56 protein-coding genes, 1 tRNA gene, 2 other RNA genes and 1 pseudogene (2 of these 60 running past the window's edge) are annotated in these 57671 nt (G+C 40.4%); 12 read left to right on the top strand and 48 right to left on the bottom strand.

What is annotated here, in order from left to right:
• The 6 genes and pseudogenes from WF803_RS08770 to WF803_RS08745 all read right to left on the bottom strand — a co-directional run.
• Positions 1-52: the beginning of a thymidylate synthase gene (locus WF803_RS08770; protein ID WP_489611092.1), read on the bottom strand. Its footprint begins 893 nt before the window's first position; 52 of the gene's 945 nt are visible here — the first part of the coding sequence; its start codon is at positions 50-52; the stop codon falls past the left edge of the window.
• Between the two features lie 166 nt (positions 53-218).
• Entirely contained in the window at positions 219-1313 is a 1095-nt protein-coding gene (gene nrdF, locus WF803_RS08765) for a class 1b ribonucleoside-diphosphate reductase subunit beta (RefSeq protein ID WP_489611091.1), read from the bottom strand.
• 9 nt (positions 1314-1322) lie between these two features.
• Positions 1323-3499 (bottom strand): annotated as a pseudogene (nrdE, locus tag WF803_RS08760) (class 1b ribonucleoside-diphosphate reductase subunit alpha).
• Entirely contained in the window at positions 3465-3857 is a 393-nt protein-coding gene (gene nrdI / locus WF803_RS08755; protein WP_489611090.1) for a class Ib ribonucleoside-diphosphate reductase assembly flavoprotein NrdI, read from the bottom strand. Before nrdI ends, nrdE begins: the two are co-directional and overlap by 35 nt.
• Positions 3858-3931: 74 nt before the next feature.
• Entirely contained in the window at positions 3932-4420 is a 489-nt protein-coding gene (locus WF803_RS08750) for a ComE operon protein 2 (protein ID WP_489611089.1), read from the bottom strand.
• On the bottom strand, positions 4420-4713 hold the full coding sequence (locus tag WF803_RS08745; RefSeq protein ID WP_489611088.1) for a DUF503 domain-containing protein: 294 nt from the start codon (positions 4711-4713) through the stop codon (positions 4420-4422). The genes WF803_RS08750 and WF803_RS08745 overlap by 1 nt, the downstream gene beginning before the upstream one ends.
• 85 nt (positions 4714-4798) lie before the next feature.
• Here WF803_RS08745 and WF803_RS08740 point away from each other — a divergent pair, with 85 nt between their 5' ends.
• Entirely contained in the window at positions 4799-5362 is a 564-nt protein-coding gene (locus WF803_RS08740) for a 5-formyltetrahydrofolate cyclo-ligase (RefSeq protein WP_489611087.1), read from the top strand.
• Between the two features lie 26 nt (positions 5363-5388).
• On the opposite strand, the gene WF803_RS08735 is transcribed toward WF803_RS08740, so the two are convergent.
• Both WF803_RS08735 and WF803_RS08730 read right to left on the bottom strand, forming a co-directional pair.
• Positions 5389-5856 carry an NUDIX domain-containing protein gene (locus WF803_RS08735; RefSeq protein WP_489611086.1) on the bottom strand — a complete coding sequence of 156 codons (468 nt, stop codon included), beginning with the start codon at positions 5854-5856 and terminating at the stop codon, positions 5389-5391.
• Positions 5857-5873: 17 nt separating this feature from the next.
• Positions 5874-6746 carry an NAD(P)H-hydrate dehydratase gene (locus WF803_RS08730; RefSeq protein WP_489611085.1) on the bottom strand — a complete coding sequence of 291 codons (873 nt, stop codon included), beginning with the start codon at positions 6744-6746 and terminating at the stop codon, positions 5874-5876.
• A 152-nt stretch (positions 6747-6898) separates the two neighbouring features.
• Here WF803_RS08730 and nrdH point away from each other — a divergent pair, with 152 nt between their 5' ends.
• From nrdH to lexA, 3 genes are all read left to right on the top strand, one after another.
• Positions 6899-7120, top strand: coding sequence for a glutaredoxin-like protein NrdH (gene nrdH, locus WF803_RS08725; protein WP_489611084.1), 222 nt, complete (start codon positions 6899-6901; stop codon positions 7118-7120).
• Positions 7121-7202: 82 nt separating this feature from the next.
• The gene (locus tag WF803_RS08720; protein WP_489611083.1) at positions 7203-8858 is read left to right on the top strand and encodes an Rqc2 family fibronectin-binding protein; all 1656 of its coding nucleotides are present in this window, start codon (positions 7203-7205) and stop codon (positions 8856-8858) included.
• A gap of 64 nt (positions 8859-8922) precedes the next feature.
• A complete protein-coding gene (gene lexA / locus WF803_RS08715) occupies positions 8923-9534 on the top strand; it encodes a transcriptional repressor LexA (RefSeq protein WP_489611082.1) in 612 nt (203 codons plus the stop codon).
• Between the two features lie 44 nt (positions 9535-9578).
• On the opposite strand, the gene WF803_RS08710 is transcribed toward lexA, so the two are convergent.
• From WF803_RS08710 to hisS, 15 genes are all read right to left on the bottom strand, one after another.
• Positions 9579-10097, bottom strand: a complete 519-nt coding sequence (locus WF803_RS08710; RefSeq protein WP_489611081.1) for an adenine phosphoribosyltransferase — start codon at positions 10095-10097, stop codon at positions 9579-9581.
• The gene (gene recJ, locus WF803_RS08705; RefSeq protein ID WP_489611080.1) at positions 10087-12411 is read right to left on the bottom strand and encodes a single-stranded-DNA-specific exonuclease RecJ; all 2325 of its coding nucleotides are present in this window, start codon (positions 12409-12411) and stop codon (positions 10087-10089) included. Before recJ ends, WF803_RS08710 begins: the two co-directional genes overlap by 11 nt.
• 14 nt (positions 12412-12425) lie before the next feature.
• Positions 12426-13361, bottom strand: a complete 936-nt coding sequence (gene rnz, locus WF803_RS08700) for a ribonuclease Z (RefSeq protein ID WP_489611079.1) — start codon at positions 13359-13361, stop codon at positions 12426-12428.
• Between the two features lie 12 nt (positions 13362-13373).
• On the bottom strand, positions 13374-14678 hold the full coding sequence (gene obgE, locus WF803_RS08695) for a GTPase ObgE (RefSeq protein WP_489611078.1): 1305 nt from the start codon (positions 14676-14678) through the stop codon (positions 13374-13376).
• 2 nt (positions 14679-14680) lie between these two features.
• Positions 14681-16783 carry a glycine--tRNA ligase subunit beta gene (gene glyS, locus WF803_RS08690; RefSeq protein ID WP_489611077.1) on the bottom strand — a complete coding sequence of 701 codons (2103 nt, stop codon included), beginning with the start codon at positions 16781-16783 and terminating at the stop codon, positions 14681-14683.
• Positions 16776-17672 carry a glycine--tRNA ligase subunit alpha gene (glyQ, locus tag WF803_RS08685; RefSeq protein WP_489611076.1) on the bottom strand — a complete coding sequence of 299 codons (897 nt, stop codon included), beginning with the start codon at positions 17670-17672 and terminating at the stop codon, positions 16776-16778. The genes glyS and glyQ overlap by 8 nt, the downstream gene beginning before the upstream one ends.
• A gap of 196 nt (positions 17673-17868) precedes the next feature.
• On the bottom strand, positions 17869-18651 hold the full coding sequence (recO, locus tag WF803_RS08680; RefSeq protein WP_489611075.1) for a DNA repair protein RecO: 783 nt from the start codon (positions 18649-18651) through the stop codon (positions 17869-17871).
• Between the two features lie 16 nt (positions 18652-18667).
• Complete coding sequence (gene era / locus WF803_RS08675) at positions 18668-19567, bottom strand: GTPase Era (protein ID WP_489611074.1); 900 nt, start codon at positions 19565-19567, stop codon at positions 18668-18670.
• Entirely contained in the window at positions 19567-19962 is a 396-nt protein-coding gene (locus tag WF803_RS08670) for a diacylglycerol kinase family protein (protein WP_489611073.1), read from the bottom strand. The genes era and WF803_RS08670 overlap by 1 nt, the downstream gene beginning before the upstream one ends.
• Positions 19955-20437 (bottom strand): rRNA maturation RNase YbeY, encoded by a 483-nt coding sequence (gene ybeY, locus WF803_RS08665; RefSeq protein ID WP_489611072.1) that lies wholly within the window; start codon positions 20435-20437, stop codon positions 19955-19957. The genes WF803_RS08670 and ybeY overlap by 8 nt, the downstream gene beginning before the upstream one ends.
• A 25-nt stretch (positions 20438-20462) precedes the next feature.
• Positions 20463-21410, bottom strand: a complete 948-nt coding sequence (locus tag WF803_RS08660; RefSeq protein WP_489611071.1) for a PhoH family protein — start codon at positions 21408-21410, stop codon at positions 20463-20465.
• Positions 21411-21503: 93 nt separating this feature from the next.
• Entirely contained in the window at positions 21504-21677 is a 174-nt protein-coding gene (gene rpsU / locus WF803_RS08655; RefSeq protein ID WP_489611070.1) for a 30S ribosomal protein S21, read from the bottom strand.
• An 83-nt stretch (positions 21678-21760) separates the two neighbouring features.
• Positions 21761-22195 carry a Fur family transcriptional regulator gene (locus WF803_RS08650; protein WP_489611069.1) on the bottom strand — a complete coding sequence of 145 codons (435 nt, stop codon included), beginning with the start codon at positions 22193-22195 and terminating at the stop codon, positions 21761-21763.
• An 86-nt stretch (positions 22196-22281) separates the two neighbouring features.
• Positions 22282-24051, bottom strand: a complete 1770-nt coding sequence (gene aspS, locus WF803_RS08645; protein WP_489611068.1) for an aspartate--tRNA ligase — start codon at positions 24049-24051, stop codon at positions 22282-22284.
• 24 nt (positions 24052-24075) lie between these two features.
• The gene (gene hisS, locus WF803_RS08640; protein ID WP_489611067.1) at positions 24076-25353 is read right to left on the bottom strand and encodes a histidine--tRNA ligase; all 1278 of its coding nucleotides are present in this window, start codon (positions 25351-25353) and stop codon (positions 24076-24078) included.
• A 346-nt stretch (positions 25354-25699) separates the two neighbouring features.
• Between hisS and WF803_RS08635 the strand changes: the two genes are divergently transcribed.
• On the top strand, positions 25700-27046 hold the full coding sequence (locus WF803_RS08635; protein ID WP_489611066.1) for an N-acetylmuramoyl-L-alanine amidase: 1347 nt from the start codon (positions 25700-25702) through the stop codon (positions 27044-27046).
• Here the strand turns inward: WF803_RS08635 and WF803_RS08630 are convergent.
• The 4 genes from WF803_RS08630 to prmA all read right to left on the bottom strand — a co-directional run bounded on the left by WF803_RS08630 (position 27030) and on the right by prmA (position 31795).
• Entirely contained in the window at positions 27030-27542 is a 513-nt protein-coding gene (locus WF803_RS08630) for a transposase (protein ID WP_489611922.1), read from the bottom strand. The two genes, WF803_RS08635 and WF803_RS08630, sit on opposite strands and share 17 nt — an antisense overlap.
• A gap of 583 nt (positions 27543-28125) precedes the next feature.
• Entirely contained in the window at positions 28126-28575 is a 450-nt protein-coding gene (gene dtd, locus WF803_RS08625; RefSeq protein WP_489611065.1) for a D-aminoacyl-tRNA deacylase, read from the bottom strand.
• Between the two features lie 16 nt (positions 28576-28591).
• Complete coding sequence (locus WF803_RS08620) at positions 28592-30799, bottom strand: RelA/SpoT family protein (RefSeq protein WP_489611064.1); 2208 nt, start codon at positions 30797-30799, stop codon at positions 28592-28594.
• A 75-nt stretch (positions 30800-30874) separates the two neighbouring features.
• Positions 30875-31795 (bottom strand): 50S ribosomal protein L11 methyltransferase, encoded by a 921-nt coding sequence (gene prmA / locus WF803_RS08615; protein ID WP_489611063.1) that lies wholly within the window; start codon positions 31793-31795, stop codon positions 30875-30877.
• 115 nt (positions 31796-31910) lie between these two features.
• Here prmA and gpsB point away from each other — a divergent pair, with 115 nt between their 5' ends.
• From gpsB to WF803_RS08600, 3 genes are all read left to right on the top strand, one after another.
• On the top strand, positions 31911-32279 hold the full coding sequence (gpsB, locus tag WF803_RS08610; RefSeq protein WP_489611062.1) for a cell division regulator GpsB: 369 nt from the start codon (positions 31911-31913) through the stop codon (positions 32277-32279).
• Between the two features lie 36 nt (positions 32280-32315).
• An RNA gene (gene rnpB / locus WF803_RS08605) (RNase P RNA component class B) lies at positions 32316-32655 on the top strand.
• A gap of 63 nt (positions 32656-32718) precedes the next feature.
• Positions 32719-33840, top strand: a complete 1122-nt coding sequence (locus tag WF803_RS08600) for a THUMP domain-containing class I SAM-dependent RNA methyltransferase (protein WP_489611061.1) — start codon at positions 32719-32721, stop codon at positions 33838-33840.
• Here the strand turns inward: WF803_RS08600 and WF803_RS08595 are convergent.
• The 9 genes from WF803_RS08595 to WF803_RS08555 all read right to left on the bottom strand — a co-directional run bounded on the left by WF803_RS08595 (position 33819) and on the right by WF803_RS08555 (position 40700).
• The gene (locus WF803_RS08595; RefSeq protein ID WP_489611060.1) at positions 33819-34232 is read right to left on the bottom strand and encodes a ribonuclease HI family protein; all 414 of its coding nucleotides are present in this window, start codon (positions 34230-34232) and stop codon (positions 33819-33821) included. The genes WF803_RS08600 and WF803_RS08595 overlap by 22 nt on opposite strands.
• 17 nt (positions 34233-34249) lie before the next feature.
• Positions 34250-35032 carry a carboxyltransferase subunit alpha gene (gene accA / locus WF803_RS08590; protein ID WP_489611059.1) on the bottom strand — a complete coding sequence of 261 codons (783 nt, stop codon included), beginning with the start codon at positions 35030-35032 and terminating at the stop codon, positions 34250-34252.
• Between the two features lie 9 nt (positions 35033-35041).
• On the bottom strand, positions 35042-35833 hold the full coding sequence (accD, locus tag WF803_RS08585; protein ID WP_489611058.1) for an acetyl-CoA carboxylase, carboxyltransferase subunit beta: 792 nt from the start codon (positions 35831-35833) through the stop codon (positions 35042-35044).
• 16 nt (positions 35834-35849) lie between these two features.
• Positions 35850-37217: an acetyl-CoA carboxylase biotin carboxylase subunit gene (locus tag WF803_RS08580; RefSeq protein ID WP_489611057.1), complete on the bottom strand. Its 1368-nt coding sequence runs from the start codon at positions 37215-37217 to the stop codon at positions 35850-35852.
• Positions 37218-37268: 51 nt separating this feature from the next.
• Entirely contained in the window at positions 37269-37706 is a 438-nt protein-coding gene (accB, locus tag WF803_RS08575) for an acetyl-CoA carboxylase biotin carboxyl carrier protein (RefSeq protein ID WP_489611056.1), read from the bottom strand.
• Positions 37699-38937 (bottom strand): beta-ketoacyl-[acyl-carrier-protein] synthase family protein, encoded by a 1239-nt coding sequence (locus WF803_RS08570; RefSeq protein ID WP_489611055.1) that lies wholly within the window; start codon positions 38935-38937, stop codon positions 37699-37701. The genes accB and WF803_RS08570 overlap by 8 nt, the downstream gene beginning before the upstream one ends.
• 14 nt (positions 38938-38951) lie before the next feature.
• Positions 38952-39914: an ACP S-malonyltransferase gene (gene fabD / locus WF803_RS08565; RefSeq protein WP_489611054.1), complete on the bottom strand. Its 963-nt coding sequence runs from the start codon at positions 39912-39914 to the stop codon at positions 38952-38954.
• Between the two features lie 97 nt (positions 39915-40011).
• Positions 40012-40239, bottom strand: coding sequence for an acyl carrier protein (locus WF803_RS08560; RefSeq protein WP_489611053.1), 228 nt, complete (start codon positions 40237-40239; stop codon positions 40012-40014).
• A 131-nt stretch (positions 40240-40370) separates the two neighbouring features.
• Positions 40371-40700 (bottom strand): DUF2187 family protein, encoded by a 330-nt coding sequence (locus WF803_RS08555; protein WP_489611052.1) that lies wholly within the window; start codon positions 40698-40700, stop codon positions 40371-40373.
• Between the two features lie 234 nt (positions 40701-40934).
• On the opposite strand from WF803_RS08555, the gene ssrA reads away from it, so the two are divergent.
• Positions 40935-41292: a transfer-messenger RNA gene (gene ssrA / locus WF803_RS08550) on the top strand.
• A 103-nt stretch (positions 41293-41395) separates the two neighbouring features.
• Here ssrA and clpP read toward each other — a convergent pair.
• Positions 41396-42010: an ATP-dependent Clp endopeptidase proteolytic subunit ClpP gene (gene clpP / locus WF803_RS08545; RefSeq protein ID WP_489611921.1), complete on the bottom strand. Its 615-nt coding sequence runs from the start codon at positions 42008-42010 to the stop codon at positions 41396-41398.
• A gap of 144 nt (positions 42011-42154) precedes the next feature.
• On the opposite strand from clpP, the gene WF803_RS08540 reads away from it, so the two are divergent.
• A complete protein-coding gene (locus WF803_RS08540; RefSeq protein ID WP_489611051.1) occupies positions 42155-42787 on the top strand; it encodes an MBL fold metallo-hydrolase in 633 nt (210 codons plus the stop codon).
• Positions 42788-42789: 2 nt separating this feature from the next.
• Complete coding sequence (locus WF803_RS08535; protein WP_489611050.1) at positions 42790-43794, top strand: biotin--[acetyl-CoA-carboxylase] ligase; 1005 nt, start codon at positions 42790-42792, stop codon at positions 43792-43794.
• An 18-nt stretch (positions 43795-43812) separates the two neighbouring features.
• Here WF803_RS08535 and WF803_RS08530 read toward each other — a convergent pair whose 3' ends face one another.
• From WF803_RS08530 to gloA, 6 genes are all read right to left on the bottom strand, one after another.
• The gene (locus WF803_RS08530; protein WP_489611049.1) at positions 43813-44259 is read right to left on the bottom strand and encodes a hypothetical protein; all 447 of its coding nucleotides are present in this window, start codon (positions 44257-44259) and stop codon (positions 43813-43815) included.
• A 15-nt stretch (positions 44260-44274) separates the two neighbouring features.
• Positions 44275-44997 (bottom strand): pseudouridine synthase, encoded by a 723-nt coding sequence (locus tag WF803_RS08525; RefSeq protein ID WP_489611048.1) that lies wholly within the window; start codon positions 44995-44997, stop codon positions 44275-44277.
• A gap of 74 nt (positions 44998-45071) precedes the next feature.
• Positions 45072-46751 (bottom strand): formate--tetrahydrofolate ligase, encoded by a 1680-nt coding sequence (locus WF803_RS08520; RefSeq protein ID WP_489611047.1) that lies wholly within the window; start codon positions 46749-46751, stop codon positions 45072-45074.
• A gap of 105 nt (positions 46752-46856) precedes the next feature.
• On the bottom strand, positions 46857-48665 hold the full coding sequence (locus WF803_RS08515; RefSeq protein WP_489611046.1) for an ABC transporter ATP-binding protein: 1809 nt from the start codon (positions 48663-48665) through the stop codon (positions 46857-46859).
• Positions 48658-50382 (bottom strand): ABC transporter ATP-binding protein, encoded by a 1725-nt coding sequence (locus tag WF803_RS08510; protein WP_489611045.1) that lies wholly within the window; start codon positions 50380-50382, stop codon positions 48658-48660. Before WF803_RS08510 ends, WF803_RS08515 begins: the two co-directional genes overlap by 8 nt.
• 177 nt (positions 50383-50559) lie before the next feature.
• A complete protein-coding gene (gene gloA / locus WF803_RS08505) occupies positions 50560-50940 on the bottom strand; it encodes a lactoylglutathione lyase (RefSeq protein ID WP_489611044.1) in 381 nt (126 codons plus the stop codon).
• Between the two features lie 119 nt (positions 50941-51059).
• Here gloA and WF803_RS08500 point away from each other — a divergent pair, with 119 nt between their 5' ends.
• Positions 51060-51863, top strand: coding sequence for a hypothetical protein (locus WF803_RS08500; protein WP_489611043.1), 804 nt, complete (start codon positions 51060-51062; stop codon positions 51861-51863).
• Here WF803_RS08500 and WF803_RS08495 read toward each other — a convergent pair.
• From WF803_RS08495 to dnaK, 5 genes are all read right to left on the bottom strand, one after another.
• Complete coding sequence (locus WF803_RS08495; protein WP_489611042.1) at positions 51860-53557, bottom strand: IS1182 family transposase; 1698 nt, start codon at positions 53555-53557, stop codon at positions 51860-51862. The two genes, WF803_RS08500 and WF803_RS08495, sit on opposite strands and share 4 nt — an antisense overlap.
• A 152-nt stretch (positions 53558-53709) precedes the next feature.
• Positions 53710-53794: transfer RNA gene (locus WF803_RS08490), tRNA-Leu, on the bottom strand.
• A 230-nt stretch (positions 53795-54024) separates the two neighbouring features.
• On the bottom strand, positions 54025-55854 hold the full coding sequence (lepA, locus tag WF803_RS08485; protein WP_489611920.1) for a translation elongation factor 4: 1830 nt from the start codon (positions 55852-55854) through the stop codon (positions 54025-54027).
• 142 nt (positions 55855-55996) lie between these two features.
• Positions 55997-57148 carry a molecular chaperone DnaJ gene (dnaJ, locus tag WF803_RS08480; RefSeq protein ID WP_489611041.1) on the bottom strand — a complete coding sequence of 384 codons (1152 nt, stop codon included), beginning with the start codon at positions 57146-57148 and terminating at the stop codon, positions 55997-55999.
• A gap of 81 nt (positions 57149-57229) precedes the next feature.
• Positions 57230-57671, bottom strand: the end of a protein-coding gene (dnaK, locus tag WF803_RS08475) for a molecular chaperone DnaK (RefSeq protein WP_489611040.1). The gene runs 1385 nt beyond the window's last position; 442 of the gene's 1827 nt are visible here — the last part of the coding sequence; the start codon falls outside the window, past its right edge; it ends in the stop codon at positions 57230-57232.

Raw genomic sequence — 57671 nt, 5'->3', positions numbered from 1 at the left:
TCTTTTTTCCATATTTTAACAGATAAGCTAGCATATCAAGATAGATCTTCATAAGCTTTGCCGCCTTTCTAAATCCTACTTACCAGCATATTAACTATTAATCATAGCGTATTCTTATATTATATAGTAATAATAGATTCTTTTTAAATCTAAAGCTAAACCCTTTACTTTTGTAGCTTAAACTCCCATCAACAAGCTTGTGATGGGAGTTGGACTCATTATTTCTTTTTCCTAGCTTCTTTTTTAGCCTTACGATAGGCCATTCTTTGTTCGCGTCGGTGATTGACTGCCCATTTGGTATAATCTTCATCTTGCATGGCCTGAACTTCACCTAATAAATAACCATTTCCTACTTGGGAGAAAAAGTCATGATTCGAAGTCCCTGTGGAAATACCATTCATCACAATCGGATTAACGTCCTCAGCCGTGTCTGGGAATAGTGCATCAAAGCCCATATTTTGAAGAGCCTTATTGGCATTATAGCGAACAAAGGTGTTAACCTCTTCTGTCCATCCAATTTCATCATAAATAGTAGCCGTATATTTTTCCTCATTTTCATATAATTGGTATAAAAGCTCAAAAACCCAATTTTTAATTTCTTCCTGTTCAGTTTCTTTTAGTGCTCGATAACCTAATTGAAATTTATAGCCAATATATGTCCCATGAACCGATTCGTCTCGCAAGATGAGTTTAATAATCTCGGCTACATTTGGCAATTTATTATTACCTAAATACCATAGAGGAGCATAGAAACCCGAATAAAACAGGAAGGATTCTAGTAATACACTGGCGGCTTTCTTCTGAAGCGCGGAGCCTGTCCGGTAAATTTCATTTACGGTTCGAGCTTTGTATTGAATAAGGTCATTCGTATTCGTCCAGTCAAAAATATCATCAATTTCACTAGAAGAATTTAAAGTAATAAAAATGGTGGAATAAGATTTCGCATGCACAGATTCCATAAAGTGAATATTACTGAGAACTGCCCGTTCCTGTTGGGTTCTCGCATCAGGCAAAAGTACTAACGCGCCTTCTTCAGATTGCAAAGTATCCAATAAGGTCAACCCGCCAAAAACTTTATCGATTACTTCTTGTTCAGCTTGTGAAAGTTGACGCCAATGATCAAGATCATTGGAAACAGGAATCCGCGTATCTAACCAAAATTGCTCGGTTAATTTTTCCCAGGTCAATTTATCAATCATATCTTCAATATCATCCCAATTAATGGCTTTGTAATATTTAGCTCTTCCTTCAGCGTGTTCACGTTGCCAATTTTTAATAGAATTGATATAGATGTCGTTATCTAACTGTCCCATGCTAACCTCCTAAATCGAACAACTTTCACAGTAATTGGAGCCAATTTCGTCGCCATCATCGGTGAAAGTTCTAATATAGTAAATCGACTTTATCCCTTGATTCCAAGCATAATTTCTTAAGATATTTAAATCTCTAGTCGTCAATTTAGTATCTCCTGCTTCCTTCCAGGGATACAAGCCTTCAGGGATTTCGGACCGCATAAACAGAGTCATCGACATCCCCTGGTCCACATGCTTTTGGGCAGCAGCGTATACATCAATTACCCGTCTCATATCAATATCATAAGCTGACTCATAATATTCAATCGTCTCATTTGAGAGATAAGGGGCAGGATAATAGGTCTTTCCTGTTGTCTTCTCCTGACGCTCCTCAATTAAGCGAATAATGGGTTGCAAGCTTGCACTGGTTTCATTAATGTAGCTGATTGACCCCGTTGGAGCTACAGCGAGACGATAGGCGTGGTAAAGTCCGTCTTCACTGACGGCCTGAGCCAGTTTTTGCCAGTCTTCCTGACTGGGTAAAGGAACATTTTTTAATATTTCCTTTACCCTACGACTCTTAATCACCAAGGGCTTTTCAATATATCGGTTAAAGTAACTTTGATCTGCATAGGCCGAAGAGGAAAAACCGGCGAACGTCTTCTTGCGTTCACGAGCAATTTGATGACTGCTTTTAAGGGTCCAATAGTTAAGCGCGTAGAAATAAGCCTCAACCAATTCCAAAGCCTCGTCGGAACCATATTCGATCTGATTAATCGCATATAAGGTGTGTAAGCCCATGGCGCCTAAACCTATGGTGTGGTACTTTCGATTCCCATTTTTAATGGAAGGCACGGCCTCAATATCGGTCGCATCAGTCACAAAGGTTAATGCACGAACAGCAGTATCCACTGATTGAGGAAAATCACTCGAGTTTAACATGTTGACCATGTTCGTTGAACCTAAATTACAGCTAATATCAGTACCCAATACTTCATAATGCTGATCATCGGCTATTTCGGATATTTCCTGAATCTGTAGAATTTCTGAACACAGATTAGACATGGTGATAGTCCCCGAAATTGGGTTACTTTCATTAGCAGTGTCAATATTAACAATATAAGGGTAACCCGACTCTTGCTGTAATTTACTTATTTCATTTTCCAAATCTCGAGCTTGGATTTTATACTTCTTTACTTTAGGATTTGCAACGAGAGCTTCATATTCCTCCGTAATATTTATATATGAAAATGGTTTGTTATAAACTCTTTCTACATCATAAGGACTAAAGAGATACATCACCTCATCAGCAGCTACCAATTCATAAAATTTATCGGGTACCGTTAAGCCCAAGGACAAAGTTTTTACACGAATCTTCTCATCAGCATTTTCCTTTTTCGTGGAAAGAAAACGAATAATATCAGGATGGAAAATATTTAAATAAACCACGCCTGCTCCATTTCTTTGTCCCAGTTGATTAGCGTAACTAAAAGAATCCTCAAAAAGTTTCATTACAGGAACTACGCCGGAAGCAGCATTGGCGACCTTTTTAATGGGGGCACCTTCTTCACGTAAATTAGAGAGGTTAATCCCCACACCTCCACCGCGTTTAGACAGCTGCAAAGCAGAATTAATACCACGTCCAATAGAATTCATATCATCGGTTAATTGAATTAAAAAGCAAGAGACCATCTCACCCCGGCGTTTTCGACCTGCGTTAAGAAATGTGGGGGTGGCGGGTTGGAAACGTTGCGAAATGAGTTCATCTCGTAAACGAACAGCTAATTCGGGATCGCCATCAGCCAGATAAAGGGCATTAAAAACAACCCGATCTTCATAGCGTTCGAGATATCGTTTCCCATCATTGGTTTTCATCGCATATTGATTGTAAAATTTAAAAGCCCCCATGAAGGACTTGAAGCGAAATTTTCGATCATAAGTTGTTTGCATTAATTGATAAATAAAATCTCGCTCATATTTTTCAATAAATTCAGCTTCTAAATAGTCATGGTTAAGCAAGTAATTAATCTTTTCCTCAAAGGTATAGAAAAAAACCGTATTAGGATTAACATGTTCCAAAAAAAAGCTCGAACTGCTTCCTGATCTTTTTCCAAAGGAATGCGATTATCAACGGGAATATTCAGTTCATTATTTAATCTAAAATAGGTAACCTCATTTGGTTCCACAGTTTCCTTCGGCGTTTTCAATTTTTTTAGCCAACTCCTTTACTGTTTTGACGTCGTTAGGTGAACCCATGAATTCAAATTCATGCAGGACGGGAATGCCGTAATCTAGTGAAAGATCATGAGCAGTGAAACAAAATAAATCATTGAAATTTCGATTCCCGCCGCCAATGACACCACGACAATAATTTAAATTATCCCCAGTCTCAATGAAATCATTCATAATATCGGTGACTTCAATTTCATAAGTAGGCACGACCATAATATAAGGCTCATGAACTTCACTAAAAGCATTAGCATCCGTAATTTCAAGGCTTGGCTCGTTTAACTTATGGATGAACTGCCTCGTATTACCGACAAGGGACATGAAGACAAATAGCATAGCAACAAGACTCCTAACAAATTGATAAATGACTTCAAAAATTTTTTATTAATGGTTAGTCAAAATTAATGTGCTTATTGATGATCTTTTAAATTACTTTCAAAAAGTTTCTCATGCTCAGTGAAGAAACCTTTTGGGAGTTCAACTTTATTAGTCTCTACACCAGACGCCTTTAATAAATGGATGGCATAAGGATGATTATGATAGTTATACAGGTAATGGATACCTTTGATTCCAGCTTGGATTAAAGCTTTGGTACAATGCACACAAGGAAAATGAGTCACATAGATTTCTGCTCCTTCCGTCTGTACCCCAAATTTCGCACACTGCAATAAGGCATTCATTTCAGCATGAATTGTTCTTATACAATGGCCTTCCTCCACCAGGCAGCCCTCATCGATACAATGCACCTCTCCGCTAACTGAGCCATTGTAGCCCCCTGCTATAATACGTCGTTCCCGGACGATAACCGCTCCAACCATGAGTCGTTGGCAGGTGCTGCGCATAGAAAGCATTAGGCTTTGACCTGCAAAATATTCATCCCAAGACATCCTCTGTTTCATTAATCATTCTCCTCAACACTATAGAGCCAGGTTGTTTGGTAAATTTCAATTGGGTGATACGTTTCCGCCTTCTTTAACAGATCTGCTAGCTTACTTTTACCTTCATTTTCATTATGACTAAGAGTGGCAATCGCAAAGCAAGCTTTTTGAATATGATCTTGAAGATCTACTTCAGCAATTGCAATATTATAGCGATGTGCTAATTTTTTAAGGAGACTTTTCATCACGGAGCGTTTATCCTTTAAATTAAATGCACCAAAAATACGGCAATATACTCTAACGCCAATCATCATATGAATCCTCCTCAAGGATATTTAAGCAGAAATTTCAATGTTCAAGCTGCTTTTGCTATAATGAACTTATCGGAGGTGGCTAAAAATGGAAAGTAAAAAACAACTGAGAAAAAAAGTTTTGGCCAAACGCAAAGAACTATCTGAAAGCTACTATCAAGACGCTAATCAGATCATCGTGGATAAGCTATTAGAGCATCCCGAATTTAAAAAAGCAAAAAGTCTTTTCTTATTCATGCCGATGCCTTATGAATTCAATACGAAGCCGGTGATTAAAGCAGCCCATGAAGCTGGAAAAATAACAGGGATTCCCCGCGTTGCCGGACCAGGAGATATGCGTATTCACGAATATGCACCCGGTGATAAACTCATTAGTGGGCCTTACAATATTGAAGAACCAGCATCTTCCGCTAAGGAGTTAGGCCCAGCTGATATCGATTTGGTTATCATGCCTTGTGTCACTTGTAACAATAAAGGGGAGCGTTTAGGCTACGGAGGCGGCTTCTACGATCGCTTCCTCAAAGAATTTAAAGGCACCAGTTTACTTCCTTTTTATTCTAGACTACAAGTTGAGGATATTCCAACAGATCAATATGATCAAAAAATTGATATCATTATGACTGAAAAAGGCACTTTTGACTTACGATCTTAACACCAAGTAGGGGCTAATCCTAGCCCCTATTTTTTAACATCACTTTCCGTATTAAGCTCCAAAAAGCCCAGAGGCTCTTGCCAGTGTGTTAAAGCAAGATTTCGATCCGTGATAATAGGTGAGGGTAAATTTTTTAGAGAGAACCATTGAAGGGCATCATGCTTATAAGGCTCTAAAATTTCTGGAGTTCCATTAAAACGGTCAATTTTAAAGAAAAAATTGTAGTATCGCTCAGTCGGACTTATTTGATTATGGGTCACCATCAGAAAAGATAAATCCTCAATTGCAATATCGAGGCCTACTTCCTCTTTTAATTCTCTTTGGGCAGCTTCACGAACGCTTTCTCCAGCTTCAACATGTCCACCCACGCCATCCCAAATATTAGGAAGCATATGGGTTTGATTACGATGTTGAAGAAGGACTTCTGTCCCGCTTTCTCCCTCTCGACTTACAAAAACAATAGCTGCACTAGGCGTACGATGATGCCTTGTCATTATAACACCTCCTCAAATTACGAATGCCGGTCTCGTTGCTTTAATTTTTTATTTCGCCATTCTCCCATAACTTTGGGCAATAATTGGCTGACGTTTGTTGGCCGGACACTATATTGCTCTTTATAGAGCAGATCGGCACAATAACTATGCAAACCAACCGCAAAGAGAACTCCTAAAGGAAGATCATGAAATTGACCTCCAAGGCCACCAATCATACCTGCAAGTGTATCCCCCATACCTCCCGTCGCCATCCCTGGATTACCAAAGGGATTTACCCAAATATTATTATCATCACAAGGTAGGTAAACTTTTGTTTCCTCACTTTTTTTCACCAAAATAAAATGGTTCTCCCTGACCCAAGCCAGTATTGCATGTTCATCTGAACTTACAAGCTGCTGATCAACAAAAGCAGCAAATTCTCCTGGGTGAGGAGTCAATATTAGCGGATAAGGTAATTTTTTTTCTTTTGTAGGCAAAGCCAAATAGTGATGGAGGCCATCCGCATCAAGGACCAAATATCGTACTTGCGAAAACCATTTTAAGCTTTGCCAAATTTTTGAGAATTGCTGATAATTATTTCCCAAGCCGGGGCCTAAAACAATCCCTGTCGCTCGCTGATGCAATTGGTTCGTCCAAACGTCTATTTGTTCAATATCCATGACCATTGCTTCTGGCAAACGGGCGTGAATACTGGCAAAATTAGTACGATGAGTGACTATTGTCAGCAAGCCAACTCCGGACTGAATAGCTCCTTCGCTGGCCATAATCGCTGCTCCGCCCATAAATTCATTCCCAGCAATGATAACAAGATGGCCAAAGCAATTCTTATAAGCTGTTTTTTTCCGGAGAGGAAGCCATTCTTGCAATAATTTTTTGCTGATTTTATTCATTACGACCCCTTCTTCAATATTTTATTATAACACAATTGCGATTTTTTCTTTACACCTTTAACTCCATTTTTTGCTATAAAAGTATATGTAGTGCTTGACATCTCACATAGTATACTATATATTGTGTCTATATTAAAGAAAGAGGGATTAGCATGGTTACCGTATATACCAAACCTAATTGCATGCAATGTCAATTTACCAAACGATTTTTAACCGATAAAAATATTTCTTTTGAATCCATCGATGTTACTCAATCTAAAGAAGCTTTAGACACTGTAAAAAGTCTAGGCTTTCAAGCCCTTCCTGTTGTCACTGCTGAAGGAGAAGAACCTTTCTACGGTTTTCGTCCTGATCGTCTCCAACAGCTTGCTTAAGCTATTGACGATCATGTTAGAATAAGTACAGATCAGTTTTTCTGACTGTACTTTTTTAAATGGCTAAATAAAGGAGGATTGTATGGCACTCGATGGTTTATTTGTACACGCCATGGTAGGAGAATTGAAACAAAATCTACTGGGAGGAAGAATTCAAAAAATTCAACAACCCCAAGAGTTAGAATTATTAATGACCGTTAAAAAAAATCGTCAGCAAAAAAAGCTTTCTTTATCTGCCCATGCCTCCTTCCCATGCGTTCATCTCACTCAAAATAAATATTCAATTCCAACCGAACCTTATAATTTTTGTATGGTCCTTAGAAAATATATTCTGGGAAGTCAAATTACTAAAATTGAACAAGTAGCTAATGATCGGATTATTTACTTTGAACTATACCTCCGGGATGAATTTGGTGAAGACCAACTCTATCGTCTTATCCTTGAATTGATGGGGAAACACAGCAATATTTCACTTGTCGATAAAAACGGAATAATATTAGATTGCATTAAACATGTCCCCCCCTTCAAAAATAGCTATCGAACTTTACTGCCGGGCGGTAAATATTTTTTCCCACCCCAGCAAAATAAAGTTGATCCTTTTCGAGAAGAAAACCAAAACTATATCCAAGAAATTAAACCAGACGCCAAAGATATGGTGACTACTTTCTTGGGCTTTGGGACAATGAGTGGGAGAGAATTGGCTTATCGCTTAAAAAAAGCTCCTAACAATAAACTTCAAGTTTTCAAGGAATTTTTAACCGACTTGGATGACCCCTCACCTAACCTCGTTAATAATGAAAAACAAATTTCATATTTTCCTATCGATTATCGGTCTATTAAGCAAGAAAAAGTATATTTCGATAGCCTAGGTGCCCTATTGGATCATGTCAGAGAAGAACATGCTAACCTGCAAAAATCTAATCAATTAGCAAAGGAAATTCAAAGAGCGTTAGATCAACGGCTTAAGCATCTGAAAAAAAAGCAAGATAATTTCCATAAAGACCAAGAAAAAATAGATAAAATGGAAAATTATCGCATTAAAGGAGAAGTTCTAACCGCTAACCTGTATCAAATTGCCGATAATAGCAGTGAGGTTAAATTAATCAATTTCTATAATAACGAACCCATCACGATTACATTAGATCCCAAGATATCTCCCGCTATGAATGCCCAAAATTTGTTTGAACGCTACAATAAATTAAAGCGCAAAAAGCACTACTTGAAGAAACAAAAAGTAGTCTTAGAAAACGAACTTGAATATTTAGATAGCCTTCAAGTGCAATTAGATTTAGCCCAACAAGAGGACTTACCAGAAATTAAAGAAGAACTAGAAGAACAAGGTTATATCAAAAAGCAAAAAAGTCGACGAAAGAAGCAAAAGTCCCCGATGAGTCAGCCAAGAACTTTCAAGTCTTCTGAAGGCAATCGGATTTATGTGGGACGAAACAATAAGCAAAACGATCACCTAACGTTTAAAAAAGCGAATAAAAAGCATTATTGGTTTCACACAAAAAATATTCCTGGAAGTCATGTTATTTTAGCCACGGAAACACCAACAGATACCGAAATTATAGAAGCAGCAGCATTAGCAGCTCGTTTTTCTAAATACAGTCAGTCCAGAAACATCCCCGTTGATTATACACAGGTCCGACATGTGAAAAAACCTTCTGGCGGAAAACCAGGTTTTGTCAATTATTTCGAACAAAAAACCGTTTATGTCGATCCGGCAAGAACCTAGGCAAACACTTGTTCAAAGCAAGCCAATAATGCTAGAATAAGGCTAATAGGAAGGGAGGGATTTGATGAATTCACGTCACACTGAAATCCTAAAATATATCTATCAATGTGTTGAAGAAAATGGCTATCCCCCAACTGTTCGTGAAATTTGCTTGGCTGTGGGACTATCCTCACCTTCTACTGTTCATAGTCATTTAAAAACCTTAGAGAAAAATGGTTATATTGAAAAAGACCCGACGAAGCCACGCGCTTTGGAGATCACCAAAAAAGGCTTTAGTTACTTAGGCATCTACTCTTTAGGAATTCCTATTATCGGCAAAGTTACCGCAGGTGAACCGATTACCGCCGTAGAACATATCGACGGATACCTACCCATTGCCCCACAAGTGACTAAAAAGGAAGAGATTCTCTTTGCCCTTCAAATTAAGGGAGAAAGCATGATCGATGCTGGAATTTACCATGGCGATTATGTCATCGTTAGGGAGCAAGAAACCTGCGAAAATGGTGATATTGTCATCGCTTTGACTGATAATAACGAAGCCACCTGTAAAAGATTTTTTAAAGAAGATGGTTTTATTCGACTCCAGCCCGAGAATCGAAAAATGAAACCCATTATTTTAGATCGGGTAGATATTATTGGTCGGGTGGTTAGTTTATACCGGGAACATTTGGAATAAAAAAAGGCTACTCAGTTTTAAAGAAGCTTGAGTAGCCTTTATTTTTAGTCATTGTACTGGCAGAGTGAATAAACATCGATATCGGAAATTTTCTCCCGTCCCTTTAAGGCGGTCAATTCAATCATAAAAGCTGCGCCCACAATTTTCCCGTTGAGTTGTTCAACTAATTGTTTGGTTGCTTCTATCGTTCCCCCTGTCGCCAGTAAATCATCAACCAGTAAGACACGCTCGCCAGGCTGAATAGCATCCTCATGAATTTGTAAAGTACTCTCCCCATATTCCAAGGCAAAACTTTTAGATACCGTTTTTCGGGGTAGTTTTCCTTTTTTTCTTGCAGGAATAAAGCCCAAACCTAGATGATAGGCTAAAGGACACCCGACCACAAAACCACGTGCCTCGGGCCCTACAATGAGATCGGCTTGCTTTTTCTTAGCGAATTCAGCGAGTTGATTAATCGCTTCTTGGTAAGCTTCACCATGAGCTAGCAAAGGGGTGATATCCCGAAAAGTCACACCTTCATTAGGATAATCGGGAATATTTTCAATATAAGTTTTAAAATTCATGACTTTCCTCCTGGTCAAAAATAATTTCAGCAATTCTCTGCGTGTCATTATATAAGAAAAGTTTTTCACTTTCGATTAAATTGAGGTAGTGGTTTAAAATCTCTGAATTTTTTAGATTAACTTTATCTTTAGTGGGTAGTAACCTGAGCCGCTCTGACTGCTGTTCCATCAGTCCCATTTCTAAGAAAATTTCTAGAATTAATTTTAATTTTTGAGGCGCAAGTTTTAGATACCGTGCTAAAGCAGTCATTTTATTTTTCAATTGCAAAGCGGGCTTTTGCATAAAATACTGGTAAACTCTGCCCAGTTCTTCACGCGTCGGTGAACCTGTTAAATAAGCTCGCCAAGGCGAAAAAGCAAAAAGATAAATATTACGGACTTGGCTAACACGAATTGCTTTTAGCAAAGCCTCTAATCTTACGGGACAATCAAAAATGAGTAAGTTATGCAAGGTCTCCTCAGGCGCTTCAATAAATTCAGCGACCGAGCCCGCCTTACTATTTTTGGGCAATAAGTTTTGATAAGCTTTTAGGTATTTTGGCTCAGAGAAAAGATAGTACGTCTTCTCTAAGGAAAATAACGTATCTTTATTTCGAACCTGCCGCAAATCAAAGACTGCTGGTGCCTCTTGTTTAATATCCATAATAATGGCTTGGGCTGATTCTTTACCTTGCCACACATTTTTCTTGATCGCAAAAAGAATTTCAAAAGGAGCTCCTGAGGTTAAGTATTTTTGATAGTCTCCCATCCGAAAACCGATACCTTGAAAATGATATTGCTTTGTATTAGAAACTATTTTTAACGTATTTTGGTCTTTGCCAATCCTTTGTATTTGCGCCCCTTCATGAATTTTCATGGTAAATAGTGGCATTTCATTCCCTACCCCAAAAGGTCCCAGACGTTCCAGCTCATGAATATGAGTTAAGGAAATGTCTGTTGCATCAATGGGAATTGCCAGCCTTTTTTCTTTGGTTAAGCCAGCTATAGAGGCGGCTGCTTTTTTATTTATGACCTTTAGCCAATCATTAAAGGCCGTTTTCTCTACTGTTAAACCAGCTGCCATTTCATGGCCCCCAAAATTCACCAAATATTCTCTCGTCTTAACAAGCAAGGAATTGATATTAACACCAGGTATCGAGCGGGCCGAGCCTTTGTAATGTTTGTGATCACTAGCTTCTGTTAGTACAATAGCCGGTTTTTTATACTGTTCTGCCAATCGGCTAGCAACAATACCTAAAACCCCTTCATGCCAATTCCGATTGGCTAAAATCAGGAGATTTTGTTCATGGAGGCTAGGTGTTTTGTCAAGTTGTGCTTTAGCTTCCTGGCAAATTTTCTCAACAATTTGCTTGCGTTCATTATTGATTTTTTCCATTTCTAGGACGGTATTATGGGCAAGATGATCATCAAAAGTTGTCAAACAATCTACACCTGTATTAGCGTTACTGATCCGTCCCAAAGCATTTAAACGCGGAGCAATTTGAAAACTAATGGTCTCTTCATCAATTTGCGCTGGTGTAATAGCCAATTCCTTATAAAGGGCTAATAAACCCAAACGATCTGTCTGTCGCAATTGATCTAGACCTAAGGCAATAATCGTTTGATTTTCATCTTGAACCGTTACTAAATCAGCCACCGTACCAATAGCCGCTAAATCGAATAATTGGTAGGGTATTTCCTCTAATAAAGCCCAAGCTAATTTTAAAGCCACCCCTGCTCCTGAGAGATCACCAAAAGGATACTCGCCTAGAGGATGTCTCGGGTGAATAATCGCATAAGCTTCTGGCAGTTCATCACTCAATTCATGATGATCGGTAACGATAACGTCTGTTCCCTGGTTTTGAGCGTAGGCAATTGCTTCAAAACCTTTAACACCATTATCACAAGTAATAATTAAGGTGACACCCTGCCGAAGATAATATTCATAGACGGCCTGGTTGGGGCCATAGCCATCAACCTGACGATCGGGTAGATAGACAAGAACCTCTACGCCCAGAATCTCAAAAGCTTCTTTTAATATCGAAGCACTTGTAATGCCGTCCGCATCATAATCGCCATAAATTAATATTTTTTCATTGTTTTCAATGGCGTGTAATATACGATTAAGCGCTTTTTTCATATCAAATAGCAGTGTTGGCTCATGAAGACGCTGAGGTGGCTCCAAGGCCTGCGCCATTTCCTCAGCTGATGTTAAACCACGTTGCTTTAAAACTTTTACTAAGAAAGGAGAAATATCAAGCTTTTCTGCTATTTTTTCCTGTTCTTCTTTGGGTAGAGGAGCGACCTCCTCCCAAGTATAATGAGAACGTAACATTCAATCCACCTTTATTATTTCTTAGCCAGGATATCAAAGCTATCGAAGTCTTTAACCAGATAGCTCTTAGGGAAGATTTTACGACTTGCAGTAATTAGATGCTGGATTTTCTCCCCCAAGTACCGGGGAGAAATATGATTAATATACAATTGCTCGACCTGTGAACGTTTTGCCAATTGACAAGCATCAACTACCGTCGAATGGTAATGTTTATGGGCAAGAGCTTTAGCTTCGGGACCATAAGTTCCCTCGTGTACTAAAACCGACGCATTTTTAGCTAAAATCTCAGTCCCTAAACAAGGTCTAGTATCTCCTAGGATCGTTACAATACGTCCTGGTCGATCAGGCCCCAGCAATTCCCTACCATGAATCACACGACCATCCGTTAAGGTCACAGTTTCTTTGTTTTTTAAGCGACCGAGAATCGGACCTGGCGTAATCCCTAAAGCTTCCACCTTAGACATCAATAATTTCCCTGAGGCGGGCGGCTCTTCAACGCGAAAACCATAAGAAGTAATATTATGGTCTAATTTATGATAGTGAATGTTATAACCATGTTTTTCCTTGATCATTCCTTCTGATTGACTCAATTCAGTAAAATTAAGACGATAGCTGAGATGAGTGCGACTTAATGATAAGGCCGAAGTTATAAACTCGCGGATTCCTTCAGGACCTATAATATCTAAGACAGTATTTTCTCCCCCCTGAAAGCTCCGACTACTGAGTAAGCCTGGTAAGCCAAAGATGTGATCCCCGTGGAGATGGGTAACAAATATCTTGCTTATTTTAGCTGGCTTAATCGTTGTTTGAAGAATTTGGCTTTGTGTTCCCTCTCCACAATCAAAAAGCCAAATTTCATTCATTTCTTCAAGTAACTTCAGAGCAGTAGAACTGACATTCCGAAAACGGGATGGGAGCCCAGCGCTAGTTCCAAGAAATTGAATTTGCATGGCACCCCTCCTTTAAACAAAGAATTCAAATTCGTAATCGAGAATACGAACAATATCGCCATTTTGGGCGCCCGCTTCCAGCAAGGCATCGTCGACACCTTTAGCTGCCATTTTTTTAGCAAAGCGCCTAGCGCTCTCATCAAATTCAAGATTGGCCATTTTAAAATCTTTTTCAATGGGGGCACCAGATAACTGCCAAAAGCCTTCCTTAATCGGCTTTAGTTTAAAGTAGGTGTTTGAATCTCCATCACTTTCGCTGTCGAGATTAATGATCGTTTCCCCTGTAGCAAAGTCATCACGATGATCTTCTAGCAGCTCAAATGTCGCCCGGAGGAGTTCTTTAATTCCTTGGTGGGTATAGGCAGAAATCTCAATAATTTCTGGTTGTTCATCCTGATTTTGTTCGTTTTCTAATTTTTCTGTAAAAGCTTTTAAATTGTCTGCTGCTGCGGGCATATCCATTTTATTGGCCACAATAATTGTGGGACGATCTAGTAATTGCTCATCATATTCCGCTAGCTCATGATTTATTTTAAGGTAATCATCGTAAGGATCACGACCTTCAAGGCTTGCCATGTCAATGACATGCAAGAGTACCTTTGTCCGTTTGACATGCTGCAAAAATTGTAAACCTAGACCCACCCCATGGCCAGCTCCTTCGATAAGGCCAGGCAAATCAGCCATGACGAAGGTTTCATCATAAGAGAGATTGACAACCCCTAAATTCGGGGAGAGGGTCGTGAAAGGATAAGTTGCAATTTTAGGCTTTGCATTTGTGGCAACAGAGAGGATGGTTGACTTTCCTACCGAAGGGAAACCAATAATGCCAACATCAGCAAGTACCCTTAACTCTAAATTAAGTTCCACTTCTTCCCCAGGTTCACCATTTTCTGCCATTTCAGGAGCTGGGTTATTGTGAGTCGCAAATTTTTTATTGCCACGACCTCCACGTCCACCCTGGGCCACGCAAACACTATCCTCATGGTGCAGCAGATCAGCGACTAGTTTATGCGTTTTAGCATCACGAATTATCGTTCCAGGTGGCACGGTAAGAATTAAATCTTCCGCTCCCTTTCCATAACGCGATTTCGTCATACCGTTTTCCCCATTCCTAGCTTTAAAATGGGAATGATAACGAAAATGGGATAAATTATGGAGGCCTTCATCCACCTTGATGATAACACTTCCCCCGCAGCCGCCATCACCACCCGCAGGGCCACCATCGGGACGATATTTTTCTCTTAAGAAGGCAACCAAACCATCTCCACCTTTACCTGCTTTAATAAAAATTTTAGCACGGTCATAAAATTTTGACATGTTTATCTTCCTTTGGTTTTGATTTGTTTTGTATCAGCCAATTCCAATACTTCTTCCGCAATCTTTGCCAGTAAAGCTAAGCGATTATTCCTAAGCTTTTCATCATCTGTAAAAATCATATTCTCTTCGAAAAATTCGTCAATAGCATCAGCCAAACCACTGAGACTATAGTACCGATCAGCCGAGGATTCCCCTAAATCTAAACTCATCACTAAATCATAAAGTTGCCGTTCACTGTCTGTTTGCAATAATTCCTCTTGGCAAGCTTTAGGGTTAATTTTCATTTCTTTCATCTTAGGGATCAGATTTAAGATTCGATTCCAAGCTTCTATATTTGACTTGAAGTCATCTTGATCTTGGACGTCTAATAAAGTCTTAACGGCTGCATACTTATCATTAATATCCGTATCATTTGAAGCCAACACGGCTTGAATAAGATCAGCCGAAAGACCTGCTTGTTGCCATTGGAAACGTAGACGTTGCAGCATAAAGTCATAAATATGACCGGTTAAAGCTTCGACCTCCTCATAGGAAAAATCAGAGCAAATTAAGGCAATAATTTCTGGTAACCATGAATCCCAAGCGAAAGGCAAGTCATAGGCCCTAAGGATCTGAACAATACCAGTCATTTGCCGGCGCAAAGCAAAAGGATCATTAGAACCAGAAGGAATTTTACCAATTTCAAAGAAACGAATGATGGCCTGTAATTTATCGGCTACAGCATAAAGAACGCCTAGAGGAGATTCTGGCAGATCTCCTTGTGCGGAAACAGGCATGTAATGCTCTCGAATCGCGTATTGAACCATAGGGTCTTCCCCTGCTTCCCCAGCATAAATTTCTCCCATGATTCCTTGTAACTCAGAAAATTCATTAACAATTTGAGTTTCTAAGTCAAATTTATAAATCTCTCCAGCACGAGCTATCTGCTTGAGGAAGTCCGTATGTAATTCAGCAGCGAATAAATCCTCAACAGCCCAGTGATCGTATAAAGCACGGGCAATCTTTTGAGTCTCTGCCATTTTATCAGCCATGGTACCAATTTTTTCATGAAAGGTGACCTTAGACAGCTTAGCAGCAAAGTCATCAATACTATGCTTTTGATCTTCCGCCACAAAAAATTGAGCATCATCTAAACGCGCGACGAGAACCTTCTCATTCCCGTGAATGACTTGCTCTAAAGCCCTATCATCCCCATTACGAACACCAATAAAATAAGCTTCTAAATCCCCATTTTCCCCTTTAACACTAAAGTAACGTTGGTGTTCAGCCATCGTTGTAATTAAAACTGGCTCAGGAAGAGAAAGATATTTCTTATCATATTCACCTACAAAAGCCGTAGGATATTCGACTAGCTGGGTCACTTCCTCTAATAAATCACCAGGCAAATCAACATGCCAGCCATACTCCTGCTCTAAATTTTTAATTTGCTCAGTAATCATTTGCTTTCTTTTATCTTGATCAGCAATGACAGCAGCTTTTTCTAAAGTTTTTTCATAATCCTTAGCATTGGTCAGTTCCACTTTACCTGGCGCTAAAAAGCGATGGCCACGTGTTGCTCGTCCGGAAACAGCGTCCATCAGTTCAAAGGGAATGACCTCATCATCTAGGAGGGCAACATACCAATGGACTGGCCGTAAGTAACGATAGAGGTGGTCAGACCAGCTCATCGCGGCTACAAAATCAATTTCTTTAATCACGCGCTTAACAAGTGGGAGAATCTCAGCTGCTGAATGTCCTCCCTGCTCTTCCTTAGCGAAAAGATAGGGTTCTCCTTTTTCCTCATCAAAATAAAGATCCGCAAGGGAGACATTCTTACCGCGTGCAAAACCTTTTGCTGCTTTGGTCCATTCACCATTTTTATCAACAGCAATCCGCTTGGCCGGTCCGCGATGAATTTTAGTCCGCGTTTCCTGCATTTCAGCCAAGCCAGACACTAAAGCCGCAAAGCGTCGGGGAGTGCCAAATACTTTGATATGGTCATAGCTTAGCCATTGCTCATTAAGGAAGGCTGCTAATTTTGTTTTAAGTTGTTCCGTGGTTGGCCGAACGCTACGGGCCGGCATATCCTCAATGCCTATTTCCAATAAAAAATTATGTTTAGTCATTTTGAGTCTCCTCACTAAGCAATTTTTCAGCCGTTTTACGATCCAACAATGGGTAGCCTAATTCACGGCGGCGGTCAACAAATAATCGGCAAACTTTCCTAGCCATATTACGGATACGGCTCAGATAGTCCTGTCTTTCGGTTTGAGAGACCACGCCATGAGCATCCAATAAATTAAAGGTATGTGAGCATTTCAAAATATAATCATAAGCAGGATGCACAAGCTGCTGATTAATTTGTTCGAGAGCTTCATCTTCATAGAATTTAAAAGCAGCTTTCAACCCAGCGACGTCAGCAGTTTCAAAGGTATACTTAGAATGTTCAAATTCCGCCTGCTTAAAAATATCGCCATAGTAGACATTCTTACCCCATTGCAAATCAAAAACATTATTGACATTTTGGATATAAGAAGCTAATCGCTCAATCCCATATGTAATCTCAACGGTGGTAGGATGGCAATCTAAACTACCAACTTGCTGAAAATATGTGAATTGGGTAATTTCCATCCCATCCAACCACACTTCCCAGCCAAGTCCTGCACAGCCCATCGAAGGGTTTTCCCAGTTATCCTCCACAAATCGAACATCATGATCCTCAAGAACTAAATCCAATTCGCGAAGACTATCTAAGTAAAGCTCTTGAATATTCAATGGACTAGGCTTCATGACCACTTGAAATTGGTGGTGTTGATAAAGACGATTAGGGTTTTCCCCGTAACGACCATCATCTGGTCGACGTGAAGGCTCGACATAGCAAGCATTCCAAGGTTCAGGTCCTACTGCCCTTAATATCGTATAAGGACTCATTGTACCGGCTCCTTGTTCCGTATCATAAGCATTGAGCAGTAAGCAACCTTGTTTCGTCCAAAATTCCTGTAATCGTAAGATCATTTCCTGAATCGTTATCATAATATCAACCTTCCCACCAACAATATAGGGTTAACAAGTAAAAAACCTATGTATGGATAACACACATAGGATTAGAATCTGTTTTAAAGAAACACATGTCCCTTGAGCCATACACTTAAACGCGATAAGCTGATTATCCTTTTTCACAAGGTTTCAATTTCCTCATAATCTACCACTACTATACTTTATCCCCCTTGGAAGCGTCAAGCGGATTATACAGGCCGAATAACTCTTTGAGAAACTGATTGGTTTGTAAGTAAACCCCCGTATATTCATCATAGAGGTCATCAATGTGGTGATGAATATCTTTTTTGAGTGGTGTAGATAAATGAACCTGGCCTACTTTATCAATTGGAAGTTCTGCATACTTCATTACCAAATAAGAACTATTAGGCGTCCAGTGTAATCGGTTAGGGTCTTGGGGCCAGTGTTTCTCACAAAGCATACCGTGGTACTTCATCGAGTAATCAAAGGCCCCCTCCTCGTTTCCACATATAGCGCAATGCGAAAAAATTGGTTCAACACCAAAATATGGAAGCATCTGTAAGGCAAAAACTTGAGCTAAAGTCCAAGCATCAATACCATTTTCCATAGCTTGAAGGCCAAGCCAGAGCTTTTGATAAACCTTGAGACAAGCTTCATTTTCCGCTAGCGCCCGATTCACTAATTGCAGCATGTATCCGGCACAGGCTTGCTTTTCAATATCAAAAAGAATTACTTTAGGAAAGGCCACTTGCACAATATCCTTGATAAAGCAGAAACCTTGTTCTGGCAGATGGCCAACAAAACTTCCCCGGACAAGTGGGGTTAAACGAATCGCTTTTTTTGCTGTTTGTCCTCGCCGAAGAAAGAACATCCGCTTGCCTGTTTCTTTGGTGAAAATCTGACAAAGCTGATCTTTTTCGCGATAAGGTTTAACCGAAAAAATAATTCCCTCAAAGTTTTGATAATACTGACTCATTCCCTCACCTCAGAATTTAGTGTGGATCAAGAGTATAACCTAAATTTTTTAATGAAAATTGGTGCTTACGCCAATTTTTTTCAACTTTTACTTCTAATTTTAGATTAACTTGCTCGCCGAGGAGGGCTTCAATTTCTGGCCTCGTCTGGCTGCCAATTGCCTTAATCATTTTTCCTGCTCGACCAATAACAATTCCTTTTTGTGAATTTCTCTCCACATAAATATCAGCAAAGATATGAATAAGGCCCTCTTTACTTTTTTTCATTTCTGTTACTTTTACCGCCGTTGAGTGTGGGATTTCATCATGGGTTTGGGACAGTACCTTTTCACGAATAAGTTCAGAAATCACAAAATATTCAGGGTGATCGGTCACCATATCTTCTGGGTAGTACTTAGGCCCCGCTGGCAATATTTTTAATAGATGATCCATCAGTTCTTCCAGGCCTGCCCCCGTGCGGGCGGAGATGGGGATAATCGCTTCAAAGGCTTCAGTCGCTCCTAAATCCTCTAAATACTCTGCCAGTTGCTTGGTAGAGACTTGATCTATTTTATTGACCAGCAGAAAAATAGGAACGGGCAAGTCATCCAATTGTTCCAAAATATAGCGATCCCCAGGGCCAACTTTTTCGCAGACATTCAAAATAAAAAGGACAGCCTCAACAGCTTCCAAGGCACGGGAAATGCTTTGTAACATAAAATTATCTAGATTATTTTTGGACTTATGCACTCCCGGTGTATCAAGGAAAACCAACTGCGCCTTTTCATCAGTATGGATGCCGCGAATCACATTTCGAGTCGTTTGGGGTTTTGCGCTAGTAATCGCAACCTTATGCTGTACCAGGCGATTTAAAAGGGTTGATTTTCCAACATTAGGGCGGCCTATTAGTGTGACAAAACCTGATTTAAAAACGGTCATTACATTTTACATCCTTCCCACAATGCCCAAAATTTAGGTATAAAAATAAATAAACCGACTAATAAAGCCAGCATGGCGGTTAGTAATACAGCAGCTGCAGCCACATCTTTGCATTTCTTGGCCAGTGGATGAAAATATTCTCCTACATGAAGATCGACTAAAGACTCAATCACCGTATTATGGAGCTCAGCAAATAAAACCAAAGCAGCGGCAAAAAGAATACTCAGCCACTCTGAGAGGCTGATATGGAAGTAGCCACCTAAAAGACAAGCAGATAGCAAGCAGCCAAGCTGAATTCTAAAATTTCTCTCGTTTTTAAAAGTGAGCACTAAGCCAGCCCAGGCATGTTTTAGACTTTGCCAGTATGATTTATTTTTAAAAGCATTTCTACTCATAATTTCTCCCCAAACCAAAACGATCTAGAATATCGTTCTGCAAGGCAAACATTTCCGCTTCGTGCGGTTTCGTGTCATGGTCGAAACCATTCAAATGTAAGAAACCATGTACGACAAGAAAACCTAATTCACGTGCGAAACTATGGCCATATTTTATGGCTTGTGCTTGGCAAGTTTCATAAGAGACAAAAATATCCCCCAAAGCTATTGGAAATTGTTTGGGTAAGCCTAAAATCACTGTTTCATCTTGTGTTCCATCTTGCATGGGGAAACTTAAAACATCGGTAGGACGATCCACATGACGATAAGTCGCATTAATTTTTTCAATTTCAGTGTCCGTTAAAATGGTAATGTCAACTTCAAAATTTCCGGCTAGCTTGAGGACTTGGCTGGCTAAATTTAATAAGTCATGGAGCGTAGTCCGTTGTTCCTCCGTTAATAATTGGTGCTCATCATAAAAGTCAATCTCTAACATATTGATCCTCCTGACTTAGGGGATATTAATCACCGTAAGCTTTGATAATCGCTGCAACCACTGGATGGCGAATAACATCTTCAGCTGTGAATTGAATAATGGCAATATCCGAAATATTTTTTAATTTTTCCCGGGCATCAACTAAACCCGACTTTACCCCACGTGGTAAATCAATCTGCGAAACATCACCATTTACTAGCATTTTAGAGCCAAAACCTAAACGCGTGAGGAACATTTTCATCTGGGCAACGGTGGTATTTTGTGCCTCGTCTAAAATCACAAAAGCATCATCCAAAGTTCTGCCTCGCATATACGCTAAGGGAGCTATTTCGATCACATTACGCTCTAGAAGACGCTCCGTATATTCAGTGCCACAAATACTATAAAAAGCATCATAAATAGGCCGGAGATAGGGGTCTACTTTTTCTTTAAGGTCCCCTGGTAAGAAACCAAGACTTTCACCGGCTTCGACTGCAGGCCGAGTGACGATGATTCGTTTAACCTGGCCTTTTTTCAAAGCCTGGACCGCAAGCACAACAGCTAGGAAAGTCTTCCCTGTTCCGGCTGGTCCTAAGCCCAAAGTAACGGCATGACTTTCAATAGCCCTGACATAAGCCAACTGCCCTTCTGTTTTTGCCCTTAATTCCTCACCGGAAAAAGTTTTCCCAATGGGTTGATCAAACAAACTCTCAAAAAAAGATAATTTGTTCTCCTTGGTCAATTGAATCCCATTAGCTAGATCAGAAGAGCTAAGTGTATGGCCGGCACCAATCAATTCATCAATCGTTTGGATTAGTTTAAAAACAAGCATGTGATCAGGACCCTTCACCGTTATTTCCTGACCTAAGGCAAATATTTCTGTAGAAAAAGCATCTTCTAACATTCTAAGGTGCTCTTCCTTAAGATCCAAAAAGAATGAAATAGTATCAGGGTTTACGATCTCATATTTACTTTCTTCCTGCTTATTTGCCAAAATAAGACCTCCTGTGTTTTTTCTTAATTATAGCAAAGCTATATTTTTTAACAAAGAAAAAACCCGGAATTCCTCCAGGTTTCTTCGACCGAATTAATATCTACGCTTACGAGCGGCTTCTGATTTTTTCTTACGTTTCACAGAAGGCTTTTCGTAATATTCTCTTTTACGGTATTCACGAAGTGTGCCTGATTTAGACACGTTACGCTTAAAACGACGAAGAGCGTCATCTAATGATTCGTTTTTACGTACGACTGTCTTACCCATTAAGATTACCTCCCCTCGTCTACATTCATTTTCGATTAGGAAAATGCTACATTCCTCATTATATCCCTCAAGCGCCCCACACGTCAATTACTTTTTTCTTTTAAGCAGTCTTCACAAAGGCCAAATAAGCGAAAACTGTGCTCATTAATTTGGCAATTGGGTAAAAGATTTCGAAACTCTTCCAGTGGGCATTCCTCAATAGGGATTGTTTTCCCACACTGCGTACAGATAAAGTGATGGTGGTGGCCCATTTGGGGATCACAATGCTTGCGATAACAAGTTTCATTATTAATATCTTGTGCTTCAATAATGTTTAAGTCTGTTAATATTTTTAGGTTCCGGTAGATAGTATCTAAACTAACGCCACTTGTTTCCTGTAGAACTTCATCCTGAACTTCTTTCGCACTTTTATAGTGGTCATCCTCATGGTTAAAAACATCTAGTAAACTTCGTCTCTGGTTGGTCACTTTGTACCCAGCAGAGGTTAATCTTTCTAAGGAATCTTCGATAAATCCCATGACTCATTCCCCCTAGTGCTTTCAAGTATAGCACATACCTTGAGCACTGCAACGGATTAGATTAGCGGGACAGCTATTTAGCCTGCTTAGTCAATATCAATCCGATTAATCGCGAGGCTCAGTTCATTAAGTTGTTGTTCGGATACTTCACTAGGTGCGGAAGTTAATGGATCAATCGCTCGGCCATTCTTAGGGAAAGCAATGACTTCACGAATATTCTCTTCTTCGGCAAGAATCATAATTAAGCGATCCAAGCCAAGGGCTAAACCGCCATGGGGTGGGAAGCCATACTCCAAAGCTTTTAATAAGAAACCAAATTGCTCATGAGCACGTTCTGGGGTGAAACCTAAAGCCTTGAACATTTTTTCTTGCAAGTCACGTTCATGAATACGAATCGAGCCTCCACCAACTTCATAGCCATTGAGAACAATATCGTAGGCTTTGGCATAAACTTTTTCAGGTTCTGACTCTAAAAGTTCCACATCGTCGTCATTAGGGTGAGTGAATGGATGGTGCATAGCTGTCAGACGATGCTCCTGTTCATCATATTCAAAGAGTGGCCAATCAACAACCCACAAGAAGTTAAAGGTACTTGGATCTTGTAATTCAAGCTCACGGGCAAATTTCAAACGAATTTCTGCTAAACTTTGGTGAACAATGCTACTTTTATCTGCTAGGAAGACCAAAATATCCCCTGCTTCGGCATCCAAACGTTCTTTGAGTGGTTCAGGCTTGTCCTTAAAGAATTTGCCAATTGGACCACTAAATCCATCTTCAGTAACCTTAATCCAGGCGACTCCTTTGGCCCCATAAGTTTTGGCAAAGTCAGTCAGGCTATCAAGGTCTTTCCGGGAGTATTTTTCTGCCGCACCTTTAACGTTAATAGCCTTCACCAAGCCCCCGTTCTCAACAGCTTGATTAAATACTTTGAAATTATATTCCCCGACTAAATCAGAGATATCAACTAATTCTAAGCCAAAGCGGGTATCAGGCTTATCCGTTCCAAAACGCGACATAGCTTCATCGTAAGTCAAAATAGGGAAAGGTTTGTCATAAGTTAAACCCTTGATTTCCTTCATCACATACTTCAACATACCCTCAACAAGGTCGCGAATTTCTTCCTGATCCAAGAAAGAAGTTTCCAGGTCAACCTGTGTAAATTCGGGCTGACGATCTCCTCGTAAATCTTCATCTCTAAAGCAACGAACAATTTGGTAATAACGATCAACACCACTTGCCATCAGCAGCTGTTTAAATAGCTGTGGCGACTGCGGCAAGGCATAAAATTCGCCGCCGTGAATACGAGAAGGAACTAAATAGTCCCGTGCTCCCTCAGGGGTGGATTTAGTCAGATATGGCGTTTCAATATCTAAAAAGTCGTGTTCGTTGAGGTAAGAACGCATAGCGCTAGTGACTTGATGGCGGAGCATTAAATTATTCAGCATTTTAGGCCGACGTAAGTCTAAATACCGATACTCTAAACGAATATCATCATTAACATCCCCGGCATTTTCAAGTTGGAATGGTGGTGTTTTGGCTTTACTTAAAATTTTTAGCTCTTTAACCATGACTTCAACATCGCCATTCGTTAATTTCGGGTTAATCATCTCTTCGTCTCTCTCAACGACTTCACCCGAAACTTCAATAATATATTCAGAACGTAATTCTTCGGCAAAATGGAAATCTTCCCCAAGATTTTCGACATTCATGACGACTTGAACAAAGCCTTCACGATCCCGCAGGTCAACAAAAATAACACCGCCAAGGTCGCGACGCTTTTGTACCCAGCCGGATAGATGAACAGTTTCTCCAACCCATTTTTTGTTAATTAAACCGCAATATGTTGATCGTTTCATTCATTAATCTCCTTTTTTATGATATTACTTTAAGTAATTTTTAGGTTCCTGGCAGAAGTTTTCTAGAGCTACTGGTGACTCTTCTCCTGAGGACATTTCCTTGAGCGTTAGTTGGCCACTTTCTAATTCTTTAGAGCCAATGACTAGGACATATTGGGCTCCTAGGCGATCCGCTTCACGGAACTGTTTTTTGGCTTTCCGATTGAGGAAGTCGCGCTCCACAATAATTCCTTGACGGCGTAATTTTAAGAGTAACTTCATCACAAAATTTTCGGTTTCTTCGCCAATGCCAACGATATATAAATCAGGTCGCTCTACTTCGGGAAGCGCTACTTTTTGAGCTTGCATTAACAAAAGCAAGCGTTCAAAACCAATACCGAAGCCAAAGCCAACACTATCATCTTTCCCTTCAGAAACTTCTTCCACGAGGCCTTCATAATTACCACCCCCACAAACGGTTAATTCTCCGTTAAAGACTTCATCATGGGCAATAATTTCAAAAATTGTCTCTTGGTAGTAATCCAAACCACGAACAAGATTAGGATCAAGCATGTAAGGAATATCTAGAATGTCCAGTAAATTTTTTAAACGTTCAAAACGGTCCTTAGAAGCTTGACTCAAATAATCTTCAATCTTCGGTGCCTTAGCAAGGAGTTTTTTATCCGCTTCATCCTTGGAATCTAAAATTCGTAAGGGATTCACCTCTAAACGATTTCTTGAATCTTCACTAAGCTGCCCTTTAAGAGGCTTAAAGTAAGCAATAAGGGCCTCACGATAACGTTGCCTTGATGCTTCGTCTCCTAAAGAATTAATATGTAGCTCGAGATCCTTCAGTCCTAATCGTGTTAAAAATTCCCAGGCCATCGCAATGATTTCTGCATCAACTGTCACCGCATTAACGCCAAAACTTTCCACCCCAATCTGGTGAAATTGACGCTGGCGGCCACTTTGAGGACGCTCATAGCGGAAGAATGGGCTAATATAATAAACCTTGTAAGGCTTGGGGTATTCAGGGCCATAAAGCTTATTTTCGACAAAGGCTCGAACAATTGGAGCTGTCCCCTCCGGTTTTAAAGCCAGGTGTCGATCGCCTTTATCTTTAAAATCATACATTTCTTTAGTGACAATATCTGAACTCTCCCCCACACTCCGGTGAAATAGTTCAAACTGCTCAAACATTGGCGTCCTAATTTCAGCGTAACCAAATTGCTTAAATATTTTTCTGGCTACTCCTTCTACATATTGCCAAACCCCAATATCGGAAGGCAAAATATCAGCGGTGCCTTTGGGTTTTTGAATCATGGAGTCTCCCCTTTCTGGTCTAATTTGTATACCAATAAAACAAAAACCCTTATTCCTATTTAGGAATAAGGGCGAGATTCGCGGTACCACCTTAATTTACTAGTCAAGCTACTTAAAGAGATAACGGATCAACCGGACTTGGCCTCCTCAAGAGTGTCCCTAAATTCAATGCCAAGGAGCCCCTCTCACCACACGGACTTCGCTAAACCTCAACAGAAAATTTGTCTCTTTCATTGGATTTCACAAATATTATACTCATTATCTGAACAATAGTCAACTTTTACAACGCTTCCTATTGCGCTTTACGCGAATTGCCGGTAGAATTTATGATGGAAAGGAGGCAGCCATGCCCAACCATCTCAAGACTAAACGCGGCAGCTATTTACTATTTTTATCTGTATTATTAGGCCTTATTTTATGGACTAGCTATTTACTCTATGAAACCTATCAAGAGTCCCTTAATACCGTTGACCACACCCCTGTGAATGTACGCTCTGGTCCCGGCCTAACCTATGATATTACCGGTCAACTTACTGTGGGCGCACCGTACCAATTGATCAGAGAACAAAATGGCTGGTACTTAGCACGATATGCTGATGGGCTGGGCTGGCTGCCTAACTGGATTCATGAATCAAAAGAAAATCTACAAAGGGTGGGCATGATCGGTACGGTCTTGCCTAAACGTGCCGCAATTTTTAAAGGTAGTCAACCGACGGACCGTATCGCAGAAGTCGCCAAAAATGATAAATTAACCATTCTACACACCCAAAAGCAATGGGTCCAAGTTCAATTCGAAGATAAAACCGGCTGGATCGAGCAAAAATATCTTGATATTAGTCAGGGTACGATCAACAATGCCTGGCAAGAAACAACCCCGATTGAAGATACAGAAGAAATAAAGAAATTCTTGGCCAAGTATAATTTTGAAGTCCAAGCAACGACAGAAGGGGTTAACATTCGTGAAGCTCCTAAAACGGACGCTCCTGTAGTTGCTAAAGGAAAGCAAAATGAAAAATTTGCCTACTTAGGACAAGAAGGCCCCTTCTACCATATTCGAACCATTAATGGTCAAGAGGGTTACATCGCTAATTGGTTAGCCAAGTCAAACAGCAAAGCCATGAAGAAGCTCGCTGAAAAAAAACAAGCTACGACTACCCTAGCCCAAAAAACAATTCTACTTGATCCTGGTCATGGGGGAGAGGATCCGGGAGCCATCAATGAAGACAAAGGTCTTTATGAAAAAAATGTCGCTTTAAAATCCACACTCGCATTAAAAGAAAAACTAGAGGAGGCAGGCGCAACGGTTCTACTTACCCGCGACCATGATGAGACCGTGAGCCTTGATCGGCGAGTAGAAATAAATAATGAGCAAAAGCCAGATCTTTTTATTAGTTTGCACTATGACGCAGCTGAGCAGGAGGTTTATTCTGGATCAACTGTTTATTACTACCACGACAGCTCAATTCCTTTAGCAAAAACAGTTCAAGACCAGCTTCTTGAAACTCTGCCAATCCCTAATAATGGTATTCAATTTGGAGATTTTCAGGTGATTCGAGAAAGCGAAAACCTCGGTTTATTATTAGAACTGGGTTATATGAGTAACCCCAATGATGTCAGCAAATTTAATCAAGAAACCTACCAGCAAAAAGTAGCTGAAGCTGTGTATCAGGCTCTCGTTATTTACTTTCAATAAGACAAGGGGTTGGGAAATAAGTCACCCCAAATAATAAAAAATGCATTGAAGCTATCCATATTTGGCTTCCTTCAGTGCATTTTTTACCTTTAGAGAAATGATTACGAAGAGCCTCTGTTCTTCGCCGAGCTTTAAGGGCTAATTTCGTTAAATTCATGCTCATCAGCATCATTCCGATATCATTATATACGCTTTGTTTGCCTCTCACATGTGTTCTGCGCATACCAAAGACACCTTTCATCCGTCCGAAAACGGTCTCTATGTCAATTTTACGTTGCGCATAGATTTCTTTTCCAGGTGTGCTTTCTAAATTCTCTTTTGCTTGGTGCTTAAAATATTCCCAATTAAGATTGACCGCCGTCTGGCGCTGACGTCCTGTCGGAGTTTTCGCAAGCTCATTTAAACGGTCATCCATTTGTTCAGTATCGGCTTGATAAACTTTAAATTGCCTTTGGAAACCGTTTTTATCTTTTAGAGTCCGATAATGTGAAAAAATAAAATGGACGCCATCTAAATCCGTATAGGAATCTTCTATCTCATCATACTGCCAGTTCTCACGATGTTTAGGATTGTTTCGATATTTTTTACTTTGTTATTTATGATACATGCTATAAGGAATCAAGGGAATCTTATCAAAGTCGTCAATAATCGCCATATCATTCTCTTCACTCCAATAACCCGCATCTGCAACAATATATTGGAACCGATCAAGCGTTGGGCTTGCTTTTAAAAACGGAATGAGGGTACGCGTATCGGTAGGGTTCGGGAAAATATCAAAGTCAATAATATATTGATGACTTGAAGCAACTTGAGATTATAGCCAGGCTTTAACTCCCGTTTTTTCATGGGGTCTTCTTTCATACACATGAAGGTGGCTTCGGGGTCCGTTTTTGAAAAGCTGTTTCCATTGTGGTATAATTTTGATACAAAGCGATTTCCTCCTTCGGTTTGCTTACCTTTTATTATAAGGCTGGAACTCGCTTTGCCTTTATAAAATATCAACACGCATCAATTTATTTTCGAAATAAATTGATGCGTTTTTTATATTCTGGGACTGAGTTTTTTCCCAGCCTCTTAGTTTAATTCTCCTGACTATCAAGAATGATGGTGAAAGGACCATCGTTAATCGATTTTATGGCCATGTCAGCCCCGAATTCCCCTTCTCGAACCGTCAAGTGATGCTCAGCGCGCAGACAGTCATTAAGATCGGCATAGAGCTGTTTTGCGTAGGATGGTTCAGCAGCATCGGTGAAACTTGGTCGATTGCCCTTTCTCGTTCGGGCATAAAGGGTAAATTGAGAAATCGATAGTATATCGCCCCCCGCATCGTGAATGCTTAAATTCGTTTTTCCCTCTTCATCAGCAAAAATTCGCATACGACTAATTTTTCGAGCCATATACTTCACCGTTTCCTGATCATCTGAATCATGAACTCCGACATAAAGTAAAAAGCCTTGCCCAATCTTATTCACAAGTTTACCAGCAATTTCAACTTCAGCGCTTTTAACGCGTTGAATAATAACTCTCAAAATAAGCCTCCCTTAATTAATTCATGGTTCGTTCAACAGTATAAACATCTGGAATCGATTTAATTTTATCCTTAATTAAAGTTAAATCTTGCACATTTAAAATTCCAATTCGGACAATAATTTTTGCCGTGTGCGTTTGTGGATCGATATTTCCATTAATATTGGAGATCGTTTTTGTCAAAGGACTTAGCACTTGAATAATTTCATTCAATAGGCCATTACGTTCATAGCCGGTGATGGTTAGCTCAACATCATAGACCACGTCCTCGGAATGATCTTCGTCCCATTCAACTTTAATTAAACGCTCTTGCATATTTTTATTTTTAGTAATGTTGTGGCAGTCCTTGCGGTGAACTGAAATTCCCCGCCCCTTAGTAATGTAGCCAATAATATCATCACCGGGGACCGGCGTACAACAGTGGGCTAAGCGAAAGAGCATATTATCAGCGCCCTCAACCAGGACCCCATCTTTATGTTTGACCAACATCGCTGGTTTAGCTTGTTCCTTTTTGCTGGCTAGGGCTTTCTCTAAATTCTCCTCTTGCTCATCTTTTTTAAGGAGGTCCGCTGCTTCCATAATCCGGTTAGCTACTGCCGTTGTGGATAATTCATTAAAGCCGATAGCTGCATAAAGATCTTCCATAGAATGAACATTAAAGCGATCTTCCAACTGAACTTGCAGATCTTTCGTCAGGACATCCTTGAGCACATAATCCTCTTTACTAAGCTTATGTTCCAGCGCCTGGCAGCCATCATGGATAGCCTGCTCACGATCTTCTAGTTTGAAGAAACGTTTAATTTTATTCCGCGCTCGATTAGTTTGCACAAATTTAATCCAATCTCGGCTGGGGCCTACTGAATTTTTAGACGTGAGTATCTCAACAATATCTCCATTTTTGAGACTATGGTCTAGGGGCACAATTTTATTATTCACCTTTGCGCCCACTGTTTGATTACCCACCTCCGTATGGATTTGGTAGGCAAAGTCTAACGGCCCAGCACCTTTGGGTAATTCTTGCACATCGCCTTGCGGTGTAAAGACATAAACCTTATCTTTAAAGATGTCTTCCTTAACGGCATTAACAAAATTTTTAGCATCGCTACTATCGTGACTGAGATCTTGGATTTCTTTGAACCAGGCAATTTGCGCATCTAAAGTGTCTTGCTTAACCTTCTCTTTGACACCCTTTTTATAGGCCCAGTGAGCAGCCACCCCGTATTCAGCAACCTCATGCATTTCAAAGGTTCGAATTTGAATCTCTACCGGAGACCCCTTATCCCCCATCACCGTGGTATGAAGCGACTGATACATATTTGCCTTGGGCATGGCGATATAATCCTTAAAACGTCCTGGCAATGGTTTCCAAGTCGTATGTGAAATGCCCAAAACAGTGTAGCAGTCCTTCAAAGTGTGGACAATAACACGTATAGCCAGCAAATCATATATTTCTGAAAAAGGTTTTTCCTGCTCCTTCATCTTCCTGTAAATGGAATAGATGTGTTTAGGGCGCCCATAAATCTCATAACCCTCTTCAATTGAATCTTTAAGTTGCTTCTTCAACTTTTCAATAAAATGTTCAATATATTTTTCTCGCTCGTTACGCTTAGCATTCATCAAATGAACGATCGAATAATATGCCTCGGGATTCATATAACGAAGGCAAGTATCTTCTAGTTCCCACTTGATCTGATTCATCCCTAGACGATCCGCTAATGGCGCATAAATTTCTAAAGTTTCTCTCGAAATTTGGATCTTTTTCTCTAAGCGATGCCATTTCAATGTCCGCATATTATGCAAACGATCCGCCAATTTGACCATGATAACACGTAGATCATTGGCCATGGCAAGCAACATTTTTTGATGATTTTCAACCTGCTGCTGTTCCTTCGAGCGATATTTAACCTTACCTAATTTCGTGACACCATCCACTAAGGTGGCAATCGTTTTTGAAAAGAAATATTCAATATCGTCAAGACTGATTCCAGTATCTTCTACCACGTCATGAAGAAAACCGGTCGCTACTGTATCCGGGTCCATTTTTAACTCAGCTAGAATGGCAGCTACTTGTGTGGGATGTATGAAATAAGGTTCCCCCGATTTTCGCCGCTGGTCTCGGTGGGCCCGTTCTGAGAATTTAGCAGCCTTAATAATGAGGTTAACCTTGTCCTCAGGCATATATTCCCGACAAAGCTGAATTGTTTCTTCTTTTGTATAATTTTTCATTTTCGACACTCCGATCACCACCCATCTCTCACCAGTATAGCATAGGCCAGCTTTTTTCAGCGTATTGAAGACTAGCTAAGCTTTTTTAACTGCATAGTAGGCATACCAATCTCCCATTTGATTTTTCTGTTTAATAATAAAATTTTCTTCTACTAATGACTCTTCTAAAGTTTCTGTACAATCAGTATAAACACCAGACAAAATAATTCGGCCTTCTGGGAGTAAAACTTCCCACATATCAGGAAGTGCAGGAATTAAAATATCAGCTGTAATATTAGCTGTTATTAAATTAAATTTCTTAGGTAGCTCCCTTAAATGATCACGAGTCACAAAAGTTATATTCTCAATCCCATTCTTATGGGCATTTTTCTTTGCAGTGGCCACGGCAAAAGGATCGATATCAATTCCCAATACGCGACGGGCACCTAGCTTCTGAGCTACAATGGCTAAAATACCAGAACCTGTACCAAAATCAAGGACATGATCCTGCTCTGTAAAATAGTTTTCCAATAGCTGTAAAGCCAAAACAGTCGTCGGATGATCACCTGTTCCAAAAGCCATCTCGGGATCTAAATAAATCGAAATACCATTTAAAGCTTGCTCTCTTTTTTGCCAACTCGGAATAATATGTAAATGACTACTAATTTGAATTGGCTGGTAGTATTTTTTCCATTCGGTGGCCCAGCTTTTATTATCTTGATTTTTGATTGATATAAGATGATAGCTGTTAGGGGTTAGGCATTTATGCAACAATTCCTTTAAAGCCTTCCATTGCTCTTCAAAATGATCTATTGCATAATAAACCACAATCTGAGGTTTTTCGGGTAATTTTACTCTATTTTTTTCAAGCTTTAACCGACCATATTGCTCGGGAAGTTGATCAAATTGTTCCCTGGAATATGTTGCCGTACCCAGAGCTCCTGATTCCATGCATAATTCCTCAAGCCATTCTTGATTTTCAAGCTCCGTTTCAATAATCACTTCGATATAATCCACCATGATGCTCCTTATTGACAAAGTTAAGTATTTGTTTATATATTAACATACGAATCATGAAAAAATGCGCTAGCTTTATGCTATAATGAACATTAGATATAAATGAGGTGTAAGCATGACAAAAAGGATTCTCTCCGCAAAAGATATTTTAGAAAAAGAGTTTAAACCAGCGATTCGTGGCTTCAATATGAAAGAAGTTGACGAATTTTTAGACAAAATTATTCGCGACTACGAATCATTTGAAAAGGAAATTAGTTTTTTAAATGATGAAATCGAACGTTTAAAAAGAGAGCAAAAAAATGGTAAGCAAAACGCACTAAATCGAGGTGCAATAAACTATAAAACAAGCAATCATACCACAAATTATGATATTTTAAGGCGCTTATCAAAATTAGAAAAAGCAGTGTTTGGCAGCCAAGCTTTGGAAGACCAAAATGCTTCCCCAAAGGAAGCAGATAACACCATGATCTACTCAAAGCATTAGACAGAAAGATTTTAAACCGCTATAATTAGACTTGCAGATTCTGGGTAACTGCGGATGGCAACATCTGAGGAAAGTCCATGCTCACACAAGCTGAGAGGCTTGTAGTGTTCGTGCTTAACAAAACAATAAGTTAAGGGTGAAAACGGCGGATAAACTAACTGCGTGCAGTTATAGTAGTCCTGAAAGTGCCACAGTGACGAAGTCAACTTGGTGACAAGTTGAGTGGAACGGGTAAACCCCACGAGTGAGCAACCCAAACTAGGTAGGGGCACTTGCCGATGGGAACACAACCAAAAGCAAGGCAGTATATGCAGATAGATAGTTACCAACTATTGTTTTGCCTCAAAACAATAGGAACAGAACATGGCTTATAGGAATCTGCAAGGAGGCTTTTACAAGAGGGTCTCCCTCTTTTTTTATTTGACCAAGGAGGATAAAGATGAGATTCGATTTACTTGTGCCTTGTGCCAGTGGCCTAGAAGGCTTGGTGGGCAAGGAAATTAGACATTTAGGTTATGACTGTCAAGTCGAAAATGGCGCTGTCCGTCTCGTTGGCAACGAGCATGATATTGCCAAATTAAATCTTCATTTAAGAATTGCCGATCGAGTTAAAATTATCATGGGGACTTTTAAGGCCACCACTTTTGATGAGCTATATGAAGGTGTACGAAAACTAGCCTGGCAAGATATTCTACCCATGGATGCCAACTTTCCAGTCAGTGGTCGCTCTATTCGTTCCAGCCTTCATGCTGTCCCTAGCTGCCAAAGCATCACGAAAAAGGCCATTGTCGATAAGATGAAGCAAATTTACCACCGGCAAGGTAAACTACCAGAAAGCGGTGCTAGCTACCCCGTTGAGGTGAGTATTCGAAAAAATAAAGCCATGCTGACCGTCGATACAACAGGAGACAGTTTGTTTAAACGTGGCTATCGACTGCATAAAGGCCCTGCGCCCTTGAAGGAAAATATGGCAGCTGCCTTGCTTGCTTTGACAACCTGGTTCCCCAATCGACCTTTTGCAGATCCTACCTGCGGTTCTGGCACCATCCCAATTGAAGCAGCACGCTGGGCAATGAACATTGCTCCCGGTCTCAACCGCACATTTTTATGTGAAGATTGGCGCAATTTCCCTGCAGAAAGCTTTGAAGAACTGAGAGAGCAAGCAAAAGGGAGTGTTAATCATGATATTGAATTGGATATTTTGGCTGCTGATATTGATCATCGGATGATCGCTATTGCGGAAGAAAATGCCAAAAAAGCCGGCGTCCACCAGCAAATTCACTTTAAGCAAATGCAAGTTGCTGATTTCACGACCGACCAAAAATTTGGCATTATGCTTTGCAATCCTCCGTATGGGGAGCGGCTTGAAAATAAGGATTCCGTGCATAAACTCTATCGCACTATAGGAAATGTTTTCCGACCGATGACAACTTGGAGTAAATATATTCTCACTAGTGACTTAAAATTTGAAGATTATTACGGGGCTAAAGCAACAAAAAGGCGTAAATTATATAATGGTAAATTAAGGACGGATCTGTTTCAATTCTGGGGAGATAAATAAGACATTTGTAGTGCCTGCTTGGCTAATTGATCAGCCCCTAAATTATGCTGATCAGCCAGCCAAGAAAGATAAAAATGAGGGAAAAAAGCGAGTTCTTCTAAAACCTGCCTTAAAATGACCTGGTAATTTTTTCGTTTTAAATAGCCACGCTCCACCGCTTCAACTAAAACCTGACTATCACTATAGCAAAATATAAATTCGTTTTGGTAGCCTTCCTCCTTTAAATAGTCTAATAAAAATGCTAAGGCTTGAAATTCAGTATAATGATTATCAACGGCAGGGATTACCGGTGCTTTTAATTGCTCTTGTTGGGCATCTTTTAAGAGCACTAGGCCAACCCCTGCTTTTTTTGTTTTAGGATTCATCGCCCCATCAATATAAGCCTTAATCATCCCATATCCCTCATCCATTAGTAATTCCGATACTTAAAATAACGCTGTTGTTGTATTTCTGCGGGTGTGAATTTTTTTGCTTTCTGCAGGACTTGAGTGATATCTTTTTTTAATTTTTGGAAGAAATACGTCTTAGAGCCGCCTGAATAGATTTGCCGATCAATAACATTTAATTGCTGCAAGTCTTTCGCCGTCAATTTCATTACCTCACTGGCTTCCCGCCATAATTTAGCATCCTTCCATAAAATGGCAGCAAAGCCTTCTGGCGAAAGCACTGAAAAAGTTGCATCATCGAGCATCCAAATTTGATTACATGCGCACAATGCTAAAGCTCCTCCGCTACCTGCTTCCCCTACTATCACCCCTAAAGAGAAAACAGGAAGATCAGCCAAGGTAGCTAATGCCTCACTGATCGCTTGGCCAATTCCCCGATTTTCTGCTTCATCATCACAGTAAGCCCCAGCTGTATCAATAAAATTTAGCACTGGTCGATTAAATTTCGCTGCCTGTTTGTAAAGTCGAATAGCCTTACGGTAACCTTCAGGATGGGGAGAACCAAAATTGTGATACTGTCGTTCTGAGAGGTTTTGTCCCTTCTCAGTCGCCACAATCGTTACGGTTTGACCATTAATTCGCCCAAGACCGCCAATAATAGCCGGATCGTCCTGATAAGCGCGGTCGCCATGGCATTCAAAAAAGTCATCACAAATAGCGTGGATGTAATTTCTTGCTGTGGGCCGATCATTGGCTCGAGCTTTTTGCACAATTTGGGCTGCGCGAAGATGTGTATTTTTTGGCATGCCGACCTCCTAATGGTGCCAAGCTAGCAAATTTCCTAAAACTGTTTTTAATTTAGGCCGAGGAACCACTTGATCAATGAAACCATGTTTTAATTGGTATTCAGCCGTTTGAAAATCCTTAGGCATCTTCCGATGAAGGGCTTGTTCGATCACCCGACGTCCCGCAAAGCCAATTAGGGCTTCCGGCTCAGCCAAGATGATATCTGCAGCTTGTGCAAAACTCGCACTGACACCTCCCGTGGTGGGATCTGTCAAGACGGCAAGATAAAATAGTTTAGCGTTCGCATGTTTTTTGACCGCCTGCATCGTCTTAGCCATCTGCATTAAACTGATCGTGCCCTCTTGCATACGGGCACCGCCACTTGCTACAAATAAAACAACAGGTTTCTTCATTTTGAGCGCTTCTTCAAACAATAAAGTAACCTTTTCCCCTACAGCTTGTCCCATAGAGCCCATCAAAAAATGAGTATCCATAATTCCTAAGTAGCAGGGTTCAGCAGCGATTCTTGCCTGACCCGTCAAAATGGCTTCATCTTCCTGTGTTTTTGCTCTTAAATGAGTTTTTTTATGCTTATAGCCAGGAAAGCTTAACGGATCAAAATCCTTCTCCTGCCTAAATAATTCCACGAAAGAATCAATATCAGCAATCTGTTGTAAACGCTCCCTCGCTTGTAAGCGAAAAAGATAATCACAAGCTGGACAAATTTTATAGGAACCTAAATCCTCATCAAGAATGATCTCCTGGCAACGTGGGCATTTAAGCCACATGCCATTGGGGATATAAGGCTTGTTGGTATTCATACGAAAATATCATTCCTTAGTAAGTGGGCTCAAAAATTGCCTCTTTCTGCTCTAACAAATTTTCAACATCCATGATATTGTAGTCGCCCTCTTGGAAAAAATCGGCATTTAATAAAGCAAATAATAAAGGCAGATTAGTCTTCACACCAGCAATATGAAAGTCCTGTAAAGTGTATTGCATCTGCCTAAGCACTTCCTCACGGCGGGAACCAGTAACCAGTACCTTGGCCAGCAGACTATCATAGTAAGGTGAAATAGCATCAGAAATTTTCAATGCAGAATCAATACGAATATTGCCTGTCTCTTCGGGAAGAGATAAGGCAGTGATCGTCCCCGTGGAGGGGAAAAATTGGCGTTCAGGATCTTCAGCAACTACTCTCACTTCCAAAGCGGTTTGGTAGGCTGGACTATGCGCAGGTAATTGACACATCTGATGAAGTAAAAGGGCCAGATGCTCTTCAATCAAATTAACCCCCGTGACCATCTCAGTCACCGGATGCTCGACTTGCACACGCGTATTCATTTCAATGAAAAAATAATGGCCAGCTTCGTCGACTAAGAACTCTACGGTCCCTAAGCCAAGGTAAGCGAGCTTTTCACCAATTAATCGGGCAGCGTGAATAATTTTTTGCCGCAAGGTCTCCGATAAGCTTGGACTCGGAGCTTCTTCCATGACCTTCTGGTGATTCCTTTGTAAGGAACATTCCCTTTCTGGAAAGGTCCAAATACGCCCCTGACCATCCCCTAAAATTTGCACTTCAATATGATGAGCCGATTCAATGATTTGCTCAATATAGAGACGATCATCGCTAAAAGCTTGATAAGCTTCTCGTTTTGCATCTGTAAATTTGTGCTTCAGGTCAGCCTCGTCATTAATTTTTCGCATGCCTTTGCCACCGCCACCTGCAACAGCCTTTAAAATAATGGGAAAATTCAATTGCTTAGCTATCTTTTCAGCCTCTATCAAATTAGATGGGATACTTTTACTACCCGCAATCGTGGGAATGCCTAAATTTTCTACAAATTTTTTGGCATTATATTTATTTCCCATCGCCTCAATCGTTTTCGATCGGGGGCCAATAAACGTAATGTTCATTCGTTCACAGAGGTGGGCAAATTTAGCATTTTCAGCCAGAAAGCCATAACCAGGATGGATGGCATCAGCATGGGTGACCATCGCTGCACTCAAAATATTTTTCATATTTAAATATGACAAATGAGCAGGCCCAGGACCAATGCAAATCGCTTCATCAGCTAGCTCAACATGAAGCGCATTTTGATCCACAGTGGAATAAATTGCCACAGTTTCTAATTCTAATTTTCGGCATGCTCTAATCAGTCGTACAGCAATTTCGCCACGATTAGCAATTAAAACTTTTCTCAATGTGTTCCTTCTTTCGCCTACAGTTAACTGATCTGCTGCTTAAAGATTGCTTTAATGAGAAGGTTTAATCTTTACCAGCACTTGATCATACTCGACAACTTGTTCATCCTGCACTGAAACTTCTTGTATTTCGCCATCACAGGGTGCAGGAATTTCATTCATAATCTTCATCGTTTCAATAATGCAAACCGTATCCCCTTTTTTGACAGAATCGCCAATTTGAACAAAAGCTGGCTCATCTGGAGAGGGTGATTGGTAAACGACACCGACCAGCGGACTACGCACAGCCAGCAACCGTTCGTCCCTTTCTTCATCAGAGGAAGTTTCATCAAGCTCCGTCTTCCCTTCTATTGCTTGACTTTCGTTAGCATATAAAGGAGTAGCATTTTTTGATAATTTGAGTTCACAATCCGGAGCTTTGTAAATCATTTGCTGGAGATTTGAAGCTTCAAACAAGGCTATTATTTCTTTCAGATCTTTTTTATCCATTCATATCTATCCTTTTAAAGCAAAGTGAACTATTTTGTCCACCGAAACCTAAAGAATGCGATAAAGCAACTTCAACTTCAGCTGCCAAAGGTTGATTTTTGACAAGATTGTCAGCACAACAATCAGGATCTGGTTTTTTATAATTGATTGTTTGCGGCAAAACCTGATGGTCTAAAGCCAAAATAGTAGCAATAGCTTCCAAGGCGCCTCCGGCACCGAGAAGATGTCCAATCGAAGCTTTAATCGAGGAAATTTTGACTTGATCAAAATATTCGCCAAGTAATTTTTTAAAAGCCACAGTTTCTAAACGATCGTTTAATGGTGTCCCCGTACCATGAGCATTAATATAACCTAACTGAGAAATCGAAACGCCACCTGTTTGCAAGGCAGCAGTTAAAGAAGCTAAAGCTCCGTTCGCAGAAGGATCTGGGGCGGTTAAATGGTAGGCATCATTACTGGCTCCATAGCCCGCCAACTCGGCATAAATATGAGCCCCTCTTGCCTTCGCATGATCATACTCCTCTAAGACTAACATGCCTGAACCTTCTCCCATCACAAAACCTTGTCGTTCTTGGTCAAAGGGAATTAGCCCGCGACTAGGGCTAGCGCTAGGAGTAAGGGCTTGAAGATTCATAAACCCCGCAATAATCGTTTCATTAATAGGAGCTTCGCTAGCCCCGGCTAGCATCGCCACTGCTTCACCCTGGCGAATAGCTTGGTAGGCGTGGCCGATGGCATCATTTGCGGCACAACAAGAGGTACTCAATGTTTGGACGGAGCCCTTAATGCTTAAGTGTTCGGCAATATTACCAGCCGCCATATTAGGCATCATCATGGGCAAAAGTAAGGGATGAACACGTTTAAAGCCTTTACGAAGTCCTTTGACCGTATTGTCATAAAAACTAGACACGCCCCCTAAGCTGGTCCCCATATAGAGGCCAAGGTCTGACGGCTGCCGAGTGAAATTAGCATTAGTCAAAGCTTCCATAGCTGCTAGTAAGGCGAACTGGCTGAAACGGTCCATTTGCCGAACTTGTTTTTTGGGCCAAAATTCTTCAGGTTTAAAATCTCTAATTGGGCTCAGTAAGTGGCAGCCCAACTTTTTAGCCCATGCTTCAGAAGTAGAAACAATACCTTGCTGGCCCGCCAGTAAATGGTCCCAAAACTGCTTTTTATTAAGTCCAATAGGAGAGACGGCCCCTATGCCTGTAACGACGACACGTTTGAACAAAATTCACACCATCCTTACTTAGCCCGGTAACTGTCAGCTTCCTGAAAATGAGCAATTGTCTCCTCCAAGGAAGTTAATTTTCCTGTTTGAAAGCGACAGCTCTTGGGTATTGCTTGCTTCACTAGGCGACTTAATACCTTGCCTGGCCCCACTTCCACGAAAGTATTGATCCCCACCTGATGCATCGCTTTTATAATATCATACCATTGCACAGGCTGGTACATTTGCTGCACTAAATGAGCTTTTATACTGGAAGCTTCATGGATCTTACCTGTTACATTACTATAGACCGGAATAGCACTATCTGAAAAATGGGTTTCTTGGACTGCTGTATCAAATTTTTGCGCAGCTTTAGCCATTAAAGGTGTGTGGAATGGACCGGATACCCCTAAAGGAATTACTTTACAGCGGACTTTATCCTTCAGCTTAACTTCTACGGCAGCCATGGCAGGCATAGTTCCGGAAATCACTGTTTGCATTGGCGAATTGAAATTTGTGGGCCCAACAAAACCCAAGTCAGCATTAGAAACAGTTCGGCAAATAGAAATAATATCTGCTGGCTGAGCCCCTATGATAGCTGCCATGCCGGTCTCTTCGTGTAGACACTGAACTGCTTCACTCATTACCTGGCCGCGCCTGGCCACTAAGGCCAAGCCCTCAATAAATGAGAGTTTTTTTGCCCCAACGAGAGCCGAATATTCTCCTAAACTTAAACCAGCCGCCACACTAGGCTGAATGCCCGCTTTCTGCAGTATTTTGGTAAGCATCACTTCAACAACAAATAAGGCCGGTTGGGTAAAACGAGTATCATCCAACGTCTTACCCCCTTCATAAATAATCTCTTTCAGGTCGTAACCCAGTACCTTCTCTGCTCTAGAAAAAAGTTCATTATACTCGGGATAGGCTTTTAAAATATCCCAACCCATTTTAGTATGCTGAGCACCCTGGCCACTATAAATAAAAGCTACTTTTTCCACTTTTCAGTCCTTTTATCTTTTAAAAACAAGTGAGCGATGGGGCACTCATACGCCATCGCTCTCGAATACTAACTATTATCTAAGGCAAATACCCAGATTATTTCTTTTGATCAACAAAGTCAACGATATCTTGAATCGTTTTTAGGTCAACTTCATCCTCATCAATCGTGATATCAAATTCATCCTCAATATCATTAATAATTTGAAAAATGTCAAGACTATCAGCATCCAGGCCATCTTGCATACTAGTTGCGGGTTTAACATCCTCGGGTCTTAGGTCTAATTGTTCAACAATAATTTTTTGGATTTTTTCAAAAGTAGTCATCAATACGCCTCCTTAAGTGAAATAAGTACTTGGATAAAGCATAGTTTATCTATTAGAAAATGTCAATTTATTAGAAAAAAAATAAAGACCACCTGAACAGTAGTCTTTAGCTCAGTCTTTAAGATAAAATTTTAAATAAATTCTTCTATGTCTTTGAAGTTAACGATGGTGCGTTCTTCACAAATATCAAGCATTTCAATTGCTGATTTTTCCCAATAAATCTTAACGACAGCTGAATTGGTTAACAACTTAACAATAATACCTGTCATTGGATGCTCACGAAAGTAAAATTTGATTACATCACCAACATCTGGACGAATCGAGGCCTTGACCTGATCAATAACTTCCGAAGCCTCATCATAGGTCATATCAATGATGGTGGCTATCCGAGATTTACTCGTTCCCCGCCGCAACTCCCCCTCAATTCGTTCTTGGACTTTTGGATTAATTTGTTTTGTCATAATATTTTCTCATCCCATCCAATAATAAAATTTGTCTGTCTATATTTTACCATAGACCTAAGAATTACTCAAATTTACCCTAGCATTAACACATAAAATATGTTAAAATTATTATTTTTAGCTACTAATTAATTCATTTTTAAAGGCTCCTATAAAATTGCTGGTGTCCTTTAACCCTAAAATGGGCTAGCATTTGTTTTATCGTATTAAAAATGATACAATAGACATTGTACTGGGGATGTTCCGGAATTCGACAGGCACGCCCCAATGTAGAGCTACATTCCGAAGGTTGCGACTTCGCAAAAACGCTACTTAAACTTAATTGACAAACAAGAAAGTCAAACTTTAGCATTTGCTGCCTAGCAGCATGCTAAGATCAGCCTAGCATCGCCTATGTGTTAGTGTCTGGTCCTATTGCAGTAGGCTATACCCCAAGCCACCACCTGAGGTGAGGGGAAGAACTTAACCAGGTACGTGAACCTATGGGTGTGTTGAGGAGCCCTAGGGGAACTAAATAAATCATCAACTATGATTGTAAAAGCTTTATAATTGGAATGTCTGGACAGGGGTTCGACTCCCCTCATCTCCATTCCAGAATTAGCCGTCCGAGCAGCTTAAAAAGCTGAACTGGACGGTTTTTTATGGCAAAAATAAAAGCCAAGCACATTTTGCGTAGTGCTTGGCTTGATCACATGCTATTGGTTTAATTTTTTACTTGATGACATAATCTCATCAATAATTCCATAATCTTTCGCTTCCTCAGCAGTCATCCAATGGTCACGGTCCGTGTCTTTGTGAATTTGCTCCAAACTTTGACCTGTCGAGTTAGCAATAATTTGGTTGAGACGTTCCTTGGTTTGAAGGATGTGGCGGGCAGCAATTTCAATCTCAGTCGCTTGTCCTTGGGTCCCACCAAGAGGTTGGTGAATGAGAACTTCAGAATTAGGCAAGGCATATCTTTTACCTTTTTCACCAGCCATAGCAATAATTGAACCCATTGAAGCAGCCATTCCCGTTACAATCGTCACCACATCTGCTGAAACAAAGTTCATCGTGTCATAGATGGCTAAGCCAGCGGTCACAGAACCACCGGGTGAGTTAATATAGATATAAATATCTTTGTCAGGATCTTGGGCATCTAGGAATAGTAGTTGGGCGATCACCGAGTTTGCCATTGCATCATTAAATTCACCACTCATCATAATAATACGGTCTTTTAATAAGCGTGAATAGATATCATAGGCGCGTTCGCCATGAGCAGATTGTTCGATCACTGTAGGAACTAAATTCATATTATTTTCCTCCTTTATTTCTACTACCTTACTATAACTTATTGGTCAATAAAGGTCAACATATATGATCCTATAAGGAGATAATTTTTCCTAATTCAAGTTTTCGTGTTATGATGAAAATGATTTAATGCGATATTAATCAGTCACAAAGGAGTTTGTTCAATGGAGATAAAAAAAATTGTTGCGGGCCCACTCTCAACCAATTGCTATATTGTTAGCATCGGGCAGGAAGGCATCGTTATCGATCCCAGCGGAAAATTTGATGAGCTTAAAGCCTATATCGAAGATCATCACCTCAATATCAAAGCCATTCTTCTGACCCACGGCCACTACGATCATATTCTGGTACTCGACCAAGTCGCTAACTTTACAAACGCCCCCATCTATCTTGGAATTCGCGATAAAGAGCTTTTAGGTGACCCCAACTTAAATTTATCTGGGCCTTTAAATATTGTCCGCCAACCAGCTGACTATTATATTGAAAAGGAAGAAACTTTAAACCTTTTACCCACCCCTATTGATGTTTTAGAAACTCCCGGTCATTCACCTGGCCATGTTAGCTATTATTTCTCCAAGGAAAATTGTATTTTTAGTGGTGATGTCTTGTTTAAGCAGGCCGTGGGGCGAACGGATCTGATCTTGGGGGATCCCGAAGCCTTAGTCCATACCCTACAAGAAAAAATTCTTCCACTACCCGAAAAAACATTAATTTATCCAGGCCACGGTGCCAATACTGATTTATCTTCGGAAAAATTAGAAAATCCTTACTTGCAAAATATTAAACCACAAGGCTAACAATGTTAAACGAACAAAATCCAGTTTTAAAATATTTATTAGAAAACAAAGACAGTTATACATCGGGACAAAAGCTGGCCGATAGTCTGGGCTTATCACGAAATGCAATTTGGAAAGCCATCCAAAAATATCGTAAAGAAGGCTTTGAAATTACCTCCAAAACAAAAAAGGGCTATTGTCTGTTGGCCTATCCTAAAAATTTCCATCCTGGCCTACTCAGACTATTAATGAACCAACGCGGTATCCCGCTAAACATTTACTTTAAAGAAGAAGTGACCTCAACGAATGAATTGGTCAAAGGGCTTTTTGTGCCGGAGCAATATGCAGAAGGCAGTCTCCTGGTCGCCAAAAAACAAACCCAAGGTCGAGGCCGCCGTGGCAAAAAATTTTATTCAAATTTAGCCGGGGGATACTATTTATCACTTGCGATCAAACCAAAGAACATTGGTATGGAAGAAATTCCCCTCTACACCATTTTAACAGCCGCGAGTTTAGTTTTAACTTTAGAAGATTATGTTCCCCAGCAATTGCTGATCAAATGGGTAAATGATATATTTTATGACAGGAAAAAAATAGCAGGCATTTTGACGGAAATGCAAACAGATGTTGAGACCAATGACATCACCCATCTCATTATTGGTCTAGGCCTTAATTTATATGGTGACTTTGACCAAGCCACTTCAGATGTAAAAGCTGTGGCCGGTACGCTATTTGGCGCCGAAGCGCCTGAGCATTTTAATATTAATCAGTTTTTCTTAGAATTTTTAACCCATTTCTTCTATTTTCAAGAACATTTTTCCAAAAGATTGTTTCTGTCGCCTTATCGAAATCATCTCATGGGCCTTCATCAGCACATCACTTATCAGATACAAGGTCAAGAGCGAGAAGGAACAATACTAGGAATCAATGATCTTGGGCATCTTCAAGTTAAAAATAAAGCTGGTAAATTAGAAACTTTATATGGGCAAGAGATTAGCCTAGGGAGTAAGCAATTTACGAAGCATTAAACCCTAGGCTAAAAGCCCCTATTCAGAAACTTTCTTAATAATGCGGCCACTAGAATCATAACAATAATTTTTAACTCGAGTAGCATCAGGGATAGCCGTTAGAATCCGATCCCTGTAAGGCTCTGAAAGCTCATCGAATAAAAATTCATTTTCAGCTAAGCCCAATTGCTGGCGCTTAGCTTTTATTTCGTTTGCCGATCGTAAGCGATATTTTGTACTGGGGAGCTCCCCGGCGATTGTTTCTTTTTCAATGCGGTACACATAATAAGGCTGACTTTCGATATAGGTGATTTCAAGGGCCCCAGTATTGGTTCTCTCATAATGAACATCGCGGTAATGATCTTTTTCAATTTCCCACCACGTTTTAATACCTAATACAGCTTGCTCTTCACTAGGAAAACTGCCATGTTTCTTTCTAACATCATCACGCTTATTTTCCCAATATACGGTATAGATCTCTGTCATTGTCTTCTCCCCTCATTACTCTCCTAGGACTTTTTCATAAACAAGACTCTGAGTCAATTCTCGCACTTCACCAACGTGTAAGTCCTCAGGTAAATTCAGAGCACCCATTGAAATTCGGCGTAAGTTTAATACCGGCTTACCGATAGCTTGACACATACGCTTAATTTGATGGAATTTCCCTTCTTGAATAGTAATTTGCACCCGATCCCTTTCCTTGGAGTGATGCTCTAAAAGCTTTAATTCAGCAGGCAAGCATGCCTCACCATCTTCCAAAATAATTCCAGCCTGGAATTTTTCAGCATCTTTTTCAATCATCTGACCAGCTATCACAGCCTCATATACTTTTTTAATCCCGTATTTAGGAGACAATGCTCGATGGGTAAACTCACCATCATTCGTCAATAGTAATAAGCCTTCCGTATCCTTATCCAAGCGACCTACTGGAAAGGGAGCGTAGATTTGGACAATTTCATCCGGTAAAAATTGTGTCACCAAAGGGTCAATTTCAGCCTTGGTACTACTGATCACCCCTTGAGGTTTGTTTAATAAATAATAAACAAAAGGCTTATAGGGAATAATTTCACCATCAAGAGTGATATGATCTCTATTGGGATTGATTTTTGTCTTTGGGGACTTTTTCATGTTGCCATTAACCATGACACGCCCTTCTCGGAGTATATTTTTACTATCTTTACGGCTGTAAAGTGTCATATTAGCTAAAAACTTATCCAGACGCATCAGTATAAGCTCCCCTCTACTAGAAAAAAATAAGCTGGTGACTTATCGCGCCACCAGCTTAGAGAATATTCCTCTTAGAATAGTCCTACAATCTCTCCGTTTTCCTTGACATCCATCTTCATAGCTGCAGGAACTTTAGGTAGACCAGGCATGGTCATTACATTACCGGAAAGTGCTACAAGGAAGCCAGCACCAATCTTAGGTACGAATTCCCGAATAGTAATTTCAAAGTCTTCAGGACGAGCAACTTTGGTTGCATCATCGGTTAAGGAGTATTGCGTTTTAGCCATGCAGATTGGTAGGTGTCCCCAACCATTCTTTTCAAATTCTTTAATTTGTTTTTCAGCCTTCTTGGAGTAAACGGCACCTTTACCACCGTAAACCTGAGTTACAATGGCATCAATTTTTTCTTTAATGCTGGTTGTTTCTGTATCGTACAATGGCTTGAATTCGGGTGCTTCGCCTTCGGTCGCTTTAACAACGGCTTTAGCGAGATCAACCCCACCGTCGCCACCATTTTCCCATACAGAGGTGTTAACAACTTCAACACCCTTAGCAGCAACAACATCTTCAACAGCTTTAATTTCAGCTTCCGTATCGTCGATAAATTCGTTTAGCGCAACGATAACAGGAACGTTGTAACCTTGCATTGTTTCAATGTGTTTTTCAAGGTTAACAACACCACGTTTAACGGCTTCGACGTCTTCACCATGGTCTTTTAATTCTTTCTTAGGTACGCCACCATGCATCTTCATGGAACGAACAGTCGTTACAATAACTACGACATCAGGTGTTTTACCTAAGGCAGGTGCGACAATGTCCATGAATTTTTCGCCACCAAGGTCAGCACCAAAGCCAGCCTCAGTGATGGCGTAGTCACCTAATTTAAGAGCAGCTTGTGTTGCAATAATAGAGTTGCAACCATGAGCAATATTTGCGAATGGCCCACCATGGACGAATGCAGGGGTGTGTTCAAGAGTTTGAACAAGGTTAGGTTCAATAGCATCTTTCATGATAAGAGCCATTGCGCCTTGGCAACCTAATTCCTTAACGGTTACAGGTTCTTTGTCTTTATTGGAACCAATGACGATACGGCCGAAGCGTTCTTTCAAATCTTCAAGGTCAGTAGCTAGGCAAAGTGCTGCCATTACTTCAGAAGCAACAGTAATGTCAAAGCCATCTTGACGTGGGTAGCCATTTGCAGGTCCGCCAAGACCTACGACAACATTACGTAGGGCACGGTCGTTCATGTCAACAACACGTTTCCAAGTTACACGACGAGCATCGATGTTCAAGTCGTTACCTTGGTGAATGTGGTTATCAATTACAGCAGAGAGCAAGTTGTTTGCGGTGGTGATGGCGTGCATATCACCAGTGAAGTGAGTGTTGATTTCATCCATTGGAACAACTTGAGCATAGCCACCACCAGCAGCCCCACCTTTAATACCAAATGTTGGGCCAAAGGATGGTTCACGCAAAGCAATAACGGTTTTCTTACCGATTTTTTGCATGGCGTCGCCCAAGCCAACCGTTACAGTGGTTTTCCCTTCACCAGCAGCTGTTGGGTTAATTGCTGTAACGAGGACTAATTTACCATTTTCTTTGTCCTTGATTTTATCCAAGGTACGTTGTGGTAATTTAGCCTTGTAAAGACCAAATTGGTCTAAATCAGTGGCTTCGAAACCTAACTCTTTACCAATTTCGGTAATAAGTTTAGGTTCATTTTGTTGTGCAATCTGAATATCAGTTAACATTCAACTTATACCTCCTACATTTGAGTTAATTTCATTATAACATAGATTCCATAAATTAAAATCGAAACCCTATGAATTTATGAAAATTATTTCATGTGAAATGTTTTACTTGAACTGAGCCTCGTACAGATTGGCATAAAAGCCTTGTTTAGCCATCAATTCCTCATGATTCCCCTGTTCAATAATGTGCCCTTGATCCATGACAATAATTTTATCCGCATCGCGAATGGTTGATAGTCGATGGGCCACGACAAAGCTGGTTCGACCTTTGAGCAGTCGATTCATAGCTTGCTGAATTAAAATTTCTGTCCGCGTGTCTACATTGGATGTTGCCTCATCTAAAATCAAGACATCAGGGTCTTTTAAGAAGGCTCGGGCAATCGTGAGTAATTGCCGCTGACCTTGGGAAATATTCGTTCCATCTTCGGTTAAAATCGTTTCATAGCCATCGGGAAGACTAGCCACAAAATCATCAACGTGTGCTGCTTTTGAGGCTGTCATCACATCGGAATCGGAAGCTTCGAAACTCCCATAGCGTAGATTTTCAAAGATCGTTCCATTAAACAGCCAAGTTTCTTGGAGAACCATGGAAAAATGCTTGCGCAATTCTTGTTGAGACATGTTACGAATATCGCGACCCTCATACCGAATGGCCCCACCATCAACTTCATAAAAGCGCTCAATAAGATTAATCAGTGTTGTCTTACCAGCACCGGTTGGGCCCACAATCGCCACCATCTCTCCTGCTTGGACATTTAAATTAAAGTCTTCCATCAGCAATTGGTCAGGCTTATAGCCAAAGTCAACATGTTCAAAGGAAATCTTATAAGTGGGTTTAGAAATATCAGGTAAGCCTTCTGGTTGCTTCATTTCTTCTTCATCCAAAATTTCGAAGACGCGTTCTGCGGCAGCAATAGTAATTTGGATGGTATTTGCTAACTGGGCTAACTGACGGAAAGGTTGACTGAATTGGTTGGCATATTGAAGGAAGGATTGCACGGTCCCAATCGTGATGCTACCGTTTATTATTTCTAAGCCACCAATTGTGGCAATCAAAACATAACTCACATTTTTAGCCGAACCAACTAAGGGGTTCATAATACCGGCGTAGTATTCAGCTTGCCAAGAGGCATGATTTAATTCATCACTCCGGGTGATCATCTCTTCTTCAGTGGCAGCTTCAGCATTGTAAATTTTAATAATGTTTTGTCCCGTATACATTTCTTCTACATAATCATTGACCATTCCGAGGTCTTTTTGCCGTTTAGCAAACTGCTTTTGCGCACGTGGAGCGACATACTTAATAATGATAATATTCAAAGGAATCATGACCAGGATTGCAAAGGTCAATTTCCCACTCATAAAAAACATCGTAACCAAAATTGCGATAAATTGGACGATACTGGTAACAATTTGAGTGAGCGATTGGTTAAGGTTATTTGCAATTTGGTCCATATCATTAATAGCTCGTGATAAAACATCACCGGTCGAATGCGTATCAAAATAACTTATGGGTAGACGCCCCATCTTTTCCTTAATTTCCTTCCGTAAATCGTAAACGGTGTGCTGGGATACGCGCGCCATAATAAACTGCTGGAAATAACGGAAGACTGCCGATAGAATGTAGCAGATCACTAAAACAACAATTGTTTTATAAACTAAGTTGAAATTAATGAGATAACGATGATCAGCCGAGGACCAGCCTTTTTTAATGCCATCGTAAATAATTGTTGTAATTTGGCCCATGATCCGAGGCAATTGAGCACTTAAAAGTGCAGAAATAGCTGCCATAATAAACACAAGAATCATCCACCAACGTCGCTGCTTCATATAAGAAAACAGTCGCTTAGTAGTCTTCCAAAAATGATTGGCCTGATGCCTCATATTTTCATTCGTAATTTTTTCTTTACTCATCGTCGTCTCCCCCTTTCATTTGAGAATGAACAATATCTTTGTAAATTTTATTGTTAGCCTTAAGCTCCTCATGAGTGCCTGTCCCTACAATTTTCCCATTATCAAGGACTAAAATTTGGTCAGCATTCATGACCGTATTAACACGCTGGGCTATAATCATAGTAATCGCATTTTGAGCAAGAGGGCGTAAGGCTTCGCGTAATTGATAGTCCGTTTGATAATCCAAAGCAGAAAATGAGTCATCAAAAATGTAAATGGCTGGCTGCCCAACAATAGCCCGCGCAATACTCAATCTTTGCCTTTGGCCACCAGAGAAGTTTTGCCCGCGCTGTTCGACACGAGAATCTAATTTCTCCGGCAAATCATCGACAAATTCAGCCTGAGCAATATTTAAAGCGTCCCAGATATCTTCCTCACTGGCCTCAGGCTTCCCATAGCGAACGTTACTGGCTATGGTGCCATGAAATAATAAGGCATTTTGCGGTGCATAACCAATATGCTTCCTTAGTTCAGCTTGCTTATAGGCTTTTATATTGTGCCCATTTACTTTAATTTCACCAGCGGTTGTATCATAGAGCCTGGGCAGTAATTTAGCCAATGTCGTTTTCCCAGATCCGGTCCCACCGATCACCGCAATCGTATCACCCGCTTTGGCTTTAAAATTAATTCCTTTAAGCGCGGGACGCTGGGCACCCGGAAAGCAAAAATCAACGTTTGAAAAAGATAAAGTGACCGGTTCATCGGTAGGAAAATCGAGCGCCTCCTGCTGATCTTGGATTTTAATATCAGTATCCATAATCTCTAAAATTCGTTCGGCAGAAACTTGTGCTCGTGGGAGGAAGAATAAAATCATCGCCATCTGTAAGACGGAAAAAAGAACCTGCACCCCATATTGAATAAAAGCAATCAGATTCCCAATTTCCATTTTATTGGCGGCAATAAGGTGGCTCCCATTGGTAAAAATTAAAGTATTGGCGACACAAATAACAAGTAACATGCCCGGTAAAATTAAGGCTAAAATCGAGTTAGCTAGAATAATCGTATCGCGGAAATCTTTATTGGCATCATCAAAACGTTTTTCTTCATAATGTGTGGTTCCAAAGGCACGGATGACACGGATCCCTGTTAAACCTTCCCTAAATACTTTATTAAGCCGGTCCGTCTTTTTTTGGATTGAACGAAACACCGGACTAGCAAATTTTAAAACAATCGAAGCAAACAAAATAATGAGCGGCAAGGTAATGGCAAAAATCCAAGCCAACTGACTTTCTCGCTGAAAAGCAAAGAAAAAAGAGACAATCATAATCAATGGTGACATGATAATTAAACGAAGCATCATCATCGTCACCATTTGAATTTGCATAACATCATTCGTGGTACGTGTCAGTAGTGTCGAAGTTTGAAATTGCACCAATTCTTCTTGTGAAAAGGATAATACTTTTTTAAATAAGCTTTTCCTTAAACTGTTCCCTAAACCTTGTGATTCCTGCGCACTGAGTCGTGTCGCAATGACTCCTAACACAATCGCCACTATCGTAGCTAGCGCCATAATCGTCCCAATGATCAATACAGGTCCCCGAGAACTTGCTCCAGCACTACGATTCAAAGCATCAGAGGCTAAAGTGGGGAGTAATAAAAATGAGGTTGCTTCCAGTAGAGTGAGTAATAATATCAGGACTACTTTTTTTGTAGACATCATTCGCCATAATCTAATCATTGTATCCCTACTTCCAAAATAAATATTTTACTTAAATATAATTGAGTCAACTCCTACTATAGTAGAAGCGAAGACTTTTTTCTAATAATTTGTTTTTGCATTGTGATATAACCAATGAAAGCAAAAAAGCAAGAGCTAGTCTTGCTTTGTATCCCTTATAAAGTGAGCCAGCTTGAATTAAAGGCCACTCTTATCGATCACTTCAATTTTATATCCGTCGGGATCAGAGACAAAGTAATAAAAGGGGTCTTCCCCTGGTAAGCCAGACAACTCGGTTGGCTCAAAACCAAGATCTACATGTTTCTTTCTTAGCGCCTTAACATCATCAACCACAATCGCAATATGACCATAGCCATTACCGAGATCATAGGCTTCATGGTCGTAGTTATAGGTTAATTCTAATTTGTAATTTGAATCGGGTAAAGCGAGATAACACAACGTGAATTTGTCCTCAGGAAAATCTTTCGTATTAACGACTTGAAAACCAAAGGCAGCTTCGTAAAATTGCTTGGATTTTTCTAAATCTTGAACTCTAATGCAAGTATGATCAACAAACATTTTATCCCTCCTCTTTATATTATAACTTGTTGGACCTAAAGAAGGGAAATAATACCCCTTGAAGGTCAAGCGCTGCTTGTAGTTGGGCCTACTTTAAGCTATGCTAGATTTATAAGAAGATGAAAGGAAAGTTAACGATGAGATGTGCACACTGCTATAATAAAATCGATCAGCAGGACCTAGTTTGCCCACATTGTGGCAACATCATTGAAACAGAAGCTGATGTTATTTTTTCGGATCAAGACAAACCAGAGCAAAATAAGGAAAAACCGGAAGAAAAGAGGACGAAACCTTCTCGCACCCAAACTTTAAAAGAACAAAGTAAAAATTTAGGCCGACTTTTTCTCGCCCACCTAAGAAACCCTATTAAGAGTATTCAACAGGAAGAAAATCAAAGCAATATTTATGGTCTTATTGCCCTGACCCTTTTAGCTTTGTTGAACGCCATTAGTTTTACCTCCCTGTTTCGCTTTGTCTTATCCCACTATGACTGGCTATCAAGCCTCTCGATTTTACCACAATTAGATATTAGCTTTGTCCCTTGGGTTTTTTTCTTAAAAACTTTTGTTTTTGGCTTTGTCTGGTTATGGTTAATAGCCGCAATGACTCATTTTTTTGTTTCGTTTATCTTTAAGCAAAAGATAGCAAACACACAGTGGCTATCCATTTTTTTGGGTATCAATACCCTATCCTTACCAGTGAGTTTACTCGCTAGTATCTTAAGTCTCTTTGCCCCTTTACTGACTTCAATCTTTATTGTTTTCCTACTACTGTTGGAACTCGCTACCCTATTATTTTCGATCCCCTTACTCTATTATATGTATATTACAAAGGTTAAAATGGTTAATAATTACTATTCTAGTATTATCACCATTGCTGTTGTCATTTTAGCTGGCTTCTTATTAGGGAATATCATTTACTAGTACCAACAAAAAGGGGCTGGGAAATAAGTCGCCCTAAATAATAAAAAATGCATTGAAGTTATCCATATTTGGATTCCTTCAGTGCATTTTTTACTTTTAGAGAAATGATTACGAAGAGCTTCTGCTCTTCGCCGAGCTTTAAGGGCTAATTTCGTTAAATTCATGCTCATCAGCATCATTCCGATATCATTATACACGCTTTGTTTGCCTCTCACATGTGTTCTGCGCATACCAAAGACACCTTTCATCCGTCCGAAAACGGTCTCTATGTCAATTTTACGTTGCGCATAGATTTCTTTTCCAGGTGTGCTTTCTAAATTCTCTTTTGCTTGGTGCTTAAAATATTCCCAATTAAGATTGACCGCCGTCTGGCGCTGACGTCCTGTCGGAGTTTTCGCAAGCTCATTTAAACGCTCATCCATTTGTTCAGTATCGGCTTGATAGACTTTAAACTGTCTTTGGAAACCTTTTTTATCTTTTCGCGTACGATAATATGAAAAACTAAAATGAACGCCATCTAAATCCGTATAGGAATCTTCAGCCGCATGATAGTGCCAGTTCTCACGATGCTTGGATTGGTTTCGATATTTTTTACTTTGTTCTTTATGATACATTCCGTAAGGAATCAAAGGGACTTTCTCAAAGTCATCGATAATCGCCATATAATTCTCTTCACTCCCATAACCCGCATCCGCAACAATATATTGGAACAGATCAAGCGTTGGGATTGTTTTTAAAAACGGAATGAGGGTGCGCGTATCGGTAGGGTTCGGGAAAATATCAAAGTCAATAATATATTGATGACTTGAAGCAACTTGGAGATTATAGCCAGGCTTTAACTCCCGATTTTTCATGGGATCTTCTTTCATACACATAAAGGTGGCATCGGGGTCCGTTTTTGAAAAACTGTTTCTGCCATTAAATCGTGCGTTTGCTTCCTCGTATTTCTGTTTTCGGGGTAAGAAATCCTTCATACATCGATTCCGGTGCTTTTTAAGCGTGCGACGACGTCGCTTGTGTCGAGAACCTCCTTTAGGAATGGTCGTCTCATTTTCAATTTTGCTTTCAACCTCTTCGATTGCTTCATCAAGACACGCAATAATTTTTTCAATCCCATCAGAAGTCGTTAATTCTTCTTCGGTCAAGGCGATATCGACATTCGTTTGAATAAGTTCCTCATATAAACTCGAAACATTTTCATTGAGCTTCGCTTCATAGCGTTCAATCGCTCTTCGCCAAGTAAAACTATAGATGTTCGCATCCGCTTGAATTTTTGTCCCATCGATAAATAAAGCCTCTGGGTGGATTAAACCATTGTCCCTCAGCAGCATGGTGAAAAGGATAAAAGCATACTTGATCAAGTTCGAGGCATGTTCGCTTGAACGAAAGTTATTGATCGTCTTGTAGCAAACTGGGGTATCGCCCGTTAGCCATTTCATCGGAATAGATTCTTCATTCATTCGTTCAATTTTTCGACCTGAAAACGTTGATCGACTATAGGCAAATAAACACATCTTTAATAGCATTGCTGGATGAAAAGCAGGACGTCCCGTATGAGAAGTGTCTTCCAGAATAATTTCCGTAGGAATCGAGTCGACAAATCGGCTGATCAGCCGAGCTTCATGGTCCTCAGGAATCGTAAAATCTAATTTTAGTGTTAAAGCTGTTTCCATTGTGGTATAATTTTGATACAAAGCGAGTTCCTCCTTCGGTTTGCTTACCTTTTATTATAAGGCTTGGAACTCGCTTTGTCTTTATAAAATATCAAAACGCATCAATTTATTTTCGAAATAAATTGATGCGTTTTTTATATTCTGAGACTGAGTTTTTTCCCAGCCCCTTTTTATGCGGATAACAGGAGTCGAACCTGCACGAGCGTTTCGCTCACTACCCCCTCAAGGTAGCGCGTCTGCCTATTCCGCCATATCCGCGTAATCTTTTCAACATATTTGATTATACGTGATTCCCATTTAATTTGCAAGGGAATCTTGAAATTATTTTGAAAGTCTATGGTGAAAGTTATTTTTGGCCTCATTTAGCCAGATTTGATCCGCCCTAGACAGGCAAAACCTCAATCAAAAAGCGAAAAGTATAACAGAAAGGAAAGCTTCAATCTGCTATGACAGGGTAGGGATTGAAGCTTTCTTCTACTTTTAAAGGCCTACTCCTCACTATCCATGTCCAAAATCGCTAGGAAAGCTTCTTGAGGCACTTCAACAGAACCGATGGCTTTCATCCGCTTCTTCCCAGCCTTTTGTTTCTCAAGTAATTTACGTTTCCTAGAAACGTCACCACCATAGCATTTTGCTAGAACATTTTTTCGCATGGCTTTAATATTGGTTCGAGAAATAACTTTATTCCCAATCGCTGCTTGAATGGGCACTTCAAATTGCTGGCGCGGAATAACTTCTTTTAATTTACTGGCTAATTTTTGCCCGCGTTCATAAGCAAAATCGGTATGAACAATACTACTGAGGGCATCAATGACATTACCGTTAAGCAAGACATCTAATTTCACCAGCTTGCTCTTTTGGTAGCCAGAAATTTCATAATCCAAAGAGGCATAGCCCCGTGTATTCGATTTTAAACGATCAAAGAAATCAAAAATGACTTCAGCTAGAGGTAGGCTATAGATAATGTTAACACGAACATCATCTAAGTACTGCATCGTAATAAAATCGCCCCGCTTACGTTGGCATAATTCCATCACCGGTCCAACGTAATCTTGCGGCACCATAATTTCAGCCTTCACATAAGGTTCTTCAATATAGTCCAAATTAGTTTGATCAGGCATTTCAGAAGGGTTAGATACGGCCAGTACTTCCCCATCGGTAGTGTGAGCACGGTAAATCACAGAAGGCGCCGTAATAATTAGATCTAAACCAAAATCCCGCTCTAGGCGCTCCTGAGTCACGTCCATATGCAATAAACCTAAAAAACCACAGCGAAAACCGAAGCCTAAAGCCTGGGAACTTTCAGCTTCAAACTCTAACGCGGCGTCATTAAGCTTTAACTTTTCTAAAGCTTCTCTCAGGTCAACATAGTCATCAGAATCGACAGGGTACAAGCCACAATAGACCATGGGATTTAATTGCCGGTAACCTGGCAAGGCTTTTTCTGCCGGCCGCTCGGCTAATGTGACCGTATCGCCCACTTGCGTGTCTTGAATTGTTTTGATGCTAGCGGCTAAATAGCCCACATCCCCCGCCATTAAATAATCACGTGGTACAGGAATCGGCGACATCACGCCCAGTTCCGTCACTTCAAATTCCTTGCCATTGGACATTAATTGAATGGTATCGCCGACTTGCAATAGGCCTTTCTTGACACGAATGCTAAGGATAACCCCTTTGTAAGTATCATAGATCGAGTCAAAAATTAGAGCTTGTAAAGGCGCTTCAATGTCACCTTCTGGCGCGGGAATAAGTTCTACAATTTTTTCTAAAATCTCGTCAATACCTACACCTGTCTTAGCGCTCGCTAAAACGGCTGAATCGCCATCTAGGCCAATAATATCCTCGATTTCTTGAATCGCATGTTCAGGATTAGCAGCCGGTAAGTCGATTTTATTGACGACCGGCAAGAGTTCAAGGTCATTTTCAATGGCCAAGTAAACATTTGCCAATGTCTGGGCCTCGATTCCCTGAGCGGCATCAACCACTAAAATCGCACCCTCACAGGCAGCCAAACTTCTAGAAACCTCATAGGAAAAGTCGACATGCCCTGGTGTATCAATAAGATGGAAAATATACTCTTCCCCATCATTGGCCTTATAAGTGAGTTCGACAGCATTTAGTTTAATGGTAATACCGCGTTCTTGTTCCAATTCCATGGAATCAAGGAGTTGATCATGCATATCACGATCCGACACGGTCCCCGTTTGCTGTAGAATACGATCTGCCAAGGTCGATTTCCCGTGGTCAATATGGGCAACAATTGAAAAATTCCTGATTTGTTTTTGGCGATCTTTTAAAACAGAAATATTAGGTATATTTGTCAAAATGCTCTCTCCTTATCTCATCAATGAGAATATCCCTCTTTCATTTTAATGGAATTCCATGATTTCCTCAAGGTCTTTCAAATAAATATAAAACCAAAATGAAGGAGGCAGCCAGCAACTGCCTCCTTTTATACTAATCTTTAAAAGCTCTTCTTAACTTATCAAAGAAATTTTGTTCTTCTTCGGTAACATTATCCCCGCTCGCTGTCGCAAAGGCACGCAAAGCCTCTCTTTGGTCATCATTAAGATGCTTAGGAGTGATGACTTTGACGGTCACATGCTGGTCACCTGTCCCATTTCCTTTAAGACGGGGGGCACCCTTACCTTTTAGTCTGAGCGTATCCCCAGACTGAGTTCCGGCTGGAATCTTCATTTTTACTTTCCCGTGAACAGTAGGCACCTCAATTTCATCACCTAAGGCGGCTTGGGCAAAATTGATCGGTAATTCGAAGAATATTTCAGGACCTTGCCGTCCAAAAACGGTGCTTTCTTTCACACGGAAAACAACGAATAAGTCCCCATTCGGCCCGCGATTATAGCCGGCATTCCCTTGGTCTTTAAGGCGCATACTCTGCCCATCTTCAACACCTGCTGGAATCGTGACTTTGACAGAATGAGTTTTGTTTTGCCGGCCACTCCCATGGCAAGCTTCACATTTATGTTCAATAATTTCTCCTGTCCCGCCACAATCAGGACAGACGGCTTGTGTCTGCATACGACCAAAGGCAGTATTGCGGGTTTCGTTCACAACACCGCGACCATTACACGTCTGACAACGTTTGGCTGCCGTTCCTGGCTGCGCTTTGCTGCCGTGGCAAACCTCACATTCTTCTTCTCTTTTGTACTTAATGGTCTTCTCAATACCAAAAATAGCTTCTTTAAAACTAAGATCTAAAGTATATTGAAGGTCCTCTCCTTCTTTAGGAGCATTCGGATTCATTTGCCGGCCTTGGAAACCTCCAAAGCCACCACCGCCACCAAAGAACTGGCTGAATATATCTTCAAAGTCACCGCCAGAGAAGGACTGATAGCCCCCGGCGCCTCCAAAGCCGCCTTGTTGATCAAAGCCACCACCTGCTTGGCCAAATTGGTCATATTGCTGGCGTTTTTGTTCATTGCCTAATACTTCATAAGCTTCAGCGACTTCCTTAAATTTTTTCTCGGCATCGGGACTATCATTCACATCGGGGTGGTATTTTTTTGATAATTTGCGATAAGCACGTTTAATGTCGGACTGGCTAGCATCTCGGTCAAGCCCTAGGATATCATAATAGTCTTTTTGCATGAGCCTTATGCCCCCTCCTTTCTCTTCATAAAAGAAAGCTCCCTGCCAAGGTCTCTCAGGGAGCTTTTGAATTTAAAGTATTTATTCATCGTCTACTTCTTCAAAGTCGGCATCCATGGAGTCATCATTTTCGCCTTTATCGTCCGTTTGACCGGTAGCTTGTTCTTGTTCGGCTTGCGCTTGTTGATAGAGTTTAACCGTCATATCTTGAAGAACTTCGCTCAGTTCATCTTTCTTCGCCTTCATGGCTTCAAGATCATCTTTTTCGCTGGCTTCCTTCAATTCATCACGCAAAGCTTTAGCCTTATCAATATCGGCTTGATCTACTTTTCCTTCCACATCTTTAGTGGTCTTATCTGTTTGGAAAATGAGCTGTTCAACTTCATTTCTCAAATCAGCTTCTTCTTTACGCTTTTCATCGGCTTCTGCGTTGGCTTCTGCATCTTTCATCATGCGATCAATTTCATCATCAGTTAAGCCGGAATTAGATTTAATCGTAATAGCTTGTTCTTTACCTGTTCCT

The organism is Aerococcus sp. BD502, assembly GCF_057919555.1.
This window is presented reverse-complemented; position numbering and strand designations above follow the sequence as displayed.

Coding starts and splice junctions, on each gene's coding strand:
- gpsB (WP_489611062.1), top strand. CDS start 31,911: ATGACAAAAAGGATTCTCTCCGCAAAAGATATTTTAGAAAAAGAGTTT.
- recO (WP_489611075.1), bottom strand. CDS start 18,651: ATGAGTCAGTATTATCAAAACTTTGAGGGAATTATTTTTTCGGTTAAA.
- rnz (WP_489611079.1), bottom strand. CDS start 13,361: ATGCAAATTCAATTTCTTGGAACTAGCGCTGGGCTCCCATCCCGTTTT.
- WF803_RS08635 (WP_489611066.1), top strand. CDS start 25,700: ATGCCCAACCATCTCAAGACTAAACGCGGCAGCTATTTACTATTTTTA.
- era (WP_489611074.1), bottom strand. CDS start 19,567: ATGACCGTTTTTAAATCAGGTTTTGTCACACTAATAGGCCGCCCTAAT.
- obgE (WP_489611078.1), bottom strand. CDS start 14,678: ATGTCAAAATTTTATGACCGTGCTAAAATTTTTATTAAAGCAGGTAAA.
- WF803_RS08600 (WP_489611061.1), top strand. CDS start 32,719: ATGAGATTCGATTTACTTGTGCCTTGTGCCAGTGGCCTAGAAGGCTTG.
- glyS (WP_489611077.1), bottom strand. CDS start 16,783: ATGACTAAACATAATTTTTTATTGGAAATAGGCATTGAGGATATGCCG.
- nrdI (WP_489611090.1), bottom strand. CDS start 3,857: ATGCTATTTGTCTTCATGTCCCTTGTCGGTAATACGAGGCAGTTCATC.
- WF803_RS08735 (WP_489611086.1), bottom strand. CDS start 5,856: ATGACAAGGCATCATCGTACGCCTAGTGCAGCTATTGTTTTTGTAAGT.
- WF803_RS08750 (WP_489611089.1), bottom strand. CDS start 4,420: ATGAAACAGAGGATGTCTTGGGATGAATATTTTGCAGGTCAAAGCCTA.
- WF803_RS08650 (WP_489611069.1), bottom strand. CDS start 22,195: ATGGGATTTATCGAAGATTCCTTAGAAAGATTAACCTCTGCTGGGTAC.
- WF803_RS08595 (WP_489611060.1), bottom strand. CDS start 34,232: ATGATTAAGGCTTATATTGATGGGGCGATGAATCCTAAAACAAAAAAA.
- nrdH (WP_489611084.1), top strand. CDS start 6,899: ATGGTTACCGTATATACCAAACCTAATTGCATGCAATGTCAATTTACC.
- accA (WP_489611059.1), bottom strand. CDS start 35,032: ATGCCAAAAAATACACATCTTCGCGCAGCCCAAATTGTGCAAAAAGCT.
- WF803_RS08510 (WP_489611045.1), bottom strand. CDS start 50,382: ATGATTAGATTATGGCGAATGATGTCTACAAAAAAAGTAGTCCTGATA.
- aspS (WP_489611068.1), bottom strand. CDS start 24,051: ATGAAACGATCAACATATTGCGGTTTAATTAACAAAAAATGGGTTGGA.
- WF803_RS08710 (WP_489611081.1), bottom strand. CDS start 10,097: ATGAATTTTAAAACTTATATTGAAAATATTCCCGATTATCCTAATGAA.
- WF803_RS08520 (WP_489611047.1), bottom strand. CDS start 46,751: ATGTTAACTGATATTCAGATTGCACAACAAAATGAACCTAAACTTATT.
- WF803_RS08560 (WP_489611053.1), bottom strand. CDS start 40,239: ATGACTACTTTTGAAAAAATCCAAAAAATTATTGTTGAACAATTAGAC.
- rpsU (WP_489611070.1), bottom strand. CDS start 21,677: ATGGGTAAGACAGTCGTACGTAAAAACGAATCATTAGATGACGCTCTT.
- dnaJ (WP_489611041.1), bottom strand. CDS start 57,148: ATGCAAAAAGACTATTATGATATCCTAGGGCTTGACCGAGATGCTAGC.
- recJ (WP_489611080.1), bottom strand. CDS start 12,411: ATGTTACGTTCTCATTATACTTGGGAGGAGGTCGCTCCTCTACCCAAA.
- WF803_RS08515 (WP_489611046.1), bottom strand. CDS start 48,665: ATGAGTAAAGAAAAAATTACGAATGAAAATATGAGGCATCAGGCCAAT.
- gloA (WP_489611044.1), bottom strand. CDS start 50,940: ATGTTTGTTGATCATACTTGCATTAGAGTTCAAGATTTAGAAAAATCC.
- WF803_RS08620 (WP_489611064.1), bottom strand. CDS start 30,799: ATGAAAAATTATACAAAAGAAGAAACAATTCAGCTTTGTCGGGAATAT.
- WF803_RS08535 (WP_489611050.1), top strand. CDS start 42,790: ATGTTAAACGAACAAAATCCAGTTTTAAAATATTTATTAGAAAACAAA.
- accD (WP_489611058.1), bottom strand. CDS start 35,833: ATGAATACCAACAAGCCTTATATCCCCAATGGCATGTGGCTTAAATGC.
- WF803_RS08500 (WP_489611043.1), top strand. CDS start 51,060: ATGAAAGGAAAGTTAACGATGAGATGTGCACACTGCTATAATAAAATC.
- WF803_RS08540 (WP_489611051.1), top strand. CDS start 42,155: ATGGAGATAAAAAAAATTGTTGCGGGCCCACTCTCAACCAATTGCTAT.
- WF803_RS08730 (WP_489611085.1), bottom strand. CDS start 6,746: ATGAATAAAATCAGCAAAAAATTATTGCAAGAATGGCTTCCTCTCCGG.
- lexA (WP_489611082.1), top strand. CDS start 8,923: ATGAATTCACGTCACACTGAAATCCTAAAATATATCTATCAATGTGTT.
- WF803_RS08555 (WP_489611052.1), bottom strand. CDS start 40,700: ATGACAAAACAAATTAATCCAAAAGTCCAAGAACGAATTGAGGGGGAG.
- WF803_RS08740 (WP_489611087.1), top strand. CDS start 4,799: ATGGAAAGTAAAAAACAACTGAGAAAAAAAGTTTTGGCCAAACGCAAA.
- accB (WP_489611056.1), bottom strand. CDS start 37,706: ATGGATAAAAAAGATCTGAAAGAAATAATAGCCTTGTTTGAAGCTTCA.
- ybeY (WP_489611072.1), bottom strand. CDS start 20,437: ATGTTAGAGATTGACTTTTATGATGAGCACCAATTATTAACGGAGGAA.
- WF803_RS08720 (WP_489611083.1), top strand. CDS start 7,203: ATGGCACTCGATGGTTTATTTGTACACGCCATGGTAGGAGAATTGAAA.
- hisS (WP_489611067.1), bottom strand. CDS start 25,353: ATGATTCAAAAACCCAAAGGCACCGCTGATATTTTGCCTTCCGATATT.
- WF803_RS08530 (WP_489611049.1), bottom strand. CDS start 44,259: ATGACAGAGATCTATACCGTATATTGGGAAAATAAGCGTGATGATGTT.
- WF803_RS08745 (WP_489611088.1), bottom strand. CDS start 4,713: ATGATGATTGGCGTTAGAGTATATTGCCGTATTTTTGGTGCATTTAAT.
- WF803_RS08525 (WP_489611048.1), bottom strand. CDS start 44,997: ATGCGTCTGGATAAGTTTTTAGCTAATATGACACTTTACAGCCGTAAA.
- WF803_RS08670 (WP_489611073.1), bottom strand. CDS start 19,962: ATGAGTAGAAATGCTTTTAAAAATAAATCATACTGGCAAAGTCTAAAA.
- glyQ (WP_489611076.1), bottom strand. CDS start 17,672: ATGATCTTACGATTACAGGAATTTTGGACGAAACAAGGTTGCTTACTG.
- nrdF (WP_489611091.1), bottom strand. CDS start 1,313: ATGGGACAGTTAGATAACGACATCTATATCAATTCTATTAAAAATTGG.